The organism is Cellulosimicrobium sp. NPDC057862 (assembly GCF_042797035.1).
GTDB lineage: Bacteria > Actinomycetota > Actinomycetes > Actinomycetales > Cellulomonadaceae > Cellulosimicrobium.
In genome coordinates, this window is record NZ_JBHVMH010000010.1 from 111888 (window position 1) to 159938 (window position 48051).

A 48051-nucleotide genomic window follows, 5' to 3' on the forward strand; every position below is an offset into this window, starting at 1 on the left:
ATGCCGTACACCCACCACCTGCGCGTCTACCCCAGCGCGGAGCCGCTCGACCGCACCGACCAGCTCGCGTGGAAGCTCGCCGAGCTCGCGACGGACCGGGTGGAGGTCACGCCCGAGGTCGTCGACATGGTGATCAACCGCGTCATCGACAACGCGGCCGTCGCCGCGGCGAGCCTCGTGCGCGGTCCCGCGGTCGCCGCGCGCGGCCAGGCGCTCGCGCACCCCTACGTCCCGGGAGCGACGGTGTTCGGCTGCGACCTCGAGACCCGCACGAGCCCCGAGTGGGCGGCGTGGGCGAACGGCGTCGCGGTGCGCGAGCTCGACTTCCACGACACGTTCCTCGCCGCCGAGTACTCCCACCCGGGCGACAACATCCCGCCGATCCTCGCCGTCGCGCAGCATGCCGGGTCCGACGGCGCCGCGGTGGTCCGGGCGATCGCGACCGGCTACGAGATCCAGGTCGACCTCGTGCGCGCGATCAGCCTCCACCAGCACAAGATCGACCACGTCGCGCACCTCGGGCCGTCGGCCGCCGCGGGCATCGGCACGCTGCTCGGCCTCGACACCGAGACCGTGTTCCAGGCGATCGGCCAGGCCCTGCACACGACGACGGCCACGCGCCAGTCCCGCAAGGGTCAGATCTCCACGTGGAAGGCGCACGCCCCCGCGTTCGCGGGCAAGGTCGCGGTCGAGGCCGTCGACCGGGCGATGCGCGGCCAGACGTCCCCCGAGCCGATCTACGAGGGCGAGGACGGCGTCGTCGCGTGGCTGCTCGACGGTCCGGACGCGGCGTACGACGTCGTGCTCCCCGCCCCCGGCGAGCCGAAGACCGCGATCCTCGACACGTACACCAAGGAGCACTCGGCGGAGTACCAGTCGCAGGCGCTCATCGACCTCGCCCGGGCGCTGCACGACGAGCACCCCTGGCTCGCCGACCCCGACAACGTGACGAGCGTCGTCATCCACACGAGCCACCACACCCACTACGTCATCGGCTCGGGCGCGAACGACCCGCAGAAGTACGACCCGACCGCGTCGCGCGAGACGCTCGACCACTCGATCCCGTACATCTTCGCGGTCGCGCTGCAGGACGGCGGCTGGCACCACGTCGACTCGTACGCGCCCGAGCGTGCGGGGCGACCGGACACGGTCGCGCTGTGGGCCAAGGTCACGACGGCCGAGGACCCGGAGTGGACGCGCCGCTACCACTCGATCGACCCGGCAGAGAAGGCGTTCGGCGGGCGCGTCGAGATCGAGCTCGCCGACGGCGGCCGGCTCGTCCGCGAGATCGCCGTCGCCGACGCGCACCCGCTCGGCGCGCGGCCGTTCGGCCGCGAGCAGTACGTGCGCAAGTTCCGCACGCTCGCGGAGGGCGTCCTCGAGGACGCGGAGATCGAGCGCTTCCTCGACCTCGCGCAGCGGCTCCCGTCGCTCACGCCGGCAGAGGTGCGCGAGCTGACGATCGTCGGCCGCCCGGGGCTGCTCGACTCCGTCCCCACCCCGACGGGGCTGTTCGAGCTGGGGCGCGGCGACGTCGGCGGGGCGCCGGCCGAGTTCGAGGGCGAGGGCTTCACCATGCACGAGGCGGACGAGCCCGCGACCGAGGGAGAGGCGCGCTGATGCTGTACAGCCAGGTGACGCCGTCCGACAAGCGACGCGCGTTCCGCGCGGCGCTCGACGCCGCGGCGACCACGGGGGAGCCGCTGCGGCTCCCGGGCGCGTTCAACCCGCTGTCCGCGCGCCTGATCCAGGACAAGGGCTTTGAGGGCGTGTACGTGTCCGGGGCGGTGCTGTCGGCGGACCTCGGCCTCCCCGACATCGGCCTCACGACGCTCACCGAGGTCGCGGGGCGCTCGCAGCAGATCGCGCGCGTCACCGACCTGCCCGCGCTCGTCGACGCCGACACCGGGTTCGGCGAGCCGATGAACGTCGCGCGCACCGTCCAGGCGCTCGAGGACGCGGGCGTCGCGGGCGCGCACGTCGAGGACCAGGTCAACCCCAAGCGGTGCGGCCACCTCGACGGCAAGGAGGTCGTCGGGCTCGACGAGGCGGCCAAGCGCGTCCGTGCGGCCGCCGACGCGCGCCGCGACCCGGGCTTCCTCATCATGGCGCGCACCGACGTCCGGGGCACGATCCCCGGCGACGCCGGGCTGCGCGCCGCGATCGACCGCGCCAAGGCGCTCGTCGACGCCGGCGCCGACGCGATCTTCCCCGAGGCCATGAAGGACCTCTCGGAGTTCGAGGCCGTCGCGTCCGCCGTCGACGTGCCCGTGCTCGCCAACATGACCGAGTTCGGCAAGTCCGAGCTCTTCACGCGCCGCCAGCTCGGCGACGCCGGCGTCCGGCTGATCATCTATCCCGTCACGCTCCTGCGGGTCGCGATGGGTGCCGCCGAGCGCGCGCTCGACGAGATCGCCGAGACCGGCACCCAGGCGGGGCAGGTCGAGGGCATGCAGACGCGCGCCCGCCTGTACGAGCTCCTCGACTACGCCGCCTACAACACCTTCGACGAGGGCATCTTCACCTACCGGCCCTGACGACCCGCCGGTGCCGCGCGCCTGTCGGCCGCGGCACCGGCATCTCCCCGCGACCCGTGCTGCACGAAGGAGTGACCGCATGACCACCCCCACCGCACCGACCACCGACGCACCCGAGATCCGCAAGGGCCTCGCGGGCGTCGTCGTCGACGTCACCGCGATCTCCAAGGTCAACCCCGACACGAACTCGCTGCTCTACCGCGGCTACCCGGTGCAGGACCTCGCCGCACGCCGCAGCTTCGAGGAGGTCGCCTACCTCCTGTGGCACGGCGAGCTCCCCACGCCCGAGCAGCTCGGCGAGCAGACCGCCGTCGAGCGCGCGCACCGCGCCCTGCCCGGCAACGTGCGCAACGCGATCCTCGAGCTCCCGACGACGTGCCACCCGATGGACGTCGTCCGCACCGCGATCTCGCAGCTCGGCGCGCACGACCCGGACGCCGAGGACTCGTCACCCGAGGCCGAGCAGGCGAAGGCGGTCCGCCTGTGGGCCGTGCTGCCGGCCGCGGTCGCGCTCGACCAGCGTCGCCGCCGCGGGCAGCAGATCGTCGAGCCGCGCGACGACCTCACCTACGCCGAGAACTTCCTGTGGATGACGTTCGGCGAGGTCCCCGAGGCCGCCGTCGTGCGCGCGTTCGAGGTCTCGATGGTGCTGTACGCGGAGCACTCCTTCAACGCGTCGACCTTCACCGCGCGCGTCATCACGTCGACGCTGTCCGACCTGCACTCCGCCGTGACGGGTGCCGTCGGTGCGCTCAAGGGCCCGCTCCACGGCGGCGCGAACGAGGCCGTCATGGCGACGTTCGCCGAGATCGGCACCGCCGACCGCGCCGAGGCCTGGCTCGACGACGCGCTCTCGCACAAGCGCAAGATCATGGGCTTCGGGCACCGCGTGTACAAGCACGGCGACTCGCGCGTCCCCACCATGCGCGCGACGCTCGACGACCTCGTCGCGCACTACGGCCGCCAGGACCTCCTCGACCTCTACGTCGCGCTCGAGACCGCGATGACCGAGCGCAAGAACATCCTCCCCAACCTCGACTACCCGGCGGGCCCCGCGTACCACCTCATGGGCTTCGACACGCAGATCTTCACCCCGCTGTTCGTCGCGTCGCGCGTGGTGGGCTGGACCGCGCACGTCATGGAGCAGCGAGCGGCGAACGCCCTCATCCGCCCGCTCAGCGAGTACGTCGGCCCGGACCAGCGCGACCTCCCCTGACGCCGGGGGAGCCAGTCAGCTGACGAACGACTCCAGCTCGGCGCGGTCGACGGTGTTGCGGTGGATGAGGGCCTTGACGTCGTCCATGCGGTCCCAGACGTTGACGGCCATGCCTGCCTCGACGCGGCCGTCCTTGACCCAGAACGCGACGAGCTCGCGGTCCGGGACGGAGCCGGAGACGACGACCTCGTCGTAGGCGTCGGGACCGGCGACGAAGCCGAGGTACTCCATGCCGACGTCGTACTGGTCGGAGAAGAAGTAGGGGAGCTCCAGGTAGGGGTCGGTCGAGCCGAGCATCGCGCGCGCGGCGTGCGGGCCCTGGTTGAGCGCGGTCGCCCAGTGCTCGACGCGCACCGACCGCCCGTAGCGCGCGGTCGGCACGCTCGCGATGTCGCCCGCGACGAAGACGTCGGGGTCGGTGGTCTGGAGCGTCGCGGAGGCGACGACGCCGCCCGTCGCGGAGTCGAGCGCGAGGCCCGCGTCGCGGGCGAGCGCGACGTTCGGGACCGCGCCGACGGCGACGAGCACGAGGTCGGCGTCGACGTGCGTCCCGTCGGCGATGTCGACGCCCGTCGCGCGGCCGCCCGAGCCCGAGATGCCCGTGACCTGGGCGCGGCGGTGGAGGTGGACTCCGTGGTCGGTGTGGACCTGCCCGTACAGCTCGCCCATCTCCGGGCCGAGGACGCGCTCGAGGGGGTGCGTACCGAGCCCGATCACCGTGACGTCGAGGCCGAGCGAACGGGCCGACGCCGCGATCTCGAGCCCGATCCAGCCGTCGCCGACGATCGCGAGCCGCCCCGCGCCGCCGTCGTGGGCGGCACGCAGCGCGGCGGCGAGCGCGTCGCTGTCGTCGAGCGTGCGCAGCTCGTGGACGCCGTCCAGGTCGAGGCCGGGCAGCGGGACCCGGCGCGGGGCCGAGCCGGTGGCGAGCAGCAGCTTCTCGTACGGGAGCGTCCGGCCGCCCGAGAGGGCGACGCTCCGACCGGCGAGGTCGACGGCGGTCGCCTCGGTCTCGGTGAGGAGCTCGACGTCGTGCTCGGCGTACCAGTCCGCGGAGAGCGGGAACACCGACTCGCGCTCCGCCTCGCCGCGCAGGTAGTCCTTGGACAGCGGCGGCCGCTCGTACGGTCGGTGCGGCTCGCGCGCGACGACGGTCAGCCCGCCGTCGTAACCCTCGTCACGCAGCGTCTCGACCGCCTTCGCCGCGGCGAGCCCTCCTCCGACGACGACGTGACGACCAACGCTCATGGCGACCTCCGCGGCGACTCGGGCGCCCGGGACTCGGGCGGACGGCCCCAGTCTCGCGCGTTCTCGTGCACGGTGCGAGGTGCGGCGGCACGCGCCGGCGTTCATGCGTTTCGCGTGACGACCCGGGGCGGCGCGCGGGGCAGGCTGACCAGGACAGCACCCGCCGCGCATCGTGCGGCGGTACCCGCGCGGAGGAGGTGCCGTGAGCATCGTCGTCGGCGCGATCGTGACCGTCGCCGTCGTCGCGGTGGCCGTCGCGGCGATGCTGCTCGTCCGGCGGCGCGCACCCGCCGGGAGCCGGTTCAGCGACGGCGACCGGGCCTCCGGGGTCTTCGGCGTGGTCGCCACCGGCTTCTCGGTGCTCCTGGGGTTCATCGTCTTCCTCGCGTTCGAGTCGTACGACGAGGCGCGGAGCGGCGCCGAGTCGGAGGCGCGGATCGTCGTGCAGCAGCTCGAGACCGCACAGTTCCTCGCGCCCGACGACGCGGCCCGGCTGTCCGGAGAGCTCGTCTGCTACGCCCGTTACGTGGTCTCCGAGGAGTGGGAGCAGATGGCGGACGGCGAGCTCGGCGAGGCGGTGAACCCGTGGGGGGTCGCGCTCTACCGGACGATCCGCGACGTCGTCCCCGCGTCGGACACCCAGCAGTCCGCCTACGACCGCTGGATGGACCAGACCGCGGCCCGCGAGGACGCCCGCCAGTCCCGCGTGCACGGTGCGGAAGGCCTGATCCCCCTGCCGCTGTGGCTGGTGCTCTTCGTCGTCTCCGGGACCGTCTTCGTCTTCCTGCTCTTCTTCGCCGACTCGGCGGAGCGTGCTGCGACGCAGGGCCTGCTCATGGGCAGCGTCGCGCTCGTCGTCACGCTCCTGCTGTGCCTGCTCGCGTTCTTCGATCACCCGCACGGGCACCAGGTCGGCAAGCTGCAGCCGACGGCGATGGAGCGTGCCCTCGTCCTCCTGGTGGGGGAGGCGGAGGCGGCAGGGGTGGAGATCGATCCGCCGTGCGACGACTCGGGCACGGCGCGCTGACCGTCAGGCGGCGAACCGCGTGCTGCGCGTCGCCGTCGGCCTCCGGAACGCGGGACATCTCAAGGACGTCGACCGGTGGTGACCTCGATCGCCGAGCCGGGACCACGAACGGGTCACTCGACCCCTGACATGACGAAGGCCCGGAATCGTTGTGATTCCGGGCCTTCCGCCTGGTCGGGGTGACAGGATTTGAACCTGCGACCTCTTCGTCCCGAACGAAGCGCGCTACCAAGCTGCGCCACACCCCGGTTGCTCGTCCGCGAGATGGTCGACGAGGAGACCTCGTCTTCCGCGCGGGAAGCCTGCCCAGAATAGCCGACGAAGTGCCGTGCGACGAAACTCGATTCCCGTGACCCGTGCGACACCGGGTGCCCGCCCTCGCGGGGACGGTACGAGCGACCGGGTCAGCGTGCCGTCAGGGTGAGCAGCGTCGCCTCGGGGCGGCACGCGAACCGCACCTGCGCGTACGGCGAGGTGCCCGCCCCGGCGGAGACGTGCAGCCACGTCGAGTCGTCGCCGCCGGGTGCGTCGGGTCGTTCGCCGGGCCAGCCGTGCAGTCCCTTGGCCCGCTGGCGGTCGATGTCGCAGTTCGTCACGAGCGCGCCGAACCCGGGCACGCAGAGCTGCCCGCCGTGGGTGTGGCCGGCGAGGACCAGGTCCGCGGCGTCGTCGTGCATGGCGTCCAGGACGCGCCGGTACGGCGCGTGCGTCACCCCGACGCGGAGCACCGGGCCGTCGCTCGACGGCGCCCCGGAGCCTGCGCGGGGGGCGTCCCGTACGGGGGGAGCCGGGAAGACGTCCCGGTCGAGGTGAGGGTCGTCCACGCCGACGAGGTCGAGGCGGACGCCGCCCACCTCGAGGACGTCACGACGGTTCGTGAGATCGACCCAGCCCGCGTCGCGCATCGCGGCGGCGAGCTCGCCCGCGGGCAGCAGCCGCGCCTGGGTCGCGAACGGCACGCGTGCGTCCGGCAGAAGGTATCGCGCGGGGTTCTTGGGGACGGGCGCGTAGTAGTCGTTCGACCCCATGACGAAGGCGCCGGGCGTCGACAGGAGCGGCTCGAGCGCGTGCAGCAACGGGTCGAGGGAGTCGACGTGGGCGAGGTTGTCGCCCGTGTCGACGACGAGGTCGGGCTCGAGCTCGGCGAGCGAGCGCACCCACTCGATCTTGCGGCGCTGGCTGGGGACCAGGTGGAGGTCCGAGACGTGGAGCACGCGCAGGTCGGGCGTGCCGGCGGGCAGCACGGGCACGGTCACCCGGCGGAGCGTGAAGAGCTTGGTCTCGACGTGCGCGTACGCGAGGCCCGCCGCACCGACAGCGGCGAGCGCGCCGAGCCCGCGCAGGGCCCGGCGCCAGCCGACGGCGCTCAGCCGTTCCCCCCGCCGCCGAGGTTGTCGAACCACTCGCCGAGGTCGACGTCGTCGCGGCCGGCCCCGTTCCCGCGGTCACCGCGGTCGTCACGCCCTCCGCCGGCGTCGGCGTCAGGCTCGTCGCCGCCACCCTGCTCGCCGCCGCCCTGGTCACCGCCACCCTGGTCACCGCCACCCTGGTCGCCGTCGCCGTCCTCCGGGTCGGACGGCGCCTGGGGCGGCGGTGCGGGGGCGTTGACCCGGTTCCAGTCGGGCCCGGAGAAGCCCGGGGCGGGCTTCCCGGCGAGGATCTGGTTCATGTAGTCGCGCCAGGTCGGGGCGGCCAGGCTCGAGCCGTACCAGAACGACCGTGACTTGCCGTTGATCGTGAACCATCGGCCGGTGTCGAGCATGTTCATCGGGACGTCGCTCTCGGCGTTGCCGATCCACACCGCGGTGACGACCTGCGGGGTGTACCCGATGAACCAGGTGTGCGTGTTGTTGTTCGCCGTGCCGGTCTTCCCAGCGGCGGGACGACCATCCGCCAGGCCGTTGCCTCGACCCGAGCCCTGCGTGAGCACCTGCTCGAGCGCGTACGTGACGGTGTTCGCGACGGCCGGGTCGATCGCGTTCGCCTTGCAGTCGGCCGCCGGCACCGGGAGCTCCTCACCGTCGGAGCTGAGGACCTTGGTGATGGCGACGGGAGCGCAGTACGTGCCGCCGCTCGCGAACGTCGCGTACGCGGCGGCCATCTGCAGCGGCGAGGAGTTCTGGGTGCCGAGGATCATCGAGGGACGGACCTTCACCTCACCCTCGTCGTCGAGCATCGACGGCTGGAACCCGGCTGCTGCCGCGGTGCTCGCGACGCCGCACAGGTCGAGCTGGCTCGCCATCGTCGTGTACGCGGTGTTGACCGAGTTGTACGTCGCCTTGAGGACCGACATCGACCCGGAGCCCGGGCCGTCCGAGTTGGCCGGGGTCCACGGGTCGCGGCCGAGCTCGGCCGCGTCGCAGCTCGCGTGGAAGTCCCTCCGGCCGATCCAGGTCCGCTTGTTCGCGCTGACCGTCTCGTAGAGCGAGTGCCCCTCGTTGAGCCACTGGGCGAGCACGAACGGCTTCCACGTCGAGCCGGGGGAGAACCCGTTCGACGATCCGTGAGCCTGGTCGACGCTGTAGTTCACCGCCGTCGTGTTCGGCGCCGGGTCCTGGGTGTTGTCGAACGCGCGGTTCTGCGCCATCGCGAGGATCTTGCCGGTCCCCGGCTCCACGGTGACGATCGCGTCCTCGACCTTGCTCGGGTCGTCCGCCGGCACCGCCGCCGACGCGTGCTGCTGCGCCGCCTTCTGCATCCCGGGGTCGAGCGTCGTGTAGATGTCGAGCCCACCGCGGTACAGCAGCGTCTGGCGCTCCTCCTTGGTCTCGCCGAACACCGGGTCGGACATGATGATCTTCGTGACGTAGTCGCAGAAGAACGCGGCACCGTCCTGCGCGGCCTGGCAGCCGGCCTCGAGCGGCTGGACCGCGAGCGTTTCGGCGATCGGCTGGGCCCGGCCCGTGTCGTACTCCTCCCGGGTGATGTACCCCTGCTGGTACATCTGGTTGAGCACGACGTCGCGCCGTCCCTGCGCGTTCTCCGGCTCCGTCGTCGGGTCGTACGTCGACGGGGCCTTCGTGATCCCCGCGATCGTCGCGGCCTCGACGTAGTTGAGGTCGATCGCGCTCTTGTTGAAGTAGTGCCGCGCCGCCGTCTCCACGCCGTAGACCGAGCGGCCGAACTGGGCGATGTTGAGGTAGCCCTGGAGGATGTCCTCCTTGGTCATCTTCTTCTCGAGCGCGATGGCGAGCTTGGCCTCGCGCGCCTTGCGCCCGAGCGACTTCTCGTTGGCCTCGTAGAGCGCCATGGTGTCGTCCTCGCGGACCGCCTGCTCGATGAGCACGTTCTTCACGTACTGCTGCGTGAGCGTCGAGGCACCCTGGGTGTCGCCGCCCGTGATGTTGTTCACGACCGCGCGCGGGAGGCCTTCGACGTCGACGCCGCCGTGGTCCCAGAAGCGCTTGTCCTCGATCGCGATGACCGCGTTCTTCATGGGCTCCGAGACCTGGTCCAGCGGGACGACGATGCGGTTCTCGGTGTAGAACGTCGCGAGGCGCGTCGTGCCGTCGTTCGCGTAGATGCGCGACTGCTCCGACAGGGGGCCGGGCTCGAGGTCCGCCGGCAGCTCGTCGAAGACCTCGACGGCGGTGTCGGTCGCCGTGTTCGCCCCGGCGGCGAGCGGGACGAGCAGCCCGGCGGCGAGCACGCCGCCGACGCCGGAGACCAGCACGAACGCCAGGAAGAGGGCGACGAGCTGGTACGCGTTGATCTGCCGGCCGCGAGGACGCACAGGGGAAGCCATGGTGACAACCCTACGGGAGCGACCCTGAGGGGGCCCCGGGATCCCGGGGCTCGCGGGTGTGCGGGTTGTGTAAGCATCCCGCGGCGGTGCTCGCGGGTGGCGCCTGCGGCGGCCGACTACGCTCGCCCCATGGCAACCACGTGGGAGTACGCGACCATCCCCCTCATCATCCACAACACCAAGGCCGTCCTCGACCAGTGGGGCTCCGACGGCTGGGAGCTCGTCCAGGTCGTCACCGGCCCCGACGGCAACGGCCTCGTCGCCTACCTGAAGCGCCCGACCGGGGAGAAGTAGTGGCGGGCTTCCCCGCCGGGACGATCGCCGCGCGCCTGACGGAGCTCGGCCTCGCCCTGCCCCCGGTGGCGGCGCCCGTCGCCGCCTACGTGCCCGCCGTGCGGTCGGGCCGGTACGTCCACACGTCGGGCCAGCTCCCGTTCGTGGACGGCGCGCTGCCCGCGACGGGCAAGGTGGGTGACGGCGAGGGGCTCGTCCCGCCCGCCGACGCCGCGGCCCTCGCCCGGCAGTGCGCGCTCAACGCGCTCGCCGCCGTGCACGACGTCGTCGGGAACCTCGACCAGGTCGCCCGCGTCGTGAAGGTCGTCGGGTTCGTCGCGAGCGACCCGTCGTTCACGGGACAGCCCGGCGTGGTCAACGGCGCGAGCAACCTCCTCGGGGAGATCTTCGGGGAGGCGGGCGTCCACGCCCGCAGCGCCGTCGGCGTCGCGGTCCTGCCGCTCGACGCCCCGGTCGAGGTCGAGATCGTCGTGGAGCTCGCGGAGTAACGCGCCTCCGGCACGAGAACGGGGTCGGCGGCCAGGTCCTCGCGGACCCGGTCGCCGACCCCGTTCTCGTCGGTGGTCGGTCAGCGCGCGCGGCGCTCCAGGCGGTCCATGTCCAGCAGGACGACGGCCCGGCCCTCGCGGCGCACCCAGCCGCGCGTCGCGAAGTCGGCGAGCGCCTTGTTCACGGTCTCGCGCGACGCGCCCACGAGCTGCGCGAGCTCCTCCTGCGTGAGGTCGTGCGCGACGCGGATGCCCTCGTCCGTCTCCTCGCCGAAGCGGGTCGACAGGTCGAGCAGCGCCTTGGCGACGCGGCCGGGGACGTCGGAGAAGACGAGGTCGGCCAGCGTCTCGTTGGTGCGGCGCAGGCGCCGTGCGAGGGCGTTGAGCAGGTGCTTGGCGACGCTCGGGTGCTTCTCGATCCACTCGACGAGCTGGTCGTGCCCGAGCTCGTAGATGACGGAGTCGGCGACGGAGCTCGCGGTCGCGGTGCGGGGGCCCGGGTCGAACAGCGAGAGCTCCCCGAACATCTCGCCGGGGCCGAGGATCGACAGGAGGTTCTCGCGGCCGTCGTTGGAGCGGCGCCCCAGCTTGATCTTGCCGCTCGCGATCACGTAGAGGCGGTCGCCCGGCTCGCCCTCGCGGAACAGCACGTCTCCGCGCGAGAGCTCGATCTGCTGCATCGACTCGAAGAGGGTGCGCGTCTCGTCCGCGTCCATCGTCGCGAACAGGGGGGCGGAGAGCACAACGTCGTCGTCCACGCGGGGTGTCCTATCGTCTCGTCCTCGGAAATGTTCCAGGACAAGTCTGCCCTACCGCTGCAACTCGGGTGTCGGGGGCGGCGGCTACGGTGGGTCCGTGACCACCACGGAGCAGGCCCGCACGGGGGCACCGAAGCCCGAGTCGCACCTCGCCCTGGTCCGGCGCGCGCGCCGGACCAACCGCGAGCTCGCGGTCACCTATCCGGACGCGCACTGCGAGCTGGACTTCACGACGCCCCTCGAGCTGCTGGTCGCGACGGTCCTGTCCGCGCAGACGACGGACAAGCGCGTGAACCTCACGACCCCCGCGCTGTTCGCGCGCTACCCGGATGCCGCGGCCTACGCGGGTGCCGACCGGGAGGAGCTCGAGGAGCTGCTGCGGCCCACCGGCTTCTTCCGAGCGAAGGCGCAGTCCGTCATCGGCATCGGCCAGGCCCTCGTCGAGCGGTTCGACGGCGAGGTCCCGGGGCGTCTGAAGGATCTCGTGACCCTGCCCGGCGTCGGCCGCAAGACGGCGAACGTCGTGCTCGGGAACGCGTTCGGCGTGCCGGGGCTCACCGTGGACACCCACTTCGGCCGCCTCGTGCGCCGCCTGGCGTGGACCACCGAGGAGGACCCGGTCAAGGTCGAGCAGGTGGTCGGCGGGCTCGTCGAGAAGTCCGAGTGGACGATGCTCTCGCACCGGCTGATCTTCCACGGCCGTCGGGTGTGCTTCGCGCGGAAGCCCGCGTGCGGCGCGTGCACGATCGCCCGGTGGTGCCCGTCCTTCGGCGTCGGCGAGGTCGACCCGGTCAAGGCGGCGAAGCTCGTCAAGACGAGCTGAGGGTCAGCGCTCGCGCTCGGCCCGGGCGGTCGTGGGGAGCCAGTCGAGCAGCAGGTCCGTCACGGCGTCCGGCGCCTCCTCGGGGAGGAAGTGGCCGGCACCGTCCACGACCTCGAAGCGGAAGTCGCGGGCCAGCGCGGCGCCGTCGGCGTCGGCGAGATCGCGACGCACGAGCCCGTCCCTCTCGGCGTGGACCTGGAGCGCCGGGACGTCGACCGGGCGCCGGAGCGCGGCGAGGAATCGGCGGCCGTCGGGGCGCGGCGTCGAGCGCACGGCCCAGCGCAGCGACTCCATCGCGGTGTGCGCCGCGAAGGGGATGCGCATGACGGTGCGGTAGGTCTCGACGACGTCGGGCGCGAACGGTGTCGCCGCACCGGCCGCGAGCACCTCGGCCACGAGGTCGCCGCGGACGAGCGCCCGCTCGGGCAGGGTGGGCACCTGGTAGAACGCGAGCTGCCGCAGCGCGGCGGGCGTGAGCAGACGGCGCGCTGAGGTGTGCATCCGTGCGGGGTGCGGGGCGGAGAAGGCGGCGACGCCGGCCGTCACGGCGGGCTGGAGCGCGGCCATCGCCCAGGCGAGGCTGCCCCCCGTGCCGTGTCCCACGACGACGGCGCGCCCGGACCCGAGCGAGCGCACGACCCCCGCGATGTCGCGCGTGCGGGTCGGGGCGTCGTAGCCGATCGGCGGCTTGTCGGAGGCGCCGACGCCGCGGATGTCCATCGCGGCGACGCGGTAGCCCGCGGCGGCGAGCGGCTCGATCTGGTGGCGCCAGGCCCACCAGAACTGCGGGAACGAGTGCAGCAGGACGACGAGCGGCGGGCCCGGGTCGCGCACGCCGCGGTCCTCGGGGCCCGCGAGCGCGACGTGGAACCGCGCGCCGTTGGCCGGGACGAACTCGTGGCGCCACGGGCCGTCGGGCAGGGCGGACGTGAAGTCGGAGGGGTCGGGCGTCACCCGGACGAACCTACCGGGGTCCCGGGTCCGCTGTCGGCCGACGAGCCGGCGGCGTCCGCCTCGGCCTCGCCGGCGCCCTCGGCCGGGCGGCGGTCCTTGGGCGGGTCGAACCGGTACCCGACGTTGCGCACCGTCCCGATGAGCTGCTCGTGCTCGGGGCCGAGCTTGGCGCGCAGGCGCCGGACGTGGACGTCGACCGTGCGCGTGCCGCCGTAGTAGTCGTAGCCCCAGACCTCCTGGAGCAGCTGGGCGCGCGTGAAGACGCGGCCCGGGTGCTGCACCAGGTACTTGAGGAGCTCGAACTCCTTGTACGTGAGGTCGATGGGGCGGCCGCGGAGCCGGGCCGTGTAGCCGCTCGCGTCGATCGCGAGCTCGCCGGCCGCGATCTCCTGCGGCCCGTCCTCGGCAGGCCCGCGCGCGGACCGCTCGATGACGAGGCGCAGCCGGGCCTCGACCTCCGCGGGGCCGGCCCCCTCGAGGAGGAGGTCGTCCGCGCCCCACTCGGCGGTGACGACGGTCAGCCCGCCCTCGGTGAGGACGAGCACGAGCGGGACGGTGAGCCCGGTGGCGTGCAGGAGGCGACACGTGGTGCGGGCCGCGACGAGGTCGCGCCGCGCGTCGAGCAGCACGACGTCCGAGTCCGGTGCGTCCACGAGCGCCGACGGCTCCATGGGCAGGACCCGGATGCGGTGCGAGAGCAGGCCGAGAGCGGGCAGCACCTCGACGGAACCGCCTGTCGCGGGGGTGAGGATGAGCAGGTCTGCCATCCGACACCTCCTTCCGGGTCGCGGGGCGCGGGCGGCGCCCCCGGGCGTCGACGCGTGGCGACCGGGCCGGGACGTACCTCTGCGGGGCTCGCCACGTCATCGGCCACGTTCTCGGTCCGTGGATGGTTACCGTATCGCGTGCCGGGCGCGCAGACGGCGAACGTCTCACGGAAGCGCGTGCCGGGGGCGGGTAGGCGGTCCGGCGGGAGACTCTGCGACACTCTGAGGCGTGCTGCACGACCCGATGCCCTCCCGCGACCCCCGAACGGGGCGCTGACCGCGTGGACCTCTCGACCCGGGCCGTCGTCACGGCGTGCCTCGCCGCAGGCATCGCCGTCGCTGCGTTCTTCGGCCCGCTCCCGCTCGCCGCGGCGTCGGGGGCACTGGCGCTGATCGTCGCGATCGGGTGGCCGCGCCTGCTCGACATCCCGGTCCACGGCGGCACGCGCGTCGTCATCGCGCTCGCCGGGCTCGGCGCCGTCGGCGCGACCGCCGCGACGCACGGTGAGCCCGCGCTGCGCCACCTGCCCGTGGTGCTCGCCCTCGCCGTCGTGCTCGCCTTCGTGGCCGAGCTCCTGCGGCGGGACGGCCGCCCGCGCCTGGTCGAGTCGCTCATCGGGACGGTGAGCGGGATCGTCGTCGCGACGTCGTGCGCGGGCTGGATCGCGACCGGCCGCACGGACGCGGGCGAGTCCCTGGTCGTGACGTGCGCGGTCGCGCTCGCCGTCGCCTCCGCGGTCTCCGCGCTCCCGCTCGGCGGCTGGACCAACGCCGCGCTCACCCTGGGCCTCGCGGTCGCCGCGGGCGGCGCCGTCGGGTACGTCATGCCCGACCTCGACCTGCTGAGCGGCGTCTGGTCCGGCGTCGTCGCGGGTCTGCTCGTCGCGTCGCTCCACGCGCTCTTCGACCAGCTCCCGGAGCTGCGAGGCCGCCTCGGCGCGTTCTCCGCGACGGCGCTCCCGGTCGCCGTCGGCGGGACGCTGATCTTCGTCGTCGGGCGGGTGATCGTGGGATGACGCCGTCCGCGCTGCCCGTCGTCCTCCTCGGGGCGACCCTGCTCGCGACGCTCGCGCTCGGCGTGTGGTGGCAGCGGCGTCAGGGGGTCGTGCGGACGGCGCGCACGACGTCTCCCGGAGCCTCGGCGGACCACGACGCGTCGCCCTTCGACTGGCCCGCCCACGGCGTCGCGCTCGGCGCCCGCGGGACGTTCGTGCAGTTCTCGGCGGAGCTGTGCGCGCCGTGCCGGGCGACCGCGCGCGTCCTCGGCGAGGTGAGCGCGGCGCACGTCGACGTGACGCATCGTGAGATGGACGTCGACGACCACCTCGACCTGGTGCGAGCATTCGGCATACTGCGCACGCCGACCGTCCTCGTGCTCGACGCGGAGGGCCGGGAGGTCGCCCGCGCGAGCGGGGGGATGAACCGGGCCCAGGCGCTCGCGGCGCTCGCCGTCGCGGACCCGGGCTTCCCCGCGAGCGTGCGCGACGCCTGACCGCGCCGTCCCCGACGGCCAGAACCCGAGGGAGACCGCATGAGCGACCAGGCCGGCCGTGGGGACACCGCCGCCGAACCCCCGGCGGCGCCCGCCGGCATCGACCCGCGCGGCCCGCGCGCGGGTGCCGGCATCACGGCGCTGCTGCTCGCGGTCGTGATCCTCCTGTGGACGTCGCCCGCCGCGCTCGTGCTGCTCGCGGTCGTCGCGGCGAGCTTCCTGGTCGGTGCCGTCCGGGGCGCGCAGGGCACGTGGCAGGCCTGGGTCTACCGGGTGGTCGTCCTCCCGCGCATCGGCCCGACGGCGGAGCGCGAGGACCCCCGGCCGCCGCGGTTCGCGCAGGCGGTCGGTCTCGTCATCACCGGTGCGGGGGTCGTGCTGGGGCTGCTGGGCGTCGAGGGGGCCGTGCCGGCCGCGGCGGCGCTCGCGCTGGTGGCCGCCGTCCTCAACGCGGCGTTCGGCCTGTGCCTGGGCTGCGAGCTGTACCTGCTGCTGCGCCGGGTCGCGCCCGCGCGCTGACGCACCCTGGACCGGCCGGTCGGCCGCCCGGGTCAGTAGACGAGAGCCTGGGCGCCCTCGCGCAGCGCCTCCTCGACGAACACCGCGGCACCCGCGATGCGCACGCCGGGCAGCACGTCGTCGGCCGTGATGCCGCGCCGGGCGGCGCACTGCGTGCACACGGTGAGGGTGCCGGCGGCGAGCACGGCGTCGAGCAGGTCGGGCAGAGGAGCCGCGTGCTCGAGCTCCAGCTCGGCGGCGCGCCCCGGGAGCCCGAACCACGCGGCCTCCCCGGTGAGCCACACGCTCACCTCGACGCCCGCGGCGACGGCCGCGGCGGCGACGGTGAACGCCTGGTTGGCGGCCTCGGGACGGTCGAGCCCCGACGTGGCCTTGACGACGAGCGAGCGCTGACGGGGGGCCACGGGGAGCGGCGCGGTGTCGGTCACGCGGCCGAGCGTAGCCCTCCGGGGAAGCCGCTCCCGGGCCGCGGCGTGGCGCACCCGCCCGGCCGGTAGGATCGGGCGCATGAGTCCGCACACTCTCGAGCTGATCTTCCTCGGCCTGCTGATCGCGGCGACGATCACCATCACGTGGTTCGCGGGGTACGTCGTCTACAAGCTCTACAAGGGCCAGCGCTGACGCTGTCGCGCGGGACCCTGCCCCGCGCGTGCCCGTCGCCCCGCCCGACTCCGAGAGGTGGTCGCTGATGCCGTTCGAGTTCCCCGAAGGTCTCGCGCCCGAGGTCTACCCGCTCGCCTGGCTCGTCGGGAGCTGGCGTGGCGAGGGGGTCGTCAAGTACCCGGGCATCGAGGAGACGCCGTTCGTCCACGACGTCGTGTTCGACCACGACGGCGGTCCGTACCTGCGCTACGAGTCGACGCTGCGCGTCCTCGAGGCCGAGGTCCCCGAGACGGTCCCGGAGGACGGGGCCTGGCCCGAGCGTGACGGCGCGACGCTGGAGGCCGCGGCCGCCGACGCGCCCGTGTGGTCCACCGAGACGGGCTACTGGCGCGTCTCGACGGACCGGCCCGACGGGCTCGAGGACGATCGCCACCCGCTCGAGGTGCTGATCGCCGACCCCGCGGGCCGCGTGTCCGTCTACCTCGGTGCGGTCGGCAACGGCCGGGTCGACCTGGCCAGCGACCTCATCGCGCGCACGTCCACCGCGTCGGAGGTGACCGCCTCGAAGCGGCTCTACGGGTTCGTCGAGGGCCAGCTCCTGTGGGTGTGGGAATTGGCGGCCTTCGGCGAACCGTTGCAGTCGTACGCGTCCGCGAAGCTGACCCGGCGCCCGTCGGCCTGACCGGCGGCCCCGGGGACACCGGCAGGCCCGGACGTGCCGACGAAGGAGGACCACCCGTGACCACCGGCTACACCAGCCCGCTCCTGTCGCGCCACGGCGCGGTGCCCGCGATCGGCCCCGACGAGGGCGTCGCCTGGCACTACGGCGACCCGACCGGCGAGCAGCGCGCCCTGCGCACGGGCGGCGCCGTCGTCGACCAGTCGCACCTCGGCGTCGTCACGGTCACGGGCCCGGACCGGCTGAGCTGGCTGCACTCCATCACGTCCCAGGACCTGGCGAACCTCGCCCCGCGCACGTCGACGGAGCTGCTCGTGCTCTCCCCGCAGGGGCACGTCGAGCACGCGGCGTCCGTCGTCGACGACGGGGAGACGACGTGGCTCGTCACCGAGCGCTCGCACGCGGCCGACCTCGCCGCGTGGCTGGACCGCATGAAGTTCATGCTCCGCGTCGAGATCGCCGACGCGACCGACGACTGGGCGGCGCTCGGCGAGCCCGTCGACGCGGAGGGTGCCGAGGGCGAGCCGGTCACGTGGCGCGACCCGTGGCCGCGCGTCACCGGCGGCGGCACGCGCTACGGACCGCCCGAGGACGAGCACCCCGGCATGGAGCGGCCCTGGCGGCTCGTGCTGGTGCGGCAGGCCGGGCTGGCCGACGCCGTCGCGGCGCGCGAGGCGGCCGGGTGGCGGCTCGTCGGCACGTGGGCGAGCGAGGCCGCGCGCGTCGAGGCGTGGCGGCCGCGCCTCGCGATGGAGATCGACCACCGGTCGATCCCGCACGAGACCGACTGGCTGCGCACCTCCGTACACCTCCACAAGGGCTGCTACCGCGGTCAGGAGACGATCGCGCGCGTGCACAACCTCGGTCGCCCGCCGCGCCGGGTCGTCATGCTGCACCTCGACGGCTCCGGCCACCTGCTGCCCGTGCCCGGCGCCGAGGTCACGCTCGACGGGCGCGCCGTCGGCGCCGTGACGTCGGTCGCGCGCCACCACGAGCTCGGCCCGATCGCGCTCGCGGTCCTCAAGCGCAGCGTCCCCGAGGACGCGGAGCTCCTCGTCGACTGCGACGGCGGCGCGATCTCCGCGGCGCAGGAGGTCGTGGTGCCGGGCGAGGGAGTCTCGGTCGACCGTCCCGCGCCCCGCGGCCCCGTCGGTCGGGGGATCACGCCCCGCGGCGAGGGCGCGCCCACGAGCATGCTGTGAGCCGCGGGCCGGCGTCGCGCGCGGACCCGGGTCCCGGCGCGGTCGACGTCGCCCGGACCGCGTGGCGGCGGCTCCTCCTGCGGGCGCGGATCCGCCAGGGCGCGTCGCGCGTCCGCGTCGCGCTGTGGCCCATCCTCCAGGCGTCGGCCGCCGCGGGCCTCGCGTTCGGCATCGCCCGGTACGGGCTGGGCCACACGGCCCCGTTCTTCGCGCCGGTCTCCGCGTGGATCTGCCTCGGGTTCAGCCAGGACCGCCAGCTCCGGCGCGTGCTCGAGCTCGCGGTCGGGGTCGCGATCGGCGTCGGGCTCGGCGACCTCGTGGTCCACGCGATCGGGTCGGGGTGGTGGCAGGTCGCCGTCGTGCTCGCCGTCTCCGCGCTCGCGGCGCGCTTCATCGACCGCGGCGCGATGCTCACGACGCAGGCCGGGGTGCAGGCGATCGTCATCGTCGGGCTCCCGGCCGCACAGGCGGGCGGCCCGCTGGGGCGGTGGACGGACGCGCTCGTGGGCGGCGCCGTCGCGCTCGCGGTCGCGGCGCTCACGCCGGGCGACCCGCGGCGTCGGCCGCGGCTGCTGGGCGCCGAGGCGACGACGGAGCTGGCCGCAGTGCTCGACGTCCTCGCGCGGGGGTTGCGCGCGCGGGACCGCACCGACCTCGACGCGGCGCTCGTCAAGGGCCGTGCCTCGGAGGGCGCGCTCGAGGAGTGGCAGTCGTCCGCGTCGTCGGCGCGCGAGCTCGCGCGCGTGAGCGCGGCGGGGCTGCGGCACCGGGACGAGCTCGGCGGGCTCGAACGGCAGGCGGTGCTCGTGGACCGCGCGATGCGCAGCGTCCGCGTGCTGGCGCGCCGCGCGATGCCCGTCGCGAGCGGCCCCGACGAACGGGCGCTCGACGGCGTCGCGGACCTCGTCGCGCGGTTCGGGGCGGGCGTGCACGTGCTCGCGGAGGCGGTCGGCGCAGGGCGCGACCCGGCGGTGGCGCGCGAGGTCCTCCTCGAGGTCGCGCACGGCGCCGACCCGCACGCCCTCGGTGACGGGGACTGGCAGGTGCAGTCGCTCGTCATGCTCGTGCGGTCGCCGATCGTGGACCTCCTCGAGGCGGCCGGGGCGTCGCCGCAGCAGGCGCGCGACGCCCTCCCCGAGCTCTGAGCGGGCGATCCTGGCCTGCCGGGCGAACGGGACGTTCTTCACCCTGCACAGCGGCGCCCCGGGCCGGTACCGTCAGGGCATGGAGGTCCCTGTCAGCGCCCTGCGCGCCGAGCTCAAGTCGTGGATCGAGCGGGCCAGGGAGGGTGAGGAGGTCGTCATCACCGAGCGCGGCGTCCCTGTCGCCCGGCTGACCGGCGTCGCGACGGCCGACCTCGTCACCGAGCTCGTGCGCGACGGCGTCCTGGTCCCTGCGGCGGGCGAGCGCCCGGTCCACGCGGTGCCCGGCGGCGACGTCGACGCGCGGCCCGCGAGCCCGGACGGCGCGCGACCCGCGGACGGCGCCCGGTCGGCCCGCGGGGGCGGCGTGGCGGCGCTCGTGCGCCGGATCCGGCGCTGAGGCCCCGATGGCCCTGGTCTACTTCGACGCGAGCGCGCTGGTGAAGCTCTGCGTCCCCGAGGCGGGCTCCGCCCTGGCGAGCCGTCTGTGGAACCGCGCGGACGTCGTCGTGACGAGCCGCCTCGCCGACGTCGAGGTGCGGGCGGCGCTCGCCGCCGGAGCGCGGGGCGGCGTGCTCGACGCCGCGGGGCACGCGCGCGCGGTCGGCACGTGGGACGTGCTGCGGCCCGCGCTGCATGTGGTCGAGGTCTCCGGTGCCGTCGCCGACCGCGCGGCCGCGCTCGTCGCGACGGGCGCGATGCGCAGCAACGACGCGGTGCACGTGGCGAGCGCCCTCGCCGTCGGGCACGGCGACACGATCGTCGCCGCCTGGGACCCGCACGTGGTGGCCGCGGCCCGCTCGGCGGGGCTGCGGGTGGTGCCGTGGCCCCTCGCCAGACCGTAGGCTCGTGCCGTGGGAATCATCGGGTCGCTGCAGTGGATCGTCTACCTCGTCCTCTCGCTCGTCGTGTTCGGGACGCAGCTCTTCGCGCTCGTCGACGCGATCCGGCGTCCGGCGAGCGCCTTCACCGCCGAGGGCAAGCTCACCAAGCCGATCTGGCTCGCGATCCTGGGCGTCGCCGCGGCGCTCGGGTTCCTCTCGCTGCCGCTCGGTGGCGGCGTGAACCTCGGCTTCCTCGGGCTCATCGCCGTGGTGGCCGCGATCGTCTACCTCGTCGACGTGCGTCCGCGCCTCCAGCCGTACGGCAACGGACGCGGCAACGGCTCGTCCGGCCGCCCGGGCGGCTGGTGAGCGCGCCGGTGACCGCGCACGTCCACGGCGGGGTCGAGCGCGCCGCCGTGCCGATCGCGGAGGTCGTGCGGGGTGATCTCGTCGAGTCCGTCCACGCCGGGCACCTGGTGCTGCTGGGCGCGGACGGTGCGCCGGTCCTGGAGCGCGGCGACGCCGACGCGGTGATCTGGCCGCGGTCGAGCGTCAAGCCGTTTCAGGCCGTGGCGATGCTGCGGCACGGCCTCGTCCTCCCGCCGCGCCTCCTCGCGCTCGCGGCGGCGAGCCACAACGGGGAGCCGGAGCACCTGGCGGGGGTCCGGGAGATCCTCGAGAGCGTCGGGCTCGACGAGTCGGCGCTGCGGAACACGCCCGACATGCCGCTCCACCCGCCCGCCGCGTTCGCGTGGCAGCTCGAGGGCCACGGGCCGTCGGCGATCACGCAGAACTGCTCGGGCAAGCATGCGGCGATGCTGGCGACGTGCGTCGCCGCCGGCTGGGACACCGCCACCTACCTGGACGTCGACCACCCCCTCCAGGTCGCGGTCCGCGAGACGGTCGCCGAGGCGACCGGGGTGCCGGTCGAGCACGTGACGGTCGACGGCTGCGGCGCGCCGCTCTTCTCGACGACGGTGCGCGGCCTCGCACGCGCGTTCGGGCTGCTCGCGGGCGCCCCGGAGCGCGACCCGCGCTCGGCGGAGACGCAGGTCGCCCGCGCGATGTCGGCGTTCCCGGAGATGGTCGGCGGGACGGGCCGGGACGCGACGCTCGCGATGCGCGCGGTGCCCGGCCTGGCCGCCAAGGACGGTGCCGACGGTGTCTACGGCGCCGGCCTGCCCGACGGCAGCGCCCTCGCCTTCAAGGTGCTCGACGGCGCGTCACGCCCGCGCCCGGCGCTGCTCGCCGCCGCGCTCCGGCGCCTCGGCGCGCTCGGCGTGGCGGGGGCCGACGACGCGGCGCTGGCCGCGCTCGGCGACGTGCCCGTGCTCGGCGCGGGCCGGCCCGTGGGCGTCGTGCGGCCGGTCCTCGACGGCGCGACCGCGGTCCCGACCGGTGACGCGGAGCGTCGCTCGTGAGGGCCGTCGTGCAGCGCGTCTCGCGCGCGAGCGTGAGCGTGGTGGCCGAGGACGGGTCGCCGGAGGTCGTCGGGGTGATCGACCGTCCGGGCCTGCTCGCGCTCGTCGGCGTGACGCACGACGACGGCGACGCGCAGGTCGAGACGATCGCGCGCAAGATCGCGGAGCTCCGGATCCTCGCGGGGGAGCGCTCGGTGCAGGACGAGGGCGCGCCCGTGCTGGTCGTCAGCCAGTTCACGCTGTACGCCGACACGAAGAAGGGCCGCCGACCGTCGTGGAACGGCGCGGCCCCCGGGCCCGTCGCCGAGCCGCTGGTCGAGGCGGTCGTGGCGCGGCTGCGCGAGCGCGGGGTCGAGGTCGCGACCGGGCGGTTCGGCGCGCACATGGCCGTCGAGCTGGTCAACGACGGCCCCGTCACCCTGATCCTGGAGGCCTGACGCCCGCCCACCGAGAGAGGTCCCCGGTCCGCCAGGGTCCAGGCTCGGTGGACGGGAGGGCTCTCAGCGGAGCCAGCCGCGGCGCTTGATGTAGGCGAGCGGGATGACGGCCGCCACCAGCGTGAGCAGTACGGTGACGGTGAAGCCGGAGGGGCGGTCGAGCTCCGGCATGTGCGTGAAGTTCATGCCGTAGAACGATGCGATGAGCGTCGGCGGCAGGAACACGGCGGTGATGATCGTGAAGACCTTGACGATCTGGGCCTGCTTGACGTCGAGCGAGGTCATGATCGCCTGCTGGAGGTAGCGCACCTTGTCGTGCTCGAACCCGGCGTGCTGCTTGACCCCGTCGACGTCCGCGACCAGGGTCTCGACGAGCCCGGCGAGCACGGGGTCGGAGTCCGCGATCTCGCTGCGCAGGTGCCGTGCGGCGCGGGCGAGCGAGAGCTGGGACTCCTGGGCGCGCGAGACGATCTCTTCCGCACGGTTCATGCGGGTGATGGTGTCCTGCATGTCGCTCACCCCGATCTCCCGGCCCCGGGAGTCGACGCCGCGGGTGGCCTCGTCGATCTCGTCGGACATGTCCTCGAGCAGGTCGCTCGCGTACGCCACGACGCGGTCCGCCGCCTCGTTGAGCGCGTACAGCAGCGCGTACGCCACGCCGTAGGAGGAGCCGATGAGCCACGGGGTGCGCCGCATGCGGGCGATCGCCTTGTCGAAGACGCCGTAGTGCCGCTGCGGCTGGGCCGTCACGACGACGTCGGGGGAGAGGGCGAGCACGATCCGCTCGTAGACGACCCGGTCGCCGTCGCGACGTGTCGCGGTGACGGGGAGGTACACGTGGGCGTCCGTCTCCCAGACCCGGCCGCCGGCGGCGGCGAAGTCGACGCCGTGCTCGGCGGCGCGGGCCGTCGCGTCGGGGTCGCCCACGCCGACTTGGACCCAGCGGGAGCGCAGGACGCGCGGGTCGAACCGGGGGGCGCCGGTGCCGTGCGCGCGGGCGTGGAGGTCCAGCCCGCCGCGCGCGGGCGCCGGGAGCACGCGGTCTGCGGCGGGTGCGGGGGCGAGGCCCGTGGGCTCGGGCAGCGTCGTCGTCATCAGACACCTCCGGCGGTGACGTGCGCGAGCAGCAGCGCGACGCAGATGAACACGTACAGGCCGACGGTGAAGGAGATCGACTGGCGTTCCAGGTTCGGTCGGCGGACGCGGCGTCGATGAGGTCGGACGGCGCGCGCGTCCCGCAGGGTCGGGTGTGCGGGGCGGGTCCGGTTCTCGGTGGCAGGCGAGCGCTGGGTCATGGTGGTCGTCCTTCTCGGCGGGCCGACGACAACGGGCGCGCGCCACGGGGTGGGCGGCGGGCGCGGGCGGGTCGGCGGGTGCGTCAGCGGGTGGTCCAGCGGCGCGCACGACGGCGCGCGCGGTGCGCACTGGCGACCTCCCCGCGCGGGACGACGGCCGGTCGCGGGAGTCCTCGAAGAGTTCGCCGACTCAGGCGACGGGCTGCGGGCCACGGAGGGTGAGCGCGCAGTGCACGGTTCTATGACTGCTGCCGTCCGGCATGGGGCTCACCTCGCTCTCGTGGCGGCGGCGCCGTGGGCGCCGCACCCGGGTCGGGGCGCACGAGAACCGTGGCCACGACGGGGATCGAGGCCAGGCTAGCCCTCGCGCCCTGGTGGGGCAAGCGCCGTCGGCCCAGGTGGCGATCGTGTGACGACCGGGAAACGATGAGGTGATCCCTTGTTTACGGAGGGTTGTTAACATTTCATCCGGTCGACGGGCGACGAAGCCCCCGGACGGAGGGTCCCGACATGTCAGAACAGCACGACTACCTGGTTCCCGAGCCGCACCGGCGCGCGGACGCGCGGTCCGCGCGCCGGCTGGAGCGGCTCTCCTCCCGCGCGCAGGAGGTCGACCGCGCGCTCGCGGCCGTGGGCGAGGGCAAGGGCGGCCTCGTGTGGACTGCCGAGCACGGCATGGGGGCGAGCGCGACGCTCGAGCTCGTGTGCGAGGCGGTCGCGTCGTACACGTTCGCACGCCCGACGCTCACCCTGCGGTGTCGCCCGCCCGCGGGCGCGCCCGCGCCGGGCTCTGCGGTGGTGTCGCTCGTGTCGCAGGTCTCGCAGCTCGCGGGCGGCGTCGTCCCGGAGCGCCTCACGCGCGTCCTCGAGCCCGTCGACCCCGGCTTCGGGTACCTCCCCGAGGTCGCGGCGGTCGCTCTCGCCGAGCTGCTCGTGGAGTCGTTCGACGGCGCGACGGTCGTGCTCGTGGCCGACGACCTGCACCTCCAGGACGAGCTCAGCAGGGCGGTCCTCGCCAGCCTCGTCGCGCAGCGCCACGCGCCGGTCGTGCTCCTCGGGACGGCGACCGCGGGCGCGCTGGATCCGTCCTCCGGGCCGTTCGAGCTCCGCGTCGTCCCGCCCCTCGCGCCGGCCGACGCCCTGCACCTGCTGCTCGTCGAGCGCCGGCTCGCGGTCGCGCCGCACGTCGCGGCCCGTCTCGCGGGGCTCCTCGGCGGAAACGCCGCGGCACTGACGCAGACGGCGGCGCTGCTCACGCCGGAGCAGCTCTCCGGCGGGTCGATCCTCCCGGACCCGTTGCCGGCCGTCCCCGCCGTGCGCTCCCTCTTCGCCGACCGTCTCGCCGCCCTCAGCGAGGGGGAGCGGCACGCGCTCCTGGTCGCGGCCGTCGCCGTCGTGGACCGGACCGAGCTGCTGCTGTCGGCGACCGGCCTCGCGATGGACGGGGTCCTCGACGGCCCGCTCGCCGAGCACCTCGCGCTCGTGGGCGGACGCTTCGCGTTCGTGGACCCGCGCATGCGGTCGCTGGTCCACGCGGACGCCCGGCTCGCCGAGCGCACGACGGCGCACGTCGCGCTCGCGGAGGCGCACCACCGGGCGGGCGAGGAGGACGTCGCGGTGTGGCACTCGGCGCTCGCGACGCTCGTCGGCGACCCGGCGCTCGTCCCGGGGCTGCTGCGGATCGCGCGTCGGCACCTGGACCGCGGGGACGTCGTCTGGGCGCACGAGGTGGCGCGCGAGGCCGCGAGCCAGGCCGCGACCGAGCACCGCGCCGAGGCGTTCGCGATCGCGGGCGTCGCCGCGCTGCGGTCGGGCCACGTGCAGGACGCGGCGGACTGGCTGCGCAAGGCGTCGCGGAGCGGCGACGACGCGCTGCGCGCCCGGACGCTCGGGCCGCTCGTCGCCGCGCTGACGCTCGCCGAGGGCCAGGTCCCCGACGACGTGCTCTCGCCCTACCTGCGCGGCGGTCAGCCCGACGACCTGGCGCCGGACGCCGTGGCGGGGGTCGTGTCGGGCGTGCTCAACGCGGCGCGGCTGCACGCCGAGCGGGGCGACGGCGTGAGCACGTCCCAGCTCCTCGACACGGCGACGTTCCTCGCGTCCTGGTGCGAGGACGACGAGACGGCCGCCGGGCTCGCGCTCGCCCGGTCCTGGGCGGCGGTGTTCGGCGTGGGCGAGCGCGCGGCAGTCCCCGACGTGGACCTCGGGCCGGACCACGAGGCGTCGGTGCAGGTCGGACGAGCCCTCGCCCTCGCGGCCGACGACCGGCTCGAGGACGCGGCGCAGACGCTCGCGAGCGTCGTCGCGTCGCTCGCCCCGGTCCGCGACGGCGGCCGCTGGTTCGACGGCCCGGACACCGCGCTGACCCCGCTGGCCGAGGCGCACGTGCGCCTCGCTCAGACGCTCGTGCACCTCTGGCGCGGCACCCTCACGCGTGCCGCGGACGAGCTCGCCGAGGCGGCGTTCCGCCTCCCGGTCGGGCTGCCGTTCGCCGGTCTGGGGGTCGCGGCCGCCCGGCGCCTCGACATGATGACCCGGGGCGTCGTCGGCCCGGTCGCGACGGCGCTCGAGGAGACCTGCGCGAGCCCGACGTCCCGCCCGGTCCGGCTCGGGCTCCTCGTGGACCGGGCGATGGGCGCGGCGTTCGCGCACCACGTGACCCAGGCCGCCACGCTGCTGGAGCTCGCGGCGGAGCGTGAGCGTCCCGACAGCGCACGCATGCTCCCGCTGCCGGGCCTGGACGACGTCGAGGCGTGGGTCGTCGCGGGACGTCACGACGCGGCGCAGCGCGCGCTGGCCCGACGGAAGGTGGACGCGAAGGAGCTGCCGCCGTCGCTGCGGTCGGCGACGCTCGTCCGGGCCGACGTGTCCCTCGCCGCGCCCGAGGACCTCACCGGGCCGCTCGAGCGGGCGACGCGGGTGAACCGGACCACGGCCTCGCCGTACGAGCACGCGCGGACCGACCTCTGCGGCGCGCGCGCCCTCGTGCGTGCGGGGGAGCTTCAGCGCGCGCACGGCCTCTTCCTGTCTGCGATCGAGCTGTTCGACGACGCGGGGGCGGACGCCTGGACGACGATCGCGCGGGACGAGCACGCCGACGTCGTCCGGCTGCTCGGCGGGCCGGTGGCGGACGACGCCACGTCCGGGGCCCTGGCGGCGGCCCCGCCCGGCACCGCGCTCGGCACGGCGTCCGGCGGGGCGCCGCCCGGGTCGTGGGCCGCCGCGGCGCGCGCGGCGGGACTGCACACGCCGCTGCCGGGAGTCCTCGGTGGGGCCCGACCGGGGGCCGAGCCGGCGGTGGCGACCCGTCCCGCGCCGCCGGACGCGTGCCGGCTCGCGGTGCGGGAGAGCGACGTGTCGGACGAGGCGCTCGCCGAGCTCCGGGGGCGGTGGTCCGACGAGCTCACCGAGCGCGAGCTCGACGTCGCGCTGCTCGTCGTCCAGGGCGCGTCGAACCGGGAGGCCGCGGACCAGCTCTACCTCTCGGTGCGCACGGTGGAGGTTCACCTCGGCCGGGTGTTCCGCAAGCTCGGGGTGCGCTCGCGCGTCGAGCTCACCGTGCTCGCGCACCGGGTGGGGCGCTGAGGGGAATCCACGATCCCCGTCGCCACGGTACGTATCGAGGCTCCCGTGCCAGGGTGGATTTAGGCCTCTTTGTCTGCTTCTGCACGCCTCTGTCCTACGGGGGAACCCTTACGTGGCGGGTAAGTTCGCACCATGAACAATGTGGGAAGCGCGGATAACGCCACGGTGCCCGCGTCATTACGTTCGAGAGGACCCGAGGGCGACGACGACTCCGGAGGACGGCGACGTGGCCCACCGCACCAGCAACGAGGCAGGACCCATGGACGTGTCCCTCTTCTCCAGAACACCCCGCGCCGGGCGCCGACGCGGCGCGCGCGTGGCGGCGCTCGCGACCGCCGTCGCGCTCGTCGGCGGGCTCCTCGCGGGAGTCGCGCCGGCTCAGGCCGCCGAGGTCGCACCCGCCGCCGTCTCCCACCCGGGCGACAGCGACGTGAACGGCTACCGCAACGTCGGCTACTTCACGCAGTGGGGCGTGTACGGCCGCAACTTCCAGCTCAAGAAGGTCCAGGACTCCGGCGCGGCGCAGGACCTCACGCACATCAACTACTCGTTCGGCAACATCCACTACCAGAACCTCACGTGCTTCATCGCGAACAAGGCGCAGGGCACGGGGCCGAACGGCTCCGACGGTGCCGGTGACGCGTGGGCGGACTTCGGCATGGGCTACACCGCGGCGAACTCCGTGGCCGGCGTCGCCGACTCGTGGGACCAGCCGCTCGCCGGCTCGTTCAACCAGCTCAAGCAGCTCAAGGCGAAGAACCCGCAGCTGCGCGCCCTCATCTCCATCGGCGGCTGGACCTGGTCCAAGAACTTCTCGAAGGCTGCCGCGACGCAGGCGTCGCGCGAGAAGTTCGTGTCGTCGTGCATCGACATCTACATCAAGGGCAACCTCCCCGTGATCGACGGCCGCGGCGGGGCCGGCGCTGCCGCCGGCGTGTTCGACGGCATCGACATCGACTGGGAGTGGCCCGGCTCGAACAACGGCGAGGTGGGCAACCACGTCGACACCGTCAACGACCGCGCGAACTTCAAGCTGCTGCTCGCCGAGTTCCGCAAGCAGCTGGACGCGTACGGCGCGCAGACGGGCAAGCACTACCTGCTCTCGGCGTTCCTCCCGGCGAACCCGGACGACATCGCGGCGGGTGGCTGGAACGACCCGGCGATCTTCGAGTATCTCGACTACGGCAACGTCCAGGGCTACGACCTGCACGGCGCGTGGGACCCCGCGCTCGCCGGTCCTCAGGCCAACCTGTACGACGACCCCGCCGACCCGCGGGCTGCCAACCGACAGTTCAGCGCCGACAAGGCGGTGCAGGAGTACCTGCGCGCCGGCATCGACCCGAGCCAGCTCGGCCTCGGCATGGCCATGTACGGCCGCGGCTGGAAGGGCGTCACGTCCTCGGCCCCGTGGTCGGCGGCGACGGGAGCGGCTCCTGGCACCTGGGAGGCGGGCAACGAGGACTATGACAAGCTCCGCACGCGGGGCCAGGACTACTACGACCCGGCCACGGTCTCGGCCTGGCGCTACAACGGCGACCAGTGGTGGGGCTACGACAACGCGCGTTCCGTCGCCGCCAAGGCGGAGTACATCGACCGCCTGAACCTCGGCGGCGGCATGTGGTGGGACCTCTCCGGAAACCACGACGGCACGCTGCTCGGAGGCTTCACCGACAAGGTCCGTGCGCTCCCGGCCGGTCCGGTCGATGGCGCGACCGACCCGACCGACCCGACCGATCCGACCGACCCGACCGACCCGACCGACCCGACCGATCCGACCGACCCGACCGATCCGACCGACCCGACCGACCCGACCGACCCGACGGACCCGACGGACCCGACGGACCCGACGGACTGCCTGGCCGCGTGGTCGTCGAGCGCGGTGTACACGGGCGGCGCGACGGTGTCCTTCGAGGGGAAGAACTACCGCGCGAAGTGGTGGACGCAGGGTGACCGCCCGAGCGCGGGCGGCCCGTGGGAGGCGACCGGCACGTGCGGCGCGACCGACCCCACGGACCCGACCGACCCGACCGACCCGACCGACCCCACGGACCCGGGTGCGTGCACCGCACCCGCGTGGTCGTCGAGCGCCGTCTACACCGGTGGCGCGACGGTCTCCTACCAGGGCCAGAGCTACCGGGCGAAGTGGTGGACGCAGAACAACGTCCCGGGCGCGGAGCAGTACGGCCCCTGGGAGTCGCTGGGCGCCTGCTGACGCTCGGCCCTCGTCGGCCCCTGACGGCGCCGGTCGCCACGAGCGACCGGCGCCGCCGGGCGGGACCCCGTCCACGACGTGGTCGACGGCGGGTGCGGTGACGAGTCCTGTGCACCCGCCCGTGCACCCTCCCCTCGCCCCGTCGCCACGCACCCGTCGTCGACCGCCGTCGTGACGGGTCCCGCTCGGCACCCCCCTCAGCAACCCCCAGCACCCGTCGGTCGCCCTCCCCCCGGGCGGCCGTGCCCGACGCGACGCCGTCCGGCGTCGTGCGCAGCAACCCAGCAGATCGAGGTACCCCATGCGGTTGTCCCTGACCCCTCGGGTGCGCGCCCCCCGCGCCCCCGGACGCCGGCCACAGGTCGTCGCGGCCGTCGCGACGCTCGCCGTGCTGGCCACCGGCCTCGCCGGTGCCGCGGCCGCGCAGGCCGCGACCCCCCCCGCCGCCGCCGCGACCACGGCGTGCGCGGCCCCCTGGTCCGCCACCCCGGCCTACGTGGGCGGCGCGACCGTCTCGTACGGCGGCCAGAACTACCGGGCGAAGTGGTGGACGCAGAACAACGTCCCGGGCAAGGAGCAGTACGGGCCCTGGGAGTCGCTCGGAGCGTGCGGCGACACCCCGACCGAGGAGCCCACGACCGACCCGACCACGGAACCGACCACGGACCCGACCACGGACCCGACGACGGACCCCACGACCGACCCGACCACGGACCCGGCCGCGAACCCGGACGAGAAGTGCCGTCCTGACGGCATGGCGCAGACGCCGGGCGTCCGGACGCCCTACTGCGACGTGTACGACGAGAGCGGGCGCGAGAAGCTGCCGAACGACCTCGACCGCCGCGTCATCGGCTACTTCTCGAGCTGGCGGACCGGCGCGAACGGTCAGCCGCGCTACCTCGCGAGCGACATCCCCTGGGACAAGCTCTCCCACATCAACTACGCGTTCGCGCACATCGACGGGAACGACAAGGTCTCGGTGAACGCCGGCGCGGCGGGCAACGCGGCGACGGACATGACGTGGCCGGGCGTCGCGGGCGCGGAGATGGACCCGACGCTCGACTACACGGGCCACTTCAACCTGCTGGCGAAGTACAAGAAGGCCAACCCGGGCGTCAAGGTCATCCCCGCCGTGGGCGGCTGGGCCGAGACGGGCGGCTACTTCGACGCGAGCGGCAAGCGCGTCGCGTCCGGCGGCTTCTACACGATGACGGAGTCGCAGGCCCGGATCGACACCTTCGCCGACTCGGTCGTCGACTTCGTCCGCGAGTACGGGTTCGACGGCATCGACATCGACTACGAGTACCCGACGTCGAACAACCAGGCCGGCAACCCGGACGACTTCCAGATCTCCGACAAGCGCCGCGGGCAGCTCTTCCAGGGCTACGTGAACCTCATGAGGACGCTGCGCGAGAAGCTCGACGCGGCGGGCGCGCAGGACGGCGAGTACTACATGCTCACCACCGCGACGCCGTCGTCGGGCTGGCTGCTGCGCGGCATGGAGGTCTACCAGGTCACGCAGTACACGGACTACGTCAACATGATGACGTACGACCTGCACGGCGCCTGGAACGAGTACGTGGGCGGCAACGGCGCCCTGTTCGACGACGGCAAGGACCCCGAGCTCGCGGCCGGCGGTGTGTACAGCGCGTACAAGGGCATCGGCTACCTCAACGGCGACTGGGCCTCGCACTACTTCCGGGGCGCCATGCAGTCCGGTCGCATCAACCTGGGCGTGCCGTTCTACACGCGCGGCTTCCAGAACGTCCAGGGCGGCACCTACGGCATGGGCGGCACCGCGAAGGCGCCGGCCGGGTTCCTCTGCCCGGCGGGCACCAACAACAAGTGCGGCTACGGCGCGGAGGGCATCGACAACCTCTGGTACGACAGCGACCCGCAGGGCAACGCGGTCCCGGCCGGCGTCAACCCGATGTGGCACGTGCTGAACCTCGAGAAGGGCGTCACGGGCGACTACGTCTCCGCGTACGGCGTCACGGACACGATCCAGGGCACGTACGAGCGCCACTTCGACCCGGTCACCAAGAACGAGTGGTGGTGGAACGCGCAGACGAAGACGTTCCTTTCCGGTGACTCGACCGAGGCGATCGCCGCCAAGGCGGACTACGTCGCGGACACGGGCCTCGGTGGCCTGATGATCTGGGAGCTCGCGGGCGACTTCGGCTACGACCAGGCGAAGGGCCAGTACGAGATCGGCAGCACGCTCGTCGACCTCATGCACAGCAAGCTCTCGGCCACGACGCCCTACGGCGCGTCCAAGGCGAACGCCGACCGGACGATGCCGACGCAGGCGCTCGACGTCGACATCCGGTACACGGAGTTCGCGCTCGGCGACAACAACTACCCGATCTCGCCCAAGGTCGTCTTCACCAACGACGGTGCGAAGGACATCCCGGCCGGCGCGACGATCTCGTTCCAGTACGGCACGACCGACCCGGGCGAGATGAGCGACTGGAGCGGCTTCAAGACCACGGTCACCGCGAAGGGCCACACCGGCGACAACGTGGGCGGCCTCGACGGCGACTTCCACACCGTGCAGTTCACGGTCCCGACGGGGGGCATCCCGGCGGGCGGCTCGATCACGAACCAGCTCAAGTGGTCGATGCCGGCCGCCCAGTTCTCCAACGTGATCGTCACGGTCGACGGCGTGGACTACGCCACGACGTACGACCACCCGCGCGGCGTGACCGTCGTCGACCTCCCGGGCTCCGGGGGAGGCGAGGGCCCGGGCGGCCCCGGCACCGGAACGGGTGAGTGCACCGCGGCGGCCTGGGTCGCAGGCACGGCCTACAGCGGCGGCGCGGTCGTGAGCCACGGCGGCCACGAGTGGACGGCGCGCTACTGGACCCAGAACGACACCCCCGGCGCCTCGGCGTGGGGTCCGTGGGCCGACGGCGGCGCGTGCTGACGCGCCACCGACGTCCCTGAGGAGGTCCCGCCTCGGTGGCTCGCGGGTACGGGGAATCCCGTACCCGCGAGCCGCCATCGTGTGGGTCTCACGCATCTCGATCCGCGTTCGCGCTCGCTAGCGTGACAAGACCGACGAGGTCTCCGCAGCTCCCCCCAGTGGGCTGCGGGGACCTCCGACCGTGAAAGGCGACCATCGTGCACGTGCACCATCGAACGACCCGTTTCTCCCTCTCCCTGGCGGTCGTCGCGCTCGGCGGCGTGCTCCTTGCCGGGTGCACGGGGGCCTCCGAGCCCGACGCGACCGCCGACGGAGGCTCGGGCCCGGCCACGGCCGAGGACCACGGCGCGCACGGCGCCCACGCCGACGAGGGCAAGGTCCCGGTCGGCCCCCTCCAGCTCCCGGCCGCCGAGTACTGGTCCGTGCTCCAGCCCGCCGACGGCGTCACGCAGGTCCGCTCCGGCGGGTGCCCCGAGGACGCCGTCTGCCCCAGCTTCGAGATCCTCACCGGAGCGGGCCTCGACGGCATCGACCCGGCCGCGGCCCACGTGCCCGACGGCGCCACGTGCCCGGGTACCGACGCGCTCGCCGCCAGCGCGGTCGGGGAGGCGTCGGAGTCGGAGGTCGAGGTCGCCGGCACGCCCGCCACCCTGGCGCGCTGGACGCTCTCGTGCGTCGACGCGTCCGGCGCCGAGGTGCGCACCGTCGAGCAGCTCCAGTGGTACGTCCCGGACGCCCCCGGCGGTGCGGTGCTCGTCGTCGACCGCTGGGCCTTCGAGGGTCTGGAGTCGCGCCTGGCGGCCGGCGGCTGGGCGGCTGCCTGACCGATCGGTCCCCGTCCGGGTCGCCGCTGTCGTGGCCCGGACGGACGAAGGCCTCGCACCCTGACGGGTGCGAGGCCTTCGTCGTGCGTGCGGTGCCCGGTCAGCCCTTGCGGGTCCGGCGCGTCAGCAGGACGATCGCCGCGCCGACCACGGCCAGCCCGGCGGCGATCGCGGCGTAGAGGCCGACCGTCGCGCCGGTCTCCGCGAGCGTCGGGTTCTGGCTCCCGGCGACAGGGTTGTCGACCGGCGTCACGCCGGGGAAGCAGTTGCTCGTGTCCTGCGGGTACGTCACGGGGACGGTCACCTCGGGGTTCACGGCGAACGTCAGGTCCACGGTGCCCGTGGCCCAGCCGTGGGTCGCGGTGTTGATCCACATGTTGTTCACGAGCTCCCAGCCCTCGTCGGCCGGCAGGTCCACGAAGCGCTCGGGGTACGCACCGGGCCACAGCACCCGTCCGCTGAGGGGGAGGTCGGCCATGACCTCGTCCTCGCCGTCCGGGTTGTGCCACGTCAGCGTCGCCGTCGTGTTCGGCGTGCCGGTGACCGAGACGCCGTAGTCGAGGTAGGAGACGCCCTCGACGCAGACGGGCGTGAGCACGTCGACCTTGATCGTCGGCTCGGGCGTGCCGGGCGGGTTCGTCGCGCACTCCGGGGTCGACGGCGGGTAGGCCACGACGGTCTCGGCCGTCGGGTTGACCTCGAAGACCACCGTCACGCCTGCGCGCACCCAGTCGAACTCGTCGCCGACGACCCACTCGCCGTCCACGAGGCTCCAGCCGGGCCAGTCGACGGGGTTGCCCGCGCCGTCGACCTCCGCGCCGGGCCACAGCACGCGGCCGTCGAGGGGCAGGCCGGACTGGACCACGTCGTCACCGTCCGGGTTGACCCACGTGATCGTCAGCGGGTTCGTCTCGTCGTTCTCGTAGTCGTCAGGGAGCTCGAAGACGTAGTCGAGGTAGGGGACGTCGCCGTCGCACACCGGGGAGGCCACGGTGATCTCCGGGACGTACGTCTCGGGGTCGGCGGTGGCCGCGCTCGCGGAGGTCGCGACGACGGGGACGGTCAGGAGCGCGGCGACGGCCGAGAGCGCTCCGACGAGCACCGCCCGTCCCGCGCTGCGCGAACCCTTCGAGGTACGCATGGCTTCTTCACCCGTCTCGGTTCAGGGATTGTGGAGTTCCGGTACACAGAGAGCCCCGGAGTGCGGTCCGTGATGCATCGTGCGTCGCGGGCCGGTGGCACGGGTCGAGCGACAGGCGCCCAGAATAGCGAGGATCAGGACCCGAACTGGACGGTCGTCCGGGTGAATTGTGGTCACCAGGACCATCGTTATCGCGCCGTGATCCTGCACGTGTTCCGGCAGGTGAACCGGCGCCGCCCGAGGGCGGTGCCGCCGGCGTCCGGCAGGACGCCGCGTCGGGTCACCCGCACGCGGCGACCGCGACCGCGGCGAGGCCGGGCGTCGACACCGTCGGGGTCGTCCACACGTCGATCGTGCCGTCGGCGCCCGGGTGGTCCTGCGTGCCGGTCGAGGTCACGGTGAACGAGACCGTCGTGCCCTGTCCCGGCGCGAGCTCGACGGGGAGCGAGGACGCGCGCCGGCCACCCACCTCCGCGACGAGCGCTCCCGTCGGTGCCCCGCCCACCCGGACGGTGCCGACCTCGCCGCCGCGCGGCGGGTAGAGGACGACCACCGTGCGCACGTTCCCCGGGGTGACGCCCGAGATGCCGCCGCCGGTGACGTACCAGGGCAGGCTCGTCCCGGCGTCGGCCGGCGCCGTGGACGTGAGCGCGGCGCTGAAGGTGTCGACGCGCCCGCCGTCGGTGCACACGCTCCCGGTGAGCCGGACGTCCGTGTCGAGGTAGTAGCCCATCTTGCCGCCCGTGGCGTCGTTGAGGAACACGCCGACGGAGCTCGCCGCGCGGTCGGCGGTGTCGATGTCGCCCGCGACGACCGTCCCCGCCAGGCGGGCCTGCTCGTCGGGGCGCGCGGACCAGAGGAGCACGCGGTGCTCGTCCGCGCCGCGGGCGAGGGCGTCGCGCGCGAGGCCGGGGTCCGCGGCGCCGGCGAGGAAGGTCGCGAGGACGGTCGACGCGACGGAGGCGAAGAACGCGTCCGTCTGCTCTCCGGGCTCGAGCTCGGCATAGGCGTCCGAGAGGAGGACCTCGACGACGTTGCCCGCGTCGAGCGCGACGGTCTCGTCGCCGAACGGCACGTCGATCCCCCCGGTGGCCTCGAGCAGGTAGGACAGCGCGACCGGGTCGATCGCCGCCACGCCGTCCACCGTCTCGCCCTGCGACTGCTCCCACATGGCCGCCGTGAGCTCCGCGGTCGTGGGGAAGTCGGGCGTGAGCGGGGTGTCCTGCACGTACCGGGCGACGCGGTCCGTGAAGAGCTGCTCGACCCCGGGCTCCAGCGGGAGGACGGGCTCGGCGAACGGCGGGACGTCGGCCGTCGACGCCTGGCGCTCCAGCGAGAGGGCGCCGTCGTCGACCGAGAGGACCGCGAGCGCTCCGGGGATGCCGCCGCCGGCGCGCAGCTCCGCGCTGTTCAACGAGACCAGGAGGTACCGGCGTGGCCCGTCGGCACCGAGCATGGCGGGGCCGAGCGCGGTGAGGCGGTTGGCGGTGCGCACGACGGGGCGCAGGTCGTCCGTCCGGGCGACGAGCGTCGCGTACGGCTCCGCGATCTCCTGGTGCAGGGCGGTGGGGTCGACGCGGGCGAGACGGGCGTCGATGTCGTCGAACACGTCCGCGGCGCGCGCGACCGCCGGCGCGGCGTCGACGAGCGGGGCGAGGTCGACGCCGCCGTCCGCGATCGTCACGCTGTCGCCCTCGACCGCGCCGAGCGCCTGCGTGAGCGAGGGCAGGACGACCGCCGCGAGGTCGTCCACGGTCGCGGCCGCGGCGGAGAACGCCCGGACGTCCTGGCCGTACACGGGGAGGTGCGCGGCCAGGGACCACAGCGGGCCGTCCGAGCTCGCGCGCGCGGTCGCGGTGAAGGGCTGGACCCGGTCCAGGGCGGCCTCCGCGGAGTCCACGTCGCCGGCGCGCAGCGCCTCCTCGGCCGCGGGGACCTCGTCGAGCGCGCGGGTCAGCGCGTCGCGCGCGGCGAGGGCGTCGCGAGCGAGCAGCGCGACGCACGCCACGAGGAGCACGGCCAGCAGGATCAAGCCCCAGCCCAACCAGGACGCCCAGTGCCGACGTCGTCGACCGCCCGTGTGGCGCGGCGGCGAGTCGGCCGGCTCCGTCGTCGTCATGCCCCACAGCGTAGGTGCTGGGCGGTGGCAGGATCGGTGCCGTCGCGGGTGAGGTTCGGGTGAAGGATGCGCCGTGCAAGGAACGGACCCCCCGGGACACAGAGCGGTTGACAGCCCGACCCCGCCGACGAGGAGCCGCCGTGACGACCGACGAGGGCCACGCCGTCGATGCCGACGCCGCCGTCCACGACGAGACCTGGTTCGCCGCGCTCTTCGCCGCGCACGCGACGCCGCTCTACCGCTACTTCCGCCGTCGGCTTCCGAGCGCCGCCGGCTCCGTCGGACCCGACGCCGACGACCTCACGGCCGAGGTCCTCGCGACGGCCTGGCGGCGCCGCGCGGACGTGCCCGACGGTGCCGAGCTCCCCTGGCTGTACCGCACCGCGGGTTTCGTCCTCGCCAACCACCGGCGCAAGGCGCGGGCGGTGCCGGTCGCCGAGGTGCCGGACCGTGGTGACGACGGCGCGGACGTCGAGCACGTCGTCGTGCAGGACGACGAGGTCCGGCGCGCACTGAGCGCGCTGTCGGTCCGCGACCGGCGCATCCTCCTCCTGCACGCGTGGGAGGGCCTGGGTGGCGAGGACCTGGCGGCGGTCCTCGGCACGTCGCGCGGGGGCGCCGACGCCGCGCTCTCGCGGGCGCGGGCGCGGTTGCGCACCGCGTGGGCGGAGCAGTCGGCCCTCGCGCAAGAGTCGGGCGCCTGAGCACACATCACGGGTAGACCCGACCGGCCGCGCCCCGCGGCACGGCTCCGGCAGTACCTGGAGGGCGACATGACCACCCACACCCCCGACCAGCCCGACGACGCCGACCTCGCGCGCCTCCGCGCCGCCGACCCGGCCGCGAGCGCCGCGCCGGACACCGGCGCACTGGAGGCCGCGGTCCGTGACCGCGTCCCCGAGGCGTTCGCCGCCGGGGCGGCGGCCGGTGCGTCCGACGGCGCCCCGCTCTCCGGGCCCGAGGGCCCGACGGCGACGCTCGTCGACGAGCTGGCCGAACGACGAGCTCGACGGCTCCGCCGACGTGCGCCGCTCCAGGTGGCGGCGGCCGTCGCGGGGGTGCTCGTCGTCGGAGCGGGCGGCTACGCGCTCGGCGCCGGAGCGGTCGGGGCGGCGCCGGCCGGCGACTCGGCCGTGGAGTCGACCGCGCTCGCGCCGATCCAGCTCGGCGCAGCCGACTCGCCCGCCGCAGGGGACACCGCCGGCGGGGCGCAGGAGAGCCTGGCCGCCGGGTCGCGCGCGACGGCCGACATGGCCTACCCGGGGTTCTGGGGCGGCCGCACGGTGTTCCACCAGGACGGTCTCTCCACGCAGGGGACCAGCGCGGACGCGTGGGCGTACGACGCCGCGGGCGTGTTCTCGCAGGAGACGGCGCGCCGCGTCGCGGACGCGCTGGGTGTCTCCGGCGAGGTGCGCGAGGACTACGGGTCGTACGTCGTGGGGTCGACCGACTGGACCGGGCCGACGGTCTCGCTCCAGGCCGACGGGCTCGCGAGCGTGAGCTTCAACGACCCGACGAAGGACCCGTGGGGCTGCGTCGTCGTGACGCCGATGCCGGCCGACGGCGACGAGGGCTCGGGGAGCTCCGGCGCCGAGCCGGGGGCGTGCGAGGAGTCCGACCACGGCGCGCCCCCGAGCGGTGCGGACGCCGTCGGCGCGCTCCGCGACGTGCTCGGTTCGCTCGGCCTGGACCCTGCCGGGTACGAGCTCGTGCCGGAGGAGCAGGCGGCCGACCAAGGCGGGCCGCGGTCGACGACCGCGACCGCGTACGAGGTCGTCGAGGGGCAGCGCACCGGGGCGCAGTGGAGCGCGACGTACTCCGGAGCAGGGCTCGCGTCGCTGTACGGGAGCCTCGCACCGCGCGTCGCGATCGGCGCGTACGACGTGGTGAGCCCGGCCGAGGCGGTGGACCGCCTGGGCGACCCGCGGTTCGGCGGGGGCGGCATGATCGCTCTCGCGCGGGAGGGTGCGGCCGCGCAGGCCGTGCCCGAGATCGCGCCCGCCGAGCCGGAGGCGCCGACCGTGCCGCCCACGGTCGGCGAGGGTGCCCGGTTCGCGTGGCCCGTCACGGACGTGACGATCACGGACGCGCGCCTCGGCCTCGCGGTGCAGTACCAGCCCGACGGCGCGGCGGTGCTCCTGCCCGCGTACGAGCTGTCCGACGCCGACGGCAACGTATGGTCGGTCGTGGCCGTCGTCGACGACCAGCTCGACTTCGCGCCTGCCGGCTGACCGGATCCACCGAGCGCGGCCGGGCGGTCGCCATCCGAGCGATGGCGACCACCCGGTCGCGTTTGTCGTACGCTTTTGCACGCTGCAAGCGTCCAGCCTCGCGAAAGTTGCCACGCTTTTGATTGACCATCGACAAAAGTGTGACTAGGGTCGCAGCAGACCGGGCGCCCACCGGGTCGGAGAGCGTTCACACGCCCTCGTCCGGGCGTGCGGTCCGACGATGGCAGGGAGGCCATCGTCGTCGTGCTCGGCGGCGCTCCGGCGCCCGCCGACGGGAACGGGAGCAACGATGCACCACTTCGCTTCTGACGGCTCGTCAGACCGCCCGGCTCCGGACGCGCGCACGGGGCTCTGGCTCGTCGGCGCCCGCGGCTCCGTCGCCACCACCGCGACCCTCGGCCTCGCCGCCATCGCGGACGGGCGTGCCGCGCCGACGGGGTGCGTCACGGTCTCGGAGCCCTTCGCGTCGGCCCCGCTCCCGGCGTTCGGCGACCTCGTCGTCGGCGGTCACGACATCTCCGACGTCTCGATGGTCAAGCGCGCGGAGCTCCTCGTCGAGGCCGGCATGATCGCCCCCCGCCTGCTCACCGCCGCGCACGCGGCGCTCGAGCGAGCGGACGCCGAGGTCCGCCCCGGCTACTCCGCGCACCCCGCCGAGGGCGCGCCGCGCGAGTCCCAGCAGGCCGCGGCGGAGCGGCTCGCCGCGGACATCGTCGACTTCCGCGAGCGGCACGGGCTCGCGCGCGTCGTCGTGGTCGACCTCGTGTCGACGGAGCCGCTCCCCGAGCCGGCGCCCGAGCTCTCGGACCGGGACCTCCTGCGCGCGGCGCTCGCCGACCCGGAGCGCGCGGTGCTCCCGCCGAGCTCGGTCACCGCGTACGCCGCATTGCTCGCGGGCGCCCCCTTCGCCGAGTTCACGCCGTCGGCGAGCATGCACCTGCCGGTGCTCCTCGAGCTCGCGGCCGAGCTCGGCGTCCCGGTCGCGGGCCAGGACGGCAAGACCGGCCAGACGTGGCTGCGCACGATCCTCGCGCCCGCCTTCGCGGCGCGCGGCCTGCGCGTCCTGTCCTGGGCCGGGGCCAACCTGCTCGGTGGCGGGGACGGCGCGACCCTGGCCGACCCGGAGGCCGTGCAGAGCAAGCTCGCGTCCAAGTCCCGCGGCCTCCAGGACCTCACGGGCAGCCAGGTCACCCCGCTCCACATCGACAACGTGCCGGACCTCGGCGACATCAAGGTCGCGTGGGACCACGTGCACGTCGAGGGCTTCCTCGGCTCGCGCCTCACGCTCCAGACCACGTGGTCGGCCTACGACTCCATGCTCGCGGCGCCGCTCGTGCTCGACCTCGCGCGCCTGCTCGCGCTCGCCGACGCCGCCGGGTACGGGGGTCCGGTCCCCGAGCTCGGGTTCTTCTTCAAGGACCCGTGGGGGAGCGACGTCCACGACTTCGCGGCGCAGACCGTGGCGCTCGCGGACTGGGTCCGCGAGGCGGCGGCCCGCGTCGGTGCCGCACCGGCCGACCGGCCGTGACCGGCTCCCTCCACGACCACCTGGAGCTCGTCCGCGCCCCCGCGGTCCTCTCGGTGGTCGGTGACACCCTCGCGGGCGCTGCCGCCGCCGGGCAGGCGCTCACGCCGCGCCGTGCGCTGCTCCCGCTCGCGTCCGCGTGCCTCTACGCGGGAGGCATGGCGCTCAACGACTACGCGGACCGTCACCTCGACGCGGTGGAGCGGCCCGAGCGGCCGATCCCTTCCGGGCGCATCTCCGAGGGCCGCGCGCTCCGGGTCGCGGTGGGCCTCACGGCCGCGGGCGTGGGGCTCGCCGCCGCGGGCGGGGGACCACGGGCGCTCGCGGTCGCCGTCCCGCTCGCCGCGAGCGTCTGGACGTACGACACCGTCGCCAAGGAGCACGCGGTCGGACCCGTCGTCATGGCCGCGTGCCGCGGGCTCGACGTGCTGCTGGGCGCGGGCGTCGGGCACCTGCGTGCCGCGCTGCCCGCCGCGGCGGGGATGGCGGTGCACACCGCGGGCGTCACGTTCGTGTCGCGCGGCGAGGTGCACGGCACGACGTCGTCCCTCGCCGCCGGCGTGGCCGCGGCCACCGCGGTGGGTGGGGCCGTCGTCGGCGTCGGGGCGCTGCGCCGCGGACGCTCGGCCGGTGACGGGCCAGGTCGCGCGACGCGCGTGGCGACGGCCGTCGCCGGGGTCGCCGCCGCCGGTGCGTACCTCGTGACAGCGCTGCCTCGTCAGGTGGACGCCGCGATCACGCCGTCCGCGGGCAACGCCTTCGCGGCGACGAAGGCCGGGATCCGCGCGATGCTGCCGCTCCAGGCGGCGTGGGCGGCGCGCGGCGGGAGCCTCGCATCGGTGGGCGTGCTGGCGGGCGTCGAGGTCGCGGGCCGGCTCCTGCGCCGGGCCGGGCGCGGGCGCGCCGAGATGAGCGAGACGTGAGCGCGCACGAGACCCGGCAGGTGGTGCCCTTCACGCTCGGGTACGGCACCAACGGGTTCACGGACCACCCGCTCGACGTCGCGCTCGACGTGCTCGACCACGAGGGCTACGGCGCCGTCGCGCTCACGCTCGGGTTCCCGCACCTGGACCCGTTCGCGGACGGGTGGCAGGTGGAGGTCGACGCGCTGCGTGGCCGCCTCGCCACGCTCCACGGCGGCGCGGGGATGCGCGTCGTCGTCGAGACGGGCACACGGTTCCTGCTCGACCCCTACCGCAAGCACCGGCCCACGCTCGTGGACGCCGAGGCAGACGCCCGGCTGCGCTTCCTGCGGCGGGCGGTCGAGATCGCGGCCGCGCTCGACGCGGAGTGCGTGTCCTTCTTCTCGGGCGTCCTGCCCGACGGCGCGTCCCCGGCCGAGGGCTGGTCGCTCCTGCGCGACCGCCTGCCCGGGCTCGTCGAGCACGCCCGCGACCATGGCGTGCGGCTCTCGCTCGAGCCCGAGCCGGGGATGCTCGTCGAGACCGTCGGTGACGCGCTGCGGCTGCGCGACGAGCTCGGCGGCGACGCGGGAGACCTGGCGGACCTCGGCGTGACCGTCGACGTGGGCCACTGCCTCGTCGTGGAGCCCGACGGCGTCGTGGGCGCGCTGCGCGCCGCCGCGCCGTACCTCGCGAACGTGCAGCTCGACGACATGCCCCGCACGCACCACGAGCACCGCCCGTTCGGCGAGGGCGAGATCGACCTGCCGCTCGTGCTCGCGACCCTCGTGGACGTCGGGTACACCGGCGTGGCCGCGGTCGAGCTGCCCCGCCACTCGTACGACGCCCCGGGCCTCGCACGCCGCAGCATGGCGGCGCTTCGTGACGCGCTGCCAGCGGCCGGGGACCGACGCTCCGCCGTGCCCGTGCCCGACCAGGACCAGGAACCACCCGTCTCCGACCACCCCCAGGAGGTGCCATGACCGAGCCAGCCCCCGCCGCCCCCGCGGCCCAGGACGGCGCGACCACCGAGGGCGAGCGCTGGCTCGCCGAGGCGCGCGCCGCCGTCGAGCAGGATCCCGCGGCGGTGTCGCGCGCGTTCGCGCTCGCCGGTCGCAAGGTCGGCCGCGCACCGGTCCGTCCCGGGTCCGACCCCGCCGGCGTCGTCCACGGCACCGTCGACGACGGCGCGCGCGCGACGCTCGTGGTCGCCCTCGCCGAGGCCGTCGGGCGCGGCGGGTCGGACGCCGACGCCGCGCTCGCCGCGCGCCTCGCCGACCTGTACCAGCACGGCGACACCGCCGAGCGGCGCGGCGTCCTGCGCGGGCTCGACGCGCTCACCGAGCGCGGGGCGCTCGCGGACGGCGGCTCGGAGTCCGTCGTCGCGGTCGGGCGCGACCTCGCCGCCGACGCGCTGCGCACCAACGACCAGAGCCTCGTCGCCGCGGCGGTCGGGCCGTTCGCGGCCGCGCACCTCGACGCGCACGCGTGGCGGCACGCCGTGCTCAAGCTCGTGTTCATGGGCGTGAGCCTCGACGCCGTCGCCGGCCTCGACGACCGCGCGGACGACGAGCTCGCCCGCATGGCGCGCGACTTCGCCGCCGAGCGCCGCGCCGCGGGCCGCGTCGTGCCCGACGACGTCGCCCGCCTCGCCCCTGACGTCACCACCGGGAGGACCGCCTGATGCGCATCTTCGACCCCCACATCCACATGACCAGCCGCACGACGGACGACTACGAGGCCCTGTACGCCGCGGGCGTGCGCGCGCTCGTGGAGCCGGCGTTCTGGCTCGGGCAGCCGCGCACGAACGTGGGGTCGTTCCTCGACTACTTCGACGCCCTGCTGGGCTGGGAGCGGTTCCGGGCCGCGCAGTTCGGCATCCGCCACCACGCGACGATCGCCCTCAACCCCAAGGAGGCGAACGACGCGCGCTGCCGCGAGGTGCTCGACGAGATCCCGCGCTACCTGCTCAAGGACGGCGTGGTCGCCGTCGGCGAGGTCGGGTACGACTCGATGACGCCCGAGGAGGACGAGGTGTTCTCCCGCCAGCTCCAGATGGCGCGCGACGTCGAGCTGCCGGTCCTCGTGCACACGCCGCACCGCGACAAGCTCTCGGGCACGCGCCGCACGCTCGACGTCGTGCGCGAGTCCGGGGTGCCGTCCGAGCACGTGCTCGTCGACCACCTCAACGAGACGAACGTGGCGCTCGTGCTCGATGCCGGCGCGTGGGCGGGTTTCTCCATCTACCCGGACACGAAGATGGACGAGGACCGCATGGTCGCGATCCTCCAGGAGCACGGCACCGACCGCATGATCGTCAATTCGGCTGCGGACTGGGGCCGGTCCGACCCGCTCAAGACGCTCAAGACCGGCCGCGCGATGCTCGCCGCGGGGTTCACCGAGGACGACGTCGACAAGGTGCTGTGGCGCAACCCCGTCGAGTTCTACGGGCAGTCCGGCAACCTCGTGCTCGACCCGGTGCCGGGCTTCGTCGAGGGCGACCTGCCGACGCCGGGCGTCGAGTTCGAGGGCTCGTCCGTGCTGCGCGGCGTGCGGGCCTAGCGGGCACGTCGGAAGGGCACCACCATGCTGTTGTCGTACTGCACCAACGTCCATCCCGCCGAGGACCTCGACGGGGTCGTCGAGCAGCTCGTGACCTACGCGGGTCCCGTCCGCGAGGCCGCCGGGCTCGACGTCCTCGGCGTCGGGCTCTGGATGCCCGCGACGCTCGCGCACCGGCTCGCCGGCTCGCCCGCGGACCGCGCCTGGCTGCGCGCCGTCCTCGACGAGCAGGGCCTGCAGGTCCACACGCTCAACGCGTTCCCGTACGGCGGGTTCCACGCGGACGTCGTCAAGCTCGACGTGTACACGCCCACGTGGGCGCAGCCCGAGCGGCTCGCGTACACGCTCGAGTGCGCCGAGGTGCTCGCGGACCTCCTGCCCGACGGCTCCGATACACCTGCCGGCTCGATCTCGACCCTCCCGCTCGCGTGGCGCGAGCCGTGGTCGGACGCCGACGACGACGCCGCGACGCGCGCGTTCGTCGCCCTGGGCGAGGGGCTGCGCGACCTGCGCGAGCGGACAGGGAAGGTCGTCCGGGTCGCGGTCGAGCCGGAGCCGGGCTGCGTGCTGGACACGGTCGACGACGTCGTGAGCTGGCTCGCGGCGCGGACGGGGCCGGTGGGCTCTGCCGGTTCGCCGGACGAGGGGCGGATCGACCCCGAGCACGTCGGGGTGTGCCTCGACACGTGCCACCTCGCGGTGTCGTTCGCGGACCGGCGCGCGGGGACGGCGGCCACGGTGCGCCGCATCACCGACGCCGGGCTGCGCGTGGTCAAGGTGCAGGCGTCGGCGGCGCTCCACGTGGACGACCCGTCCGACCCGGCCGCGCGCGCGGCCGTCGGCGCGTTCGCCGAGAAGCGCTACATCCACCAGGTGCGCGAGCTCACGGCGTCGGGCGACGTGCTCGCCGCCGACGACCTGCCCGATGCCCTCGGTGACGGCCCCGCGCCCGGGCCGGAGGACGCCGTCGGGCACGGGCTGCCGGGGGAGGGGCCGTGGCGCGTGCACTTCCACGTGCCGCTGCACCACGAGCCCGCAGCGCCGCTCGCGGCGACGACCGACGTCCTGCGCGACGCGGTCGAGGCGGTCCGCGCGGCCCCGCACGGCGACGAGGCGCACCTCGACGTCGAGACGTACACGTGGGCGGTGCTCCCGGAGGGCGCGGCCACCGACTCGCTCGTCGCGGGCATCGCGGCCGAGCTCCGCTGGGCCACCACCCACCTCACCGCCGACATCGACCTCACCACCAGGAGGACCGCATGAAGCCCGTGCTGCTGCTCGACGTCGTCGGGCTCACGTCGACCGCGCTCGCGCACATGCCGCGCCTGCGCCAGCTCGCCGAGAGCGGCTGGCAGTCCGAGCTCGCGACGGTGCTGCCCGCGGTGACGTGCAGCGTCCAGGCCACGATGACGACAGGGCTCAGCCCGTCGCAGCACGGGATCGTCGGGAACGGCTGGTACTTCCGCGAGCTCGGCGACGTGTACCTGTGGCGGCAGCACGCCCGGCTCGTCGAGGGCGAGAAGCTGTGGGAGGCCGCGCGCCGGACGCGCCGCGAGTACTCCTCGGCGAACGTCTGCTGGTGGTACGCCATGGGCATGACGACCGACGTCACGGTCACGCCGCGCCCGATCTACCACGCCGACGGCCGCAAGTCCCCGGACGCGTACGTGCGCCCGCCGGCGCTGCACGACGACCTCGTCGGCCGGTTCGGCGAGTTCCCCCTGTTCACGTACTGGGGCCCGACGGCGGACATCTCGTCCTCGCGGTGGATCGTCGACGCGACGCGGCACGTGCTGCGCACGCACGCCCCGGACCTCACGATGGCGTACGTCCCGCACCTCGACTACGACCTCCAGCGGTTCGGGCCGACGTCCCCGCAGGCCGACGCCGCCGCTGCCGAGCTCGACGCGACCCTCGCGCCCCTGCTCGACGACGCCGCGAACCAGGGCGTGACCGTCCTCGTGGTCTCGGAGTACGGCATCGCGGACGCCGACCGGCCCGTGCACCTCAACCGCATCCTGCGCCGCGAGGGTCTGCTCGAGGTCTACGTGCAGGACGGCAAGGAGCAGCTCGACCCGTGGGCGTCGCGCGCGTTCGCGGTCGCCGACCACCAGGTCGCGCACGTCTACCTGGGCGACCAGCACGACCCCGCGCTCCAGCGGCGCGTCACCGACCTGCTGCGCGGCGTCCCGGGCGTCGACGAGGTGCTCGACCGCGACGCGCAGGCCCGGTACGGGCTCGACCACGAGCGCTCCGGCGACCTCGTCGTCGTCGCGGAGCCCGGTGCCTGGTTCACCTACTACTTCTGGCTCGACGACGCGCGCGCACCGGAGTACGCGCGCGGCGTCGACATCCACCGCAAGCCCGGCTACGACCCCGCCGAGCTGTTCTTCGACCCCGCGGACAAGCTGGCGAAGGCGAAGGCCGGCCTCAACCTCGTGAAGAAGAAGGTGGGGCTGCGCTACGCCATGAGCACCGTCCCGCTCGACGCGTCGTACGTGAAGGGCTCGCACGGCCGCCTGCCCGACTCCTCGGCCGACACCCCGCTCGTGCTGTGCTCCGACGCCGAGGTCCCGGCGTCGGTCGCGGGGGTCGTGGAGAGCGGGAGCGGGCAGATCCCGGCGGCGGCGATCAAGGGCCTCGTGCTGGAGCTGCAGGGCCTCGGCGTCCGGGTCTGACCAGGGAGGACGTCGGGTCTCTACCGGGCGAGGCGCTCGTCGAGCCAGTCGAACATGCGCTGCTCGGTGAGGGCGCGGGCGAGGGGCTGGCAGTGCCCGCTCGCGCCCTCGTCGTCGCTGAAGGCGACGAGCGTGGCGCCCGGCACGAGCTCGGCGAGGCGTTCCGACTGTCCGGGCCAGAACTGCTCGTCCTCGGGGCTCGTGACGAGCAGCGGGGTCGTGACCTGCCCGGCGACGTCGGAGGCGTCGTACCGGCGGACCTCGCGCAGTGTCGCGGCGTACCCGTCGACGCCGTACGGCCGCGCGCGGAAGCGCCAGGTCCGCGCGGTGCCCTTCGAGAGGCGCATCCCCAGCCCCATGTCCCGGTCGAAGGCGTGATCGTCGCCCTTGTCGAGCAGCTTGAGCAGGCTCTTCGGCACCTCGCGCTCCCACGACGTCGCGACGGTGACCACGCCCGGGTCGACGACGGCCGCCGCCGGGCGGTGCTCGAACGCGAGCGCGCGCGTGACCCAGTAGCCGGCCTGGCTGATCCCGTACACCGCGACGCGTTCGGCATCGACGTCGGGCCGGGCGACGACGGCGTCGAGCACGGGCGTGAGGACCGCCTCGAAGTCGGGGCGGAACGGGACGCCGTGCTCGAAGAGCATCGACTGCTGGCCGGGGCCGTCGAACACGAGGGCGTGGTACCCCCGGCGCAGGGCCCCGGACACGCACGCGGACCAGAGCGCCGTCGTCGAGCCGTCCGAGCCGTTGACGGCGACGAGCGTGGGCCGTGCCTCGTCGGAGGAGCCCGGCGCCCGGAAGAACCACCCGGGGAGCGTGGCGCCAGCGGAGGGGAGGTCGACGCGCTCGACCTCGAGGTCGACGAGGTCGACCCAACGGTCCCACGCGGCGCGGTGCTTGCGGAACGTCGGCAGGAGCGGGGCGTCGTCGTCGAGCGCCGAGACGGCGTTCACCGCGACGGCGAAGTACGCGGACGCGCGCAGAGCCGCCGACGCGCCGCTGACGCGGTGCCCGGCCGCGGCCGACGACTCTCCCAGGGCGGCGACCCGGTCGCCGAGCGCATCCCAGGCGTGGAACCACGCGCGGTGGTCCGTCCCGACGTCGGCGACGGCGGCGAGGACCTCGCCCACGTCCGCGGCGCCCGAGAAGGCGCCGCCGAGGACCGTGCGGATCTCGTAGTCGAAGTCGGCGTCGTGGGAGAACCGTCCGGAGAGGATGCTCCGGTGCGTGCCGTGTCCCGGCATGGTGGCCCCCTGCGTTCGTCGGACGGGTAAGGGAACCTCCCCAGGGTAGGAGCAACCCCGGTCTCACCGCGCGGGGTGGCTCACCCCTTGACGTGATGGCCGGCCCCTGCGGCCGAGGTTGACACGCGGGAGGAGTGGGCGAGGATCGTGACGACGACCAGGAGACAGGAGCGAGTCGCCCATGACGACCCCAGTCGACCACGACGCCTACATCGCCGCCGCACCCGGGACCTTCCGTCCGTCCCTGACCCGGCTGCGCACGATCCTGTCCCGCGTCCTGCCGGAGGCGGACGAGATCGTGGCCTACGACATGCCGGGGTTCAGCATCGGCGGCTCGGTCGTCGCGAGCTACGCGGCGTTCAGCCGGCAGTGCGGCCTGTACCTCCTCCCGGAGGCCGTCGCCGAGCACGCCGACGAGATCGCGGCCTCCGGTCTCAGGTCGACCAGGACCGGTATCACCTTCACGCCGAGCAGGCCGATCCCGGACGACCTCGTCGAGCGGCTGGTGCGGTCGTCGCGGGACGCTGCCGCGGCCTAGGTGTACTGACCCAGCAGGTTGTTGACGTAGCGAGAGACCTCCGGGTCGAGTGGGAGCTGTCTAGGAACCCGGCTCGCACCAACGGAGGTC

Annotated in this window: 44 protein-coding genes, 1 tRNA gene and 2 pseudogenes; 33 read left to right on the plus strand and 14 right to left on the minus strand. The window is 74.4% G+C overall.

Annotation, left to right across the window (positions count from 1 at the left end; translation table 11 throughout):
• From ACFVN3_RS13880 to ACFVN3_RS13890, 3 genes and pseudogenes are all read left to right on the plus strand, one after another.
• Positions 1-1515, plus strand: a pseudogene (locus ACFVN3_RS13880) (MmgE/PrpD family protein); the annotation flags it as partial.
• 104 nt (positions 1516-1619) lie between these two features.
• The gene (prpB, locus tag ACFVN3_RS13885; RefSeq protein WP_154797859.1) at positions 1620-2537 is read left to right on the plus strand and encodes a methylisocitrate lyase; all 918 of its coding nucleotides are present in this window, start codon (positions 1620-1622) and stop codon (positions 2535-2537) included.
• A gap of 79 nt (positions 2538-2616) precedes the next feature.
• Positions 2617-3753 carry a bifunctional 2-methylcitrate synthase/citrate synthase gene (locus ACFVN3_RS13890; RefSeq protein ID WP_378233466.1) on the plus strand — a complete coding sequence of 379 codons (1137 nt, stop codon included), beginning with the start codon at positions 2617-2619 and terminating at the stop codon, positions 3751-3753.
• A 15-nt stretch (positions 3754-3768) separates the two neighbouring features.
• Here the strand turns inward: ACFVN3_RS13890 and ACFVN3_RS13895 are convergent, their stop codons facing one another.
• Positions 3769-5001, minus strand: a complete 1233-nt coding sequence (locus ACFVN3_RS13895) for an NAD(P)/FAD-dependent oxidoreductase (protein WP_378233468.1) — start codon at positions 4999-5001, stop codon at positions 3769-3771.
• Between the two features lie 202 nt (positions 5002-5203).
• Here ACFVN3_RS13895 and ACFVN3_RS13900 point away from each other — a divergent pair, with 202 nt between their 5' ends.
• Positions 5204-6028, plus strand: a complete 825-nt coding sequence (locus tag ACFVN3_RS13900) for a hypothetical protein (protein ID WP_378233470.1) — start codon at positions 5204-5206, stop codon at positions 6026-6028.
• A 171-nt stretch (positions 6029-6199) separates the two neighbouring features.
• Here the strand turns inward: ACFVN3_RS13900 and ACFVN3_RS13905 are convergent.
• The 3 genes from ACFVN3_RS13905 to ACFVN3_RS13915 form a co-directional block, all read right to left on the minus strand.
• Positions 6200-6276: transfer RNA gene (locus ACFVN3_RS13905), tRNA-Pro, on the minus strand.
• 156 nt (positions 6277-6432) lie between these two features.
• Entirely contained in the window at positions 6433-7431 is a 999-nt protein-coding gene (locus ACFVN3_RS13910; protein WP_378233472.1) for a metallophosphoesterase, read from the minus strand.
• Positions 7395-9773, minus strand: a complete 2379-nt coding sequence (locus ACFVN3_RS13915; RefSeq protein ID WP_378233473.1) for a transglycosylase domain-containing protein — start codon at positions 9771-9773, stop codon at positions 7395-7397. Before ACFVN3_RS13915 ends, ACFVN3_RS13910 begins: the two co-directional genes overlap by 37 nt.
• A 129-nt stretch (positions 9774-9902) precedes the next feature.
• Between ACFVN3_RS13915 and ACFVN3_RS13920 the strand changes: the two genes are divergently transcribed.
• Positions 9903-10067 carry a hypothetical protein gene (locus tag ACFVN3_RS13920; protein WP_021481786.1) on the plus strand — a complete coding sequence of 55 codons (165 nt, stop codon included), beginning with the start codon at positions 9903-9905 and terminating at the stop codon, positions 10065-10067.
• Positions 10067-10555 (plus strand): RidA family protein, encoded by a 489-nt coding sequence (locus ACFVN3_RS13925; protein WP_378233474.1) that lies wholly within the window; start codon positions 10067-10069, stop codon positions 10553-10555. Before ACFVN3_RS13920 ends, ACFVN3_RS13925 begins: the two co-directional genes overlap by 1 nt.
• 80 nt (positions 10556-10635) lie before the next feature.
• On the opposite strand, the gene ACFVN3_RS13930 is transcribed toward ACFVN3_RS13925, so the two are convergent.
• Positions 10636-11313: a Crp/Fnr family transcriptional regulator gene (locus tag ACFVN3_RS13930; protein ID WP_021481784.1), complete on the minus strand. Its 678-nt coding sequence runs from the start codon at positions 11311-11313 to the stop codon at positions 10636-10638.
• A 97-nt stretch (positions 11314-11410) separates the two neighbouring features.
• Here ACFVN3_RS13930 and nth point away from each other — a divergent pair, with 97 nt between their 5' ends.
• Complete coding sequence (nth, locus tag ACFVN3_RS13935) at positions 11411-12136, plus strand: endonuclease III (protein ID WP_378233476.1); 726 nt, start codon at positions 11411-11413, stop codon at positions 12134-12136.
• A 3-nt stretch (positions 12137-12139) separates the two neighbouring features.
• Here nth and ACFVN3_RS13940 read toward each other — a convergent pair whose 3' ends face one another.
• Positions 12140-13090: an alpha/beta fold hydrolase gene (locus tag ACFVN3_RS13940; protein ID WP_378233477.1), complete on the minus strand. Its 951-nt coding sequence runs from the start codon at positions 13088-13090 to the stop codon at positions 12140-12142.
• Positions 13087-13857: a winged-helix domain-containing protein gene (locus ACFVN3_RS13945; protein ID WP_378233478.1), complete on the minus strand. Its 771-nt coding sequence runs from the start codon at positions 13855-13857 to the stop codon at positions 13087-13089. Before ACFVN3_RS13945 ends, ACFVN3_RS13940 begins: the two co-directional genes overlap by 4 nt.
• A 281-nt stretch (positions 13858-14138) precedes the next feature.
• Here ACFVN3_RS13945 and ACFVN3_RS13950 point away from each other — a divergent pair, with 281 nt between their 5' ends.
• From ACFVN3_RS13950 to ACFVN3_RS13960, 3 genes are read left to right on the plus strand one after another with little or no spacing between them, the layout of a single operon-like run.
• A complete protein-coding gene (locus tag ACFVN3_RS13950; RefSeq protein ID WP_378219024.1) occupies positions 14139-14873 on the plus strand; it encodes a hypothetical protein in 735 nt (244 codons plus the stop codon).
• Positions 14870-15349 (plus strand): thioredoxin family protein, encoded by a 480-nt coding sequence (locus ACFVN3_RS13955; RefSeq protein ID WP_378233480.1) that lies wholly within the window; start codon positions 14870-14872, stop codon positions 15347-15349. Before ACFVN3_RS13950 ends, ACFVN3_RS13955 begins: the two co-directional genes overlap by 4 nt.
• Before the next feature lie 39 nt (positions 15350-15388).
• Positions 15389-15868: a DUF4395 domain-containing protein gene (locus tag ACFVN3_RS13960; protein WP_378233481.1), complete on the plus strand. Its 480-nt coding sequence runs from the start codon at positions 15389-15391 to the stop codon at positions 15866-15868.
• A gap of 32 nt (positions 15869-15900) precedes the next feature.
• On the opposite strand, the gene ACFVN3_RS13965 is transcribed toward ACFVN3_RS13960, so the two are convergent.
• Positions 15901-16296 carry a DsrE family protein gene (locus ACFVN3_RS13965; protein WP_378233482.1) on the minus strand — a complete coding sequence of 132 codons (396 nt, stop codon included), beginning with the start codon at positions 16294-16296 and terminating at the stop codon, positions 15901-15903.
• A 260-nt stretch (positions 16297-16556) separates the two neighbouring features.
• On the opposite strand from ACFVN3_RS13965, the gene ACFVN3_RS13970 reads away from it, so the two are divergent.
• From ACFVN3_RS13970 to dtd, 8 genes are all read left to right on the plus strand, one after another.
• Positions 16557-17153: an FABP family protein gene (locus ACFVN3_RS13970; protein WP_378233484.1), complete on the plus strand. Its 597-nt coding sequence runs from the start codon at positions 16557-16559 to the stop codon at positions 17151-17153.
• A gap of 56 nt (positions 17154-17209) precedes the next feature.
• Positions 17210-18352, plus strand: coding sequence for a YgfZ/GcvT domain-containing protein (locus ACFVN3_RS13975; protein WP_378233485.1), 1143 nt, complete (start codon positions 17210-17212; stop codon positions 18350-18352).
• The gene (locus ACFVN3_RS13980; RefSeq protein WP_378233486.1) at positions 18349-19497 is read left to right on the plus strand and encodes an aromatic acid exporter family protein; all 1149 of its coding nucleotides are present in this window, start codon (positions 18349-18351) and stop codon (positions 19495-19497) included. Before ACFVN3_RS13975 ends, ACFVN3_RS13980 begins: the two co-directional genes overlap by 4 nt.
• Positions 19498-19576: 79 nt before the next feature.
• Positions 19577-19894, plus strand: a complete 318-nt coding sequence (locus ACFVN3_RS13985) for a type II toxin-antitoxin system Phd/YefM family antitoxin (protein ID WP_378233487.1) — start codon at positions 19577-19579, stop codon at positions 19892-19894.
• A gap of 7 nt (positions 19895-19901) precedes the next feature.
• Positions 19902-20339 carry a type II toxin-antitoxin system VapC family toxin gene (locus tag ACFVN3_RS13990; RefSeq protein ID WP_378233488.1) on the plus strand — a complete coding sequence of 146 codons (438 nt, stop codon included), beginning with the start codon at positions 19902-19904 and terminating at the stop codon, positions 20337-20339.
• Between the two features lie 9 nt (positions 20340-20348).
• The gene (locus ACFVN3_RS13995) at positions 20349-20687 is read left to right on the plus strand and encodes a DUF2516 family protein (protein ID WP_308463687.1); all 339 of its coding nucleotides are present in this window, start codon (positions 20349-20351) and stop codon (positions 20685-20687) included.
• Between the two features lie 8 nt (positions 20688-20695).
• Positions 20696-21739 (plus strand): asparaginase, encoded by a 1044-nt coding sequence (locus tag ACFVN3_RS14000; protein WP_378233489.1) that lies wholly within the window; start codon positions 20696-20698, stop codon positions 21737-21739.
• On the plus strand, positions 21736-22176 hold the full coding sequence (gene dtd / locus ACFVN3_RS14005; RefSeq protein WP_378233490.1) for a D-aminoacyl-tRNA deacylase: 441 nt from the start codon (positions 21736-21738) through the stop codon (positions 22174-22176). Before ACFVN3_RS14000 ends, dtd begins: the two co-directional genes overlap by 4 nt.
• A gap of 63 nt (positions 22177-22239) precedes the next feature.
• On the opposite strand, the gene ACFVN3_RS14010 is transcribed toward dtd, so the two are convergent.
• Positions 22240-23271, minus strand: coding sequence for a CorA family divalent cation transporter (locus tag ACFVN3_RS14010; protein WP_378233491.1), 1032 nt, complete (start codon positions 23269-23271; stop codon positions 22240-22242).
• The gene (locus tag ACFVN3_RS14015; RefSeq protein WP_378233492.1) at positions 23271-23471 is read right to left on the minus strand and encodes a hypothetical protein; all 201 of its coding nucleotides are present in this window, start codon (positions 23469-23471) and stop codon (positions 23271-23273) included. Before ACFVN3_RS14015 ends, ACFVN3_RS14010 begins: the two co-directional genes overlap by 1 nt.
• 510 nt (positions 23472-23981) lie before the next feature.
• Between ACFVN3_RS14015 and ACFVN3_RS14020 the strand changes: the two genes are divergently transcribed.
• The 3 genes and pseudogenes from ACFVN3_RS14020 to ACFVN3_RS14030 all read left to right on the plus strand — a co-directional run.
• Entirely contained in the window at positions 23982-27056 is a 3075-nt protein-coding gene (locus ACFVN3_RS14020; RefSeq protein WP_378233493.1) for a LuxR C-terminal-related transcriptional regulator, read from the plus strand.
• 226 nt (positions 27057-27282) lie between these two features.
• A complete protein-coding gene (locus tag ACFVN3_RS14025; RefSeq protein ID WP_378233495.1) occupies positions 27283-29268 on the plus strand; it encodes a glycosyl hydrolase family 18 protein in 1986 nt (661 codons plus the stop codon).
• A gap of 301 nt (positions 29269-29569) precedes the next feature.
• Positions 29570-29848, plus strand: a pseudogene (locus ACFVN3_RS14030) (carbohydrate-binding protein); the annotation flags it as partial.
• Here the strand turns inward: ACFVN3_RS14030 and ACFVN3_RS14035 are convergent.
• Positions 29800-30024 (minus strand): glycine zipper domain-containing protein, encoded by a 225-nt coding sequence (locus tag ACFVN3_RS14035; protein WP_378233518.1) that lies wholly within the window; start codon positions 30022-30024, stop codon positions 29800-29802. The pseudogene ACFVN3_RS14030 and the gene ACFVN3_RS14035 sit on opposite strands and share 49 nt — an antisense overlap.
• Between ACFVN3_RS14035 and ACFVN3_RS14040 the strand changes: the two genes are divergently transcribed.
• Positions 30023-32194 carry a glycosyl hydrolase family 18 protein gene (locus ACFVN3_RS14040; RefSeq protein ID WP_378233519.1) on the plus strand — a complete coding sequence of 724 codons (2172 nt, stop codon included), beginning with the start codon at positions 30023-30025 and terminating at the stop codon, positions 32192-32194. The two genes, ACFVN3_RS14035 and ACFVN3_RS14040, sit on opposite strands and share 2 nt — an antisense overlap.
• A 203-nt stretch (positions 32195-32397) precedes the next feature.
• Positions 32398-33018, plus strand: a complete 621-nt coding sequence (locus tag ACFVN3_RS14045) for a hypothetical protein (RefSeq protein WP_378233496.1) — start codon at positions 32398-32400, stop codon at positions 33016-33018.
• A 100-nt stretch (positions 33019-33118) separates the two neighbouring features.
• On the opposite strand, the gene ACFVN3_RS14050 is transcribed toward ACFVN3_RS14045, so the two are convergent.
• Together ACFVN3_RS14050 and ACFVN3_RS14055 are read right to left on the minus strand one after the other, a co-directional pair.
• On the minus strand, positions 33119-34159 hold the full coding sequence (locus ACFVN3_RS14050; protein ID WP_378233498.1) for a hypothetical protein: 1041 nt from the start codon (positions 34157-34159) through the stop codon (positions 33119-33121).
• Between the two features lie 280 nt (positions 34160-34439).
• A complete protein-coding gene (locus ACFVN3_RS14055; RefSeq protein WP_378233499.1) occupies positions 34440-36278 on the minus strand; it encodes a DUF4012 domain-containing protein in 1839 nt (612 codons plus the stop codon).
• A gap of 140 nt (positions 36279-36418) precedes the next feature.
• Between ACFVN3_RS14055 and ACFVN3_RS14060 the strand changes: the two genes are divergently transcribed.
• From ACFVN3_RS14060 to ACFVN3_RS14100, 9 genes are all read left to right on the plus strand, one after another.
• Positions 36419-36982 carry an RNA polymerase sigma factor gene (locus ACFVN3_RS14060; RefSeq protein ID WP_378233500.1) on the plus strand — a complete coding sequence of 188 codons (564 nt, stop codon included), beginning with the start codon at positions 36419-36421 and terminating at the stop codon, positions 36980-36982.
• A gap of 69 nt (positions 36983-37051) precedes the next feature.
• Entirely contained in the window at positions 37052-38509 is a 1458-nt protein-coding gene (locus tag ACFVN3_RS14065; protein WP_378233501.1) for a hypothetical protein, read from the plus strand.
• Positions 38510-38798: 289 nt separating this feature from the next.
• Entirely contained in the window at positions 38799-40037 is a 1239-nt protein-coding gene (locus tag ACFVN3_RS14070; RefSeq protein ID WP_378233502.1) for an inositol-3-phosphate synthase, read from the plus strand.
• Positions 40034-40957 (plus strand): SCO3242 family prenyltransferase, encoded by a 924-nt coding sequence (locus ACFVN3_RS14075; RefSeq protein WP_378233503.1) that lies wholly within the window; start codon positions 40034-40036, stop codon positions 40955-40957. The genes ACFVN3_RS14070 and ACFVN3_RS14075 overlap by 4 nt, the downstream gene beginning before the upstream one ends.
• Positions 40954-41919: a sugar phosphate isomerase/epimerase family protein gene (locus tag ACFVN3_RS14080; RefSeq protein ID WP_378233504.1), complete on the plus strand. Its 966-nt coding sequence runs from the start codon at positions 40954-40956 to the stop codon at positions 41917-41919. The genes ACFVN3_RS14075 and ACFVN3_RS14080 overlap by 4 nt, the downstream gene beginning before the upstream one ends.
• Entirely contained in the window at positions 41916-42620 is a 705-nt protein-coding gene (locus ACFVN3_RS14085; RefSeq protein ID WP_378233505.1) for an EboA domain-containing protein, read from the plus strand. Before ACFVN3_RS14080 ends, ACFVN3_RS14085 begins: the two co-directional genes overlap by 4 nt.
• A complete protein-coding gene (locus tag ACFVN3_RS14090; protein WP_378233506.1) occupies positions 42620-43498 on the plus strand; it encodes a TatD family hydrolase in 879 nt (292 codons plus the stop codon). Before ACFVN3_RS14085 ends, ACFVN3_RS14090 begins: the two co-directional genes overlap by 1 nt.
• Before the next feature lie 24 nt (positions 43499-43522).
• A complete protein-coding gene (gene eboE, locus ACFVN3_RS14095; RefSeq protein WP_378233507.1) occupies positions 43523-44761 on the plus strand; it encodes a metabolite traffic protein EboE in 1239 nt (412 codons plus the stop codon).
• Positions 44758-46176, plus strand: a complete 1419-nt coding sequence (locus ACFVN3_RS14100; protein WP_378233508.1) for an alkaline phosphatase family protein — start codon at positions 44758-44760, stop codon at positions 46174-46176. The genes eboE and ACFVN3_RS14100 overlap by 4 nt, the downstream gene beginning before the upstream one ends.
• A 20-nt stretch (positions 46177-46196) precedes the next feature.
• On the opposite strand, the gene ACFVN3_RS14105 is transcribed toward ACFVN3_RS14100, so the two are convergent.
• The gene (locus ACFVN3_RS14105; protein WP_378233509.1) at positions 46197-47423 is read right to left on the minus strand and encodes an alpha/beta hydrolase family protein; all 1227 of its coding nucleotides are present in this window, start codon (positions 47421-47423) and stop codon (positions 46197-46199) included.
• Positions 47424-47604: 181 nt separating this feature from the next.
• Here ACFVN3_RS14105 and ACFVN3_RS14110 point away from each other — a divergent pair, with 181 nt between their 5' ends.
• Positions 47605-47961 carry an iron chaperone gene (locus ACFVN3_RS14110; RefSeq protein WP_378233510.1) on the plus strand — a complete coding sequence of 119 codons (357 nt, stop codon included), beginning with the start codon at positions 47605-47607 and terminating at the stop codon, positions 47959-47961.
• Positions 47962-48051 lie beyond the last annotated feature (90 nt).

Excerpts from the sequence above, each read along its gene's own strand:
- prpB (WP_154797859.1), top strand. The coding sequence starts at position 1,620 with ATGCTGTACAGCCAGGTGACGCCGTCCGACAAGCGACGCGCGTTCCGC.
- ACFVN3_RS13890 (WP_378233466.1), top strand. The coding sequence starts at position 2,617 with ATGACCACCCCCACCGCACCGACCACCGACGCACCCGAGATCCGCAAG.
- ACFVN3_RS13895 (WP_378233468.1), bottom strand. The coding sequence starts at position 5,001 with ATGAGCGTTGGTCGTCACGTCGTCGTCGGAGGAGGGCTCGCCGCGGCG.
- ACFVN3_RS13915 (WP_378233473.1), bottom strand. The coding sequence starts at position 9,773 with ATGGCTTCCCCTGTGCGTCCTCGCGGCCGGCAGATCAACGCGTACCAG.
- ACFVN3_RS13920 (WP_021481786.1), top strand. The coding sequence starts at position 9,903 with ATGGCAACCACGTGGGAGTACGCGACCATCCCCCTCATCATCCACAAC.
- ACFVN3_RS13945 (WP_378233478.1), bottom strand. The coding sequence starts at position 13,857 with ATGGCAGACCTGCTCATCCTCACCCCCGCGACAGGCGGTTCCGTCGAG.
- ACFVN3_RS13955 (WP_378233480.1), top strand. The coding sequence starts at position 14,870 with ATGACGCCGTCCGCGCTGCCCGTCGTCCTCCTCGGGGCGACCCTGCTC.
- ACFVN3_RS13960 (WP_378233481.1), top strand. The coding sequence starts at position 15,389 with ATGAGCGACCAGGCCGGCCGTGGGGACACCGCCGCCGAACCCCCGGCG.
- ACFVN3_RS13970 (WP_378233484.1), top strand. The coding sequence starts at position 16,557 with ATGCCGTTCGAGTTCCCCGAAGGTCTCGCGCCCGAGGTCTACCCGCTC.
- ACFVN3_RS13985 (WP_378233487.1), top strand. The coding sequence starts at position 19,577 with ATGGAGGTCCCTGTCAGCGCCCTGCGCGCCGAGCTCAAGTCGTGGATC.
- ACFVN3_RS13990 (WP_378233488.1), top strand. The coding sequence starts at position 19,902 with ATGGCCCTGGTCTACTTCGACGCGAGCGCGCTGGTGAAGCTCTGCGTC.
- ACFVN3_RS14010 (WP_378233491.1), bottom strand. The coding sequence starts at position 23,271 with ATGACGACGACGCTGCCCGAGCCCACGGGCCTCGCCCCCGCACCCGCC.
- ACFVN3_RS14015 (WP_378233492.1), bottom strand. The coding sequence starts at position 23,471 with ATGACCCAGCGCTCGCCTGCCACCGAGAACCGGACCCGCCCCGCACAC.
- ACFVN3_RS14020 (WP_378233493.1), top strand. The coding sequence starts at position 23,982 with ATGTCAGAACAGCACGACTACCTGGTTCCCGAGCCGCACCGGCGCGCG.
- ACFVN3_RS14040 (WP_378233519.1), top strand. The coding sequence starts at position 30,023 with ATGGCGCAGACGCCGGGCGTCCGGACGCCCTACTGCGACGTGTACGAC.
- ACFVN3_RS14035 (WP_378233518.1), bottom strand. The coding sequence starts at position 30,024 with ATGCCGTCAGGACGGCACTTCTCGTCCGGGTTCGCGGCCGGGTCCGTG.
- ACFVN3_RS14050 (WP_378233498.1), bottom strand. The coding sequence starts at position 34,159 with ATGCGTACCTCGAAGGGTTCGCGCAGCGCGGGACGGGCGGTGCTCGTC.
- ACFVN3_RS14055 (WP_378233499.1), bottom strand. The coding sequence starts at position 36,278 with ATGACGACGACGGAGCCGGCCGACTCGCCGCCGCGCCACACGGGCGGT.
- ACFVN3_RS14065 (WP_378233501.1), top strand. The coding sequence starts at position 37,052 with ATGACCACCCACACCCCCGACCAGCCCGACGACGCCGACCTCGCGCGC.
- ACFVN3_RS14070 (WP_378233502.1), top strand. The coding sequence starts at position 38,799 with ATGCACCACTTCGCTTCTGACGGCTCGTCAGACCGCCCGGCTCCGGAC.
- ACFVN3_RS14085 (WP_378233505.1), top strand. The coding sequence starts at position 41,916 with ATGACCGAGCCAGCCCCCGCCGCCCCCGCGGCCCAGGACGGCGCGACC.
- ACFVN3_RS14090 (WP_378233506.1), top strand. The coding sequence starts at position 42,620 with ATGCGCATCTTCGACCCCCACATCCACATGACCAGCCGCACGACGGAC.
- eboE (WP_378233507.1), top strand. The coding sequence starts at position 43,523 with ATGCTGTTGTCGTACTGCACCAACGTCCATCCCGCCGAGGACCTCGAC.
- ACFVN3_RS14100 (WP_378233508.1), top strand. The coding sequence starts at position 44,758 with ATGAAGCCCGTGCTGCTGCTCGACGTCGTCGGGCTCACGTCGACCGCG.
- ACFVN3_RS14105 (WP_378233509.1), bottom strand. The coding sequence starts at position 47,423 with ATGCCGGGACACGGCACGCACCGGAGCATCCTCTCCGGACGGTTCTCC.
- ACFVN3_RS14110 (WP_378233510.1), top strand. The coding sequence starts at position 47,605 with ATGACGACCCCAGTCGACCACGACGCCTACATCGCCGCCGCACCCGGG.